Annotated in this window: 45 protein-coding genes (1 of these 45 cut by a window edge); 29 read left to right on the top strand and 16 right to left on the bottom strand. The window is 61.0% G+C overall.

All coding sequences use genetic code 11. The features are described from left to right. Positions 1-8: 8 nt before the first annotated feature. Together AB5Y91_RS10480 and AB5Y91_RS10475 are read right to left on the bottom strand one after the other, a co-directional pair. Positions 9-1,171 (bottom strand): IS3 family transposase gene (locus tag AB5Y91_RS10480; protein WP_158196725.1). Its coding sequence is split into 2 segments (ribosomal slippage): positions 9-916 and positions 916-1,171, totalling 1,164 coding nucleotides; the frame shifts between segments, so codons are not numbered across the junction. 8 nt (positions 1,172-1,179) lie between these two features. Continuing rightward, entirely contained in the window at positions 1,180-1,386 is a 207-nt protein-coding gene (locus AB5Y91_RS10475) for a hypothetical protein (RefSeq protein ID WP_368169737.1), read from the bottom strand. Between the two features lie 275 nt (positions 1,387-1,661). Here AB5Y91_RS10475 and AB5Y91_RS10470 point away from each other — a divergent pair, with 275 nt between their 5' ends. From AB5Y91_RS10470 to AB5Y91_RS10355, 24 genes are all read left to right on the top strand, one after another. Then, positions 1,662-1,874 carry a hypothetical protein gene (locus tag AB5Y91_RS10470; RefSeq protein ID WP_368169736.1) on the top strand — a complete coding sequence of 71 codons (213 nt, stop codon included), beginning with the start codon at positions 1,662-1,664 and terminating at the stop codon, positions 1,872-1,874. Beyond that, positions 1,871-2,362 carry a lysozyme gene (locus AB5Y91_RS10465; RefSeq protein WP_368169735.1) on the top strand — a complete coding sequence of 164 codons (492 nt, stop codon included), beginning with the start codon at positions 1,871-1,873 and terminating at the stop codon, positions 2,360-2,362. The genes AB5Y91_RS10470 and AB5Y91_RS10465 overlap by 4 nt, the downstream gene beginning before the upstream one ends. Continuing rightward, positions 2,362-2,916 carry a DUF2514 family protein gene (locus AB5Y91_RS10460; RefSeq protein ID WP_368169734.1) on the top strand — a complete coding sequence of 185 codons (555 nt, stop codon included), beginning with the start codon at positions 2,362-2,364 and terminating at the stop codon, positions 2,914-2,916. The genes AB5Y91_RS10465 and AB5Y91_RS10460 overlap by 1 nt, the downstream gene beginning before the upstream one ends. A 37-nt stretch (positions 2,917-2,953) precedes the next feature. Further along, positions 2,954-3,139 carry a hypothetical protein gene (locus tag AB5Y91_RS10455; protein WP_106887142.1) on the top strand — a complete coding sequence of 62 codons (186 nt, stop codon included), beginning with the start codon at positions 2,954-2,956 and terminating at the stop codon, positions 3,137-3,139. Beyond that, complete coding sequence (locus tag AB5Y91_RS10450) at positions 3,140-4,012, top strand: terminase (RefSeq protein WP_368169733.1); 873 nt, start codon at positions 3,140-3,142, stop codon at positions 4,010-4,012. Then, positions 4,009-5,709: a terminase gene (locus tag AB5Y91_RS10445; RefSeq protein ID WP_235461477.1), complete on the top strand. Its 1,701-nt coding sequence runs from the start codon at positions 4,009-4,011 to the stop codon at positions 5,707-5,709. The genes AB5Y91_RS10450 and AB5Y91_RS10445 overlap by 4 nt, the downstream gene beginning before the upstream one ends. Then, positions 5,709-7,835 carry a portal protein gene (locus AB5Y91_RS10440; RefSeq protein WP_368169732.1) on the top strand — a complete coding sequence of 709 codons (2,127 nt, stop codon included), beginning with the start codon at positions 5,709-5,711 and terminating at the stop codon, positions 7,833-7,835. Before AB5Y91_RS10445 ends, AB5Y91_RS10440 begins: the two co-directional genes overlap by 1 nt. A 300-nt stretch (positions 7,836-8,135) precedes the next feature. After that, positions 8,136-9,062, top strand: coding sequence for a hypothetical protein (locus AB5Y91_RS10435; protein ID WP_368169731.1), 927 nt, complete (start codon positions 8,136-8,138; stop codon positions 9,060-9,062). Positions 9,063-9,133: 71 nt separating this feature from the next. Beyond that, a complete protein-coding gene (locus tag AB5Y91_RS10430; protein WP_368169730.1) occupies positions 9,134-10,351 on the top strand; it encodes a DUF4043 family protein in 1,218 nt (405 codons plus the stop codon). A gap of 65 nt (positions 10,352-10,416) precedes the next feature. Beyond that, on the top strand, positions 10,417-10,806 hold the full coding sequence (locus AB5Y91_RS10425) for a hypothetical protein (protein ID WP_368169729.1): 390 nt from the start codon (positions 10,417-10,419) through the stop codon (positions 10,804-10,806). A gap of 66 nt (positions 10,807-10,872) precedes the next feature. Then, complete coding sequence (locus AB5Y91_RS10420) at positions 10,873-11,310, top strand: hypothetical protein (protein ID WP_368169728.1); 438 nt, start codon at positions 10,873-10,875, stop codon at positions 11,308-11,310. Position 11,311: 1 nt separating this feature from the next. Further along, positions 11,312-11,893, top strand: coding sequence for a hypothetical protein (locus AB5Y91_RS10415; protein WP_368169727.1), 582 nt, complete (start codon positions 11,312-11,314; stop codon positions 11,891-11,893). Positions 11,894-11,905: 12 nt separating this feature from the next. Beyond that, positions 11,906-12,583 carry a DUF6682 family protein gene (locus AB5Y91_RS10410; protein WP_368169726.1) on the top strand — a complete coding sequence of 226 codons (678 nt, stop codon included), beginning with the start codon at positions 11,906-11,908 and terminating at the stop codon, positions 12,581-12,583. An 18-nt stretch (positions 12,584-12,601) separates the two neighbouring features. Then, entirely contained in the window at positions 12,602-14,335 is a 1,734-nt protein-coding gene (locus tag AB5Y91_RS10405; RefSeq protein WP_368169725.1) for a hypothetical protein, read from the top strand. Positions 14,336-14,554: 219 nt separating this feature from the next. Further along, positions 14,555-14,860 carry a hypothetical protein gene (locus AB5Y91_RS10400; protein WP_368169724.1) on the top strand — a complete coding sequence of 102 codons (306 nt, stop codon included), beginning with the start codon at positions 14,555-14,557 and terminating at the stop codon, positions 14,858-14,860. A 47-nt stretch (positions 14,861-14,907) separates the two neighbouring features. Then, a complete protein-coding gene (locus tag AB5Y91_RS10395) occupies positions 14,908-16,569 on the top strand; it encodes a hypothetical protein (protein ID WP_368169723.1) in 1,662 nt (553 codons plus the stop codon). Continuing rightward, positions 16,569-20,663, top strand: coding sequence for a DUF1983 domain-containing protein (locus AB5Y91_RS10390; protein WP_368169722.1), 4,095 nt, complete (start codon positions 16,569-16,571; stop codon positions 20,661-20,663). The genes AB5Y91_RS10395 and AB5Y91_RS10390 overlap by 1 nt, the downstream gene beginning before the upstream one ends. A 9-nt stretch (positions 20,664-20,672) precedes the next feature. After that, complete coding sequence (locus tag AB5Y91_RS10385) at positions 20,673-21,029, top strand: hypothetical protein (protein WP_106887126.1); 357 nt, start codon at positions 20,673-20,675, stop codon at positions 21,027-21,029. Between the two features lie 8 nt (positions 21,030-21,037). Beyond that, positions 21,038-21,670, top strand: coding sequence for a hypothetical protein (locus tag AB5Y91_RS10380; RefSeq protein ID WP_368169721.1), 633 nt, complete (start codon positions 21,038-21,040; stop codon positions 21,668-21,670). A 9-nt stretch (positions 21,671-21,679) separates the two neighbouring features. Next, positions 21,680-22,060 carry a hypothetical protein gene (locus AB5Y91_RS10375; protein ID WP_163136131.1) on the top strand — a complete coding sequence of 127 codons (381 nt, stop codon included), beginning with the start codon at positions 21,680-21,682 and terminating at the stop codon, positions 22,058-22,060. Next, complete coding sequence (locus AB5Y91_RS10370) at positions 22,060-22,317, top strand: bacteriocin (RefSeq protein WP_163136129.1); 258 nt, start codon at positions 22,060-22,062, stop codon at positions 22,315-22,317. The genes AB5Y91_RS10375 and AB5Y91_RS10370 overlap by 1 nt, the downstream gene beginning before the upstream one ends. Positions 22,318-22,326: 9 nt before the next feature. Next, on the top strand, positions 22,327-23,727 hold the full coding sequence (locus tag AB5Y91_RS10365) for a hypothetical protein (RefSeq protein ID WP_368169720.1): 1,401 nt from the start codon (positions 22,327-22,329) through the stop codon (positions 23,725-23,727). Positions 23,728-23,857: 130 nt separating this feature from the next. Continuing rightward, positions 23,858-32,419: an LPD38 domain-containing protein gene (locus AB5Y91_RS10360; RefSeq protein ID WP_368169719.1), complete on the top strand. Its 8,562-nt coding sequence runs from the start codon at positions 23,858-23,860 to the stop codon at positions 32,417-32,419. Between the two features lie 73 nt (positions 32,420-32,492). Further along, positions 32,493-32,696, top strand: coding sequence for a hypothetical protein (locus AB5Y91_RS10355; RefSeq protein ID WP_368169718.1), 204 nt, complete (start codon positions 32,493-32,495; stop codon positions 32,694-32,696). A gap of 4 nt (positions 32,697-32,700) precedes the next feature. On the opposite strand, the gene AB5Y91_RS10350 is transcribed toward AB5Y91_RS10355, so the two are convergent. Together AB5Y91_RS10350 and AB5Y91_RS10345 are read right to left on the bottom strand one after the other, a co-directional pair. Then, a complete protein-coding gene (locus AB5Y91_RS10350; protein WP_368169717.1) occupies positions 32,701-33,048 on the bottom strand; it encodes a hypothetical protein in 348 nt (115 codons plus the stop codon). Positions 33,049-33,080: 32 nt separating this feature from the next. Next, a complete protein-coding gene (locus tag AB5Y91_RS10345; RefSeq protein ID WP_368169716.1) occupies positions 33,081-33,461 on the bottom strand; it encodes an Arc family DNA-binding protein in 381 nt (126 codons plus the stop codon). 182 nt (positions 33,462-33,643) lie between these two features. Between AB5Y91_RS10345 and AB5Y91_RS10340 the strand changes: the two genes are divergently transcribed. Next, positions 33,644-33,811 carry a hypothetical protein gene (locus tag AB5Y91_RS10340; RefSeq protein WP_368169715.1) on the top strand — a complete coding sequence of 56 codons (168 nt, stop codon included), beginning with the start codon at positions 33,644-33,646 and terminating at the stop codon, positions 33,809-33,811. 84 nt (positions 33,812-33,895) lie between these two features. Next, the gene (locus AB5Y91_RS10335) at positions 33,896-34,696 is read left to right on the top strand and encodes a phage antirepressor KilAC domain-containing protein (RefSeq protein ID WP_368169714.1); all 801 of its coding nucleotides are present in this window, start codon (positions 33,896-33,898) and stop codon (positions 34,694-34,696) included. Between the two features lie 810 nt (positions 34,697-35,506). On the opposite strand, the gene AB5Y91_RS10330 is transcribed toward AB5Y91_RS10335, so the two are convergent. From AB5Y91_RS10330 to AB5Y91_RS10315, 4 genes are all read right to left on the bottom strand, one after another. Then, the gene (locus tag AB5Y91_RS10330; RefSeq protein ID WP_139745698.1) at positions 35,507-37,162 is read right to left on the bottom strand and encodes a cation acetate symporter; all 1,656 of its coding nucleotides are present in this window, start codon (positions 37,160-37,162) and stop codon (positions 35,507-35,509) included. Beyond that, positions 37,159-37,470, bottom strand: coding sequence for a DUF485 domain-containing protein (locus AB5Y91_RS10325; RefSeq protein WP_111912022.1), 312 nt, complete (start codon positions 37,468-37,470; stop codon positions 37,159-37,161). Before AB5Y91_RS10325 ends, AB5Y91_RS10330 begins: the two co-directional genes overlap by 4 nt. Positions 37,471-37,576: 106 nt before the next feature. Continuing rightward, complete coding sequence (locus tag AB5Y91_RS10320) at positions 37,577-38,203, bottom strand: 3'-5' exonuclease (protein WP_368169713.1); 627 nt, start codon at positions 38,201-38,203, stop codon at positions 37,577-37,579. A 2-nt stretch (positions 38,204-38,205) separates the two neighbouring features. Beyond that, complete coding sequence (locus tag AB5Y91_RS10315; protein ID WP_368169712.1) at positions 38,206-39,993, bottom strand: putative nucleotidyltransferase substrate binding domain-containing protein; 1,788 nt, start codon at positions 39,991-39,993, stop codon at positions 38,206-38,208. Positions 39,994-40,153: 160 nt separating this feature from the next. Between AB5Y91_RS10315 and AB5Y91_RS10310 the strand changes: the two genes are divergently transcribed. Then, on the top strand, positions 40,154-40,960 hold the full coding sequence (locus tag AB5Y91_RS10310; protein ID WP_368169711.1) for a crotonase/enoyl-CoA hydratase family protein: 807 nt from the start codon (positions 40,154-40,156) through the stop codon (positions 40,958-40,960). Between the two features lie 73 nt (positions 40,961-41,033). On the opposite strand, the gene AB5Y91_RS10305 is transcribed toward AB5Y91_RS10310, so the two are convergent. After that, a complete protein-coding gene (locus AB5Y91_RS10305) occupies positions 41,034-42,530 on the bottom strand; it encodes a sodium:alanine symporter family protein (protein ID WP_163136877.1) in 1,497 nt (498 codons plus the stop codon). A 312-nt stretch (positions 42,531-42,842) separates the two neighbouring features. Between AB5Y91_RS10305 and AB5Y91_RS10300 the strand changes: the two genes are divergently transcribed. Continuing rightward, on the top strand, positions 42,843-43,274 hold the full coding sequence (locus AB5Y91_RS10300) for a GNAT family N-acetyltransferase (protein ID WP_368169710.1): 432 nt from the start codon (positions 42,843-42,845) through the stop codon (positions 43,272-43,274). Positions 43,275-43,293: 19 nt separating this feature from the next. Beyond that, positions 43,294-44,103 (top strand): zinc-dependent peptidase, encoded by an 810-nt coding sequence (locus tag AB5Y91_RS10295; protein ID WP_368169709.1) that lies wholly within the window; start codon positions 43,294-43,296, stop codon positions 44,101-44,103. Positions 44,104-44,181: 78 nt separating this feature from the next. Here AB5Y91_RS10295 and AB5Y91_RS10290 read toward each other — a convergent pair whose 3' ends face one another. The 7 genes from AB5Y91_RS10290 to AB5Y91_RS10260 all read right to left on the bottom strand — a co-directional run. Further along, positions 44,182-44,778: a GPR1/FUN34/YaaH family transporter gene (locus AB5Y91_RS10290; protein ID WP_005315399.1), complete on the bottom strand. Its 597-nt coding sequence runs from the start codon at positions 44,776-44,778 to the stop codon at positions 44,182-44,184. A 1,028-nt stretch (positions 44,779-45,806) separates the two neighbouring features. Then, complete coding sequence (locus AB5Y91_RS10285; protein WP_368169708.1) at positions 45,807-48,695, bottom strand: DUF748 domain-containing protein; 2,889 nt, start codon at positions 48,693-48,695, stop codon at positions 45,807-45,809. A 352-nt stretch (positions 48,696-49,047) separates the two neighbouring features. Next, positions 49,048-49,461: a MerR family DNA-binding transcriptional regulator gene (locus AB5Y91_RS10280; RefSeq protein ID WP_106887960.1), complete on the bottom strand. Its 414-nt coding sequence runs from the start codon at positions 49,459-49,461 to the stop codon at positions 49,048-49,050. A 69-nt stretch (positions 49,462-49,530) separates the two neighbouring features. Next, a complete protein-coding gene (locus AB5Y91_RS10275) occupies positions 49,531-50,502 on the bottom strand; it encodes a hydroxymethylglutaryl-CoA lyase (protein WP_368169707.1) in 972 nt (323 codons plus the stop codon). Further along, a complete protein-coding gene (locus AB5Y91_RS10270) occupies positions 50,499-52,460 on the bottom strand; it encodes a biotin carboxylase N-terminal domain-containing protein (RefSeq protein ID WP_368169706.1) in 1,962 nt (653 codons plus the stop codon). Before AB5Y91_RS10270 ends, AB5Y91_RS10275 begins: the two co-directional genes overlap by 4 nt. Further along, positions 52,457-52,594: a hypothetical protein gene (locus AB5Y91_RS10265; protein ID WP_171276072.1), complete on the bottom strand. Its 138-nt coding sequence runs from the start codon at positions 52,592-52,594 to the stop codon at positions 52,457-52,459. Before AB5Y91_RS10265 ends, AB5Y91_RS10270 begins: the two co-directional genes overlap by 4 nt. Further along, positions 52,591-52,778 carry the 3' end of an enoyl-CoA hydratase-related protein gene (locus AB5Y91_RS10260; RefSeq protein WP_234677485.1) on the bottom strand. 667 nt of this gene lie beyond the right edge of the window, so the window shows 188 of its 855 coding nt (coding positions 668-855); its start codon lies off the right edge, out of view — the gene reads right to left on this strand; the stop codon is at positions 52,591-52,593. The genes AB5Y91_RS10265 and AB5Y91_RS10260 overlap by 4 nt, the downstream gene beginning before the upstream one ends.

Below are 52,778 nucleotides of genomic sequence, written 5' to 3'. Positions count from 1 at the left end.
TGTAGTGGTCAACTAAAACCGGACACTTGGTTAGGCCGATCCTCGGCTTTTGCTGGCGCGATCCCGTCATTGTGTTGATGTGGACGCCGCCAGTTGTAGTAATCCATCAGGTAATAGCTGATATCCCGCTTCGCCTCCCGCAGGTTCATATATCCCGTTGTCGGGAGCCACTCTGACTTCAGGCTCCTGAACAGCCGCTCCATCGGCGCGTTATCCCAGCAGTTGCCACGCCGACTCATGCTCTGGGTCATGCGATAGCGCCACAGTCGTTGCCGAAATGCCCGACTGCCATATTGGCTGCCCTGGTCGGAGTGAAACAGCACACCGGATGGGCAACCCCGCTGCTGATAGGCCATCTCCAGTGCTTTGATGGCCAGCTCTGCATCAGGCTTGTCAGACATCGCCCAGCCCACGACCCGCCGGGTATGCAGGTCGAGCACTGCGGCCAGGTAATACCAACGACCCGCGGCCCAGACATAGGTGATATCGCCACACCACACCTGATTGGGTTGCTGGACATCAAATTCACGGGCCAGCAGATTGGGAATATCCGGTCGCTCAGACCGGGCGACCTGATAGCGATGAGCGCCCGGTTGCTTGGATACCAGACCGGCTTCTTTCATCAGACTGCGCACTTTGAATCGGCCAATCTGATGCCCCAGCTCTCGCATCATCGACATCAAGGCGCGGCTGCCCGCTGAGTTCCGGCTTTCTTTGAACAAACGGCGCAACTCGCTGCGTTGCTGCATCCGCTCACGGTTAATCGTCCGCTTGCGGGCCAGATAGTCGTAAAAACAGGATGTTGGAACATCGAAAGCGCAGCAGAGCAGAGTGATGGGGGCTTGCTCTCTTAATCGGTCTATCAGCGCGTACGAGTGAACTCGTCCGTCATCAAGAGAGCCGTAGCCTTTTTTAGAATGTCCTTTTCGCGCTCGAGCCGGTTGATGCGGGCTTCCAGCTCCTGGATTTTCTGCTGCTCCGGGGTCAGCGCTTTGCCGATAGGGGTGGTGCCGGTTCGTTCAGATTGAAGCTGCTGAACCCATCGGCGAAGTATGGTTTCACCGACATCCAGTGAACGGCTGGCTTCGGGGACAGAGTATCCCTGGTCGAGCACCAGGGATGCGGCTTCGAGTTTGAATTCAGCAGTAAATGAGCGACGTAATCTTGTCATTGAACACCTCAAGTCATGGTGGCGACTGTACCACCTAAAACGGTGTCCGGGATGATTAGACCACTACAGTCACTGACTTTTTCCATCAACTCTCTGACTTCAGGTGAGGTTGGGTTACCCACAACTTTAGTCTCTTGCTGATGGGTAACTTTGCCATCAGCTGATATTGTAGTCGTCTCTTTGTAGCTGACTGTGGCCTGGTTGTTTGTTGTCATAATCAATTCCTTATATGGTTCGTTTTTCAACCAGATAAAAGTGGTTCATCAAGCGATGAGATCTATACCTCAAATCAGTCGTACTCTACAAATTTGAGGCATCCTAGTTTCATAACCTGAATTGCGTGATTGGATAGCCCATCTGCCCCTGCTGGTTGAATCCCCGCCGCCCCAGCGTTAGTATTGCTCAAAGATGGCCAGAGTCCCCGTGACCCTGGCCTTTTTCATTTCTGGCCCGCCTCGTGCGGGCTTTGTCGTTTCTGGAGGGGCGATGCATGGGGAAAGAAGAAGATCTCGCGACGGCTGCGGCTGCTGCGGGGGTGGCAAAGAGCGCGCCGCCAGTAGTGGTGTCCGGCATGACGCTGGCCGGGTACTCGCTCAATGACTGGGTGCTGGCCGCCACGCTGATGTGGATAGCGGTTCAGATGGGCTGGTTCATCTGGTTGAACATCATCAAGCCGCGTCGCCAGCAGGGAGGTGCAAAATGAACAAGGTCCGCATTGCCATTGCCGCGCTCAGCCTGAGCGCTGCGGGCTTTGTGGGGCTCCTGAACCGGGAGGGGTTTGAGCCGACGGCTTACCCCGACCCGGTACACGGTGCCAAGCTCCCCACTATCGGCTTTGGGAGCACCGAAGGGGTCAAGATGGGTGACACCATCACGCCCGTCGCCGCGGTGAACAGGAGCCTTCGGGAGGTGCGAGTGTTCGAGGATGCCCTCAAGGCCTGCATCAAGGTGCCACTACACCAGTATGAGTTCGACGCCTATGTCGAGCTCTCCCACAACATCGGCCCCGGCGCCTTCTGCCGCTCCACCATCGTGACGCGCCTGAGCGCTGGCGACTACCCCGGGGCCTGCGAGGCGATCCTGCTGTTCAAGCGTGCCGGCAACCAGGACTGCTCGGCGCCAGGGAACCGGGTCTGCCCCGGGCTCTGGAAGGACCGGCTGCGCCTCAACGCTAAATGCAAGGGGGCATGATGGGAGTGACTCCTCAGAGCAAGGTGTTGCCGTTCCTGGCCGGAGCCCTGGTGATAGCTGTGCTGGCCGGTGGTGGTGTGGCGCTCTATCGCTCCGGACATGCTGCTGGGGAGGAGGGGGAGCGCAAGACCTGGCAGGCAAAGTGGGATGAAGAGGCTGCCCGCCTCGCCACAGCCAGGACCAGGGCCGAGCAGGAGGCCCGGGAGGAAGAACAGCGCCGCCAGGCTGAAATCGATGAGGTGAGAGACCATGCACAAGAAGAAATCGCCCAAGCGCAGGCTGATGCCGTTGCTGCTGGCCTTGAGTCTGGCCGGCTGCGCGAGCAAGCCCGCCGCCTGGCAGCCCGAACAAGTCAGTGCGCCAGCGGTTCCAGCGCTCCCCAAGGAGGCCAGGCAGCAGAACAACCTGCCATGGTGCTCGCCGACCTGCTCAGCCGGGCTGACGAAAGAGCGGGTGAGCTGGCAGCAGCGTATGACCGAGCTCGAACGTCAGGACTAGCCTGCGAGCGGGCCTATGACTCTCTGCGCACCGTGACCATGAAACCCCGCCAGTAACGGCGGGGTTTGTCTTTCTGGGGAAGGGGAGAAGGTGATGCAGTTGAACTGGAGCAGTGAAGTGGAAAGCGGTATCGATGTGACTGGGGTCATCACCTGCGTTGAGCACTACGATGGAGCCGAGGCGGTGGTTGTCCTTTCCTCCGGTGTTTCTGTGGTGGTGGCTGCAGCCCACAAGCCGGTACCCGGCGATACCATCGTTGAAGGCGAGCTATCTCTCTAAATGGCAAAGACCGACTGGGCACAGCTCAATGCAGAGTTCCTGCAAGAGCATGACGCGACCGGCATCAGTGCGAAAGACTGGTGTGACAGCCGCGGCCTGAACTACAACTCGGCGCGTCGCTATTTGAAATCTCGGGGGCAATCCTCTGCGCAACCTGACAAATTTCGCGTAGCTGCGCAATCTGCGCATTCCGAAGTGCGCAAAACTGCGCAATCTGCGCAAAGTGCGCAAGCCAAAGGGAATGAGGCCAAGGCCAAAGGGGGAGAGCGAAGAGGGGAGAGGTCATCCTCATCTACACAATCCCAGCCCGAGCCTGACCAGACCTCGAAAAACAAAGGGCGTGATGGCGCTGGCCGCTTCGTCCGTGGCGAGTATGAGGGCAACCCTAACCCGCCAGCCAACATCAAGCCCGGCATGCAGATAGCCAAGACCCACGGCGGTTATGCCAAATTCCTCGATGCCGAGGAGCTGTTCGACCAGGCCCGCGAGTTGCAACTGCGCGACGAGCTGGACTTCACCCGGGCTCGCGTCATCTCCGTCACCCAACTGCTCAAGGGACTGCAGCAGGACCTGGTTAACGCCACCGAGATGACCGACCGGATCGCGCTCTATGACAAGATCCTGAAAGCCGAGCAGGCCCTCGACCGCAACATCCAGCGGATTGAGTCCATCGAGCGGACCCTGAGCGCCCTGCGCATCGACGAGGTGAGCGTGCCGAAGATTGAGGAGGATACTCGCCGCATCCGGGCTGCTGCCCGCAAACTGACCGCCGAAGCAGATCGCCTCGAGAAGGATGGCGGCAGTGAGTCCACGCCGGTCAGTGAGATGGTGACTGAGTTGCAGGGCATGGGGACCGGGGGGCTGATGTCGTGAGTGACGCCATCGATACCTCCGCCATGACTGAGCAGGCGCAGATGGCCTACATCCGCTCGAAGCTCAGCGATAAGTGGTGGCGGATGAACAACCTCTACATGATCGAGAACGAGCAGGGCAAGCTGGTGCGCTTCCGGCTGCGCCCGGCGCAGGAGCTGCTGTTCCGGACCATGTGGTACCTGAACATCATCCTCAAGGCGCGTCAGCTCGGATTCTCCACGGCCATCGACATCTATCTGCTGGACGAGGCGCTGTTCAACAAGAACCTCAAGTGCGGGATCATCGCCCAGGACCTGACGGCCGCCGGCGAGATCTACCGCACCAAGATCGAAGTGCCCTTTGATAACCTGCCGGGCTGGCTCAAGGCCCAGTTCAAGGTGGTGACCCGGCGCGGCGGGGCGAATGGCGGCCACATCCTGTTCCGGCACGGCTCCAGCATCCAGGTGGCCACCTCATTCCGCTCCGGTACAGTCCAGCGCCTGCATGTCTCCGAGCACGGGAAGATCTGCGCCAAGTACCCGGAGAAGGCCAAGGAGGTGCGCACCGGTACCCTCAACGCCATTCACCCTGGGGCGATCGCCTTTATCGAGAGCACAGCGGAAGGGGTGGGCGGCGACTTTCACAGCATGAGCATGAAGTCTCTGGAGCTAGCGCGAGCCTCTGGTGAGCTGACCCAGCTGGATTGGAAGTTCCACTTCTTCGCCTGGTGGCAGGATCCCAAGTATCGCGCCGACGTCCCCGCTTCCGGTGTGGTGATGAGCAAGGCCCAAGCGGAATACTTCGCCGCGGTGGAGAAGGCGATGAGCTGTACCATCAGCGACGAGCAGCGGCAGTGGTACGTGCTGAAAGAGGGCACGCAGCGTGGGGAGATGAAGCAGGAGTATCCCAGCACGCCGCTGGAAGCCTTCCTGACCTCTGGGCGCCGGGTGTTCGACCCCATCGCCACGATGGAGGCAGAGGGCGATTGCATGGCCCCGCTCATCGTCTATGACATCGACCCGGTCACCGGCAGGCGCGAGAAGGCCCGCAAACCGGAGAAGCTGGACGAGCAGGGACAGCGCTCGCTCGAGAACATGCTGCTGGTCTGGGAGCTGCCAGATCCCGACGAGGATTACGCCATCGGCGCCGATGTGGCGGAAGGACTGGAACACGGCGACCGCTCAAGCCTCGATGTGACAGCCAAGAGCGACGGCCGGCAGGTGGCCCACTGGTTTGGGCATCTCGACCCGGGGCTGTTTGCCCAACTGCTTGCCCACGTTGGCAGGTTCTACGGCACCGCAGAGCATGGCCCGGCCTACATCGGCCCAGAGCGCAACAACCACGGTCATGCTGTGCTGCTCAAGCTCCGTGAGATCTACCCGACCCGGCGCATCTACACCCAGGAGCACATCGACCGGGACCGCGACGACGAGACGCCACGCCTCGGCTGGCTCACCACCCGGCAGTCCAAGCCGATCCTGGTTGATGGCCTCAAGGCCCTGCTGCGTGCAGGACAGTCCGGGATCCGCTGGATCGGTACCATTTCCGAAGCCACCACCTACGTCTACGACAAGAGCGGCAGCATGAACGCCCAGGACGGCTGCTACGACGACCAGCTCATGAGCTACATGATTGCCCAAGAGATGCGTGCCCGGATGCCGGCTCGCATCGTCAAACCTGAATCCTCCCGCAAACCCAAGCACTGGATGGCCAACTGATGATCAACGCCCAACCCAAGGCCCCTGAAAAAGGCGGCCTCGATACCCCGCGCCTGCTCAAACTGATGAGCGATATCAATGGCCAGCCGGACTGGCGAAGCCTTGCCAATCGAGCCTGCGCTTACTACGACAACGACCAGCTGCCACCTGCAGTGAAAAAGGCACTCGATGAGCGCGGACAGCCCATCACTATCCACAACCTCATCGCCCCGACTATCGACGGCGTGCTGGGGATGGAGGCCAAGAGTCGTACCGACCTGATGGTGATCGCCGATGACCACGACGACGAGCTGGAGCAGCTGGCGGAGGCCGTCAACGCTGAATATGCAGATATGTGCCGCCTGGGTGGACTGGACCGCGCCCGGGGCGAGGCGTATGGCGGCCAGATCAAGACCGGTGTGGGCTGGGTTGAAGTATGCCGCCGCGATGACCCGTTCGGCCCGCGCTACAAGTTCAGTAATGTCCACCGCGACGAGGTCTATTGGGACTGGTACAGCAGGGAGCCGGACCTGAGCGACTGCCGCTGGTTGATGCGCCGGCGCTGGGTCGATCTGGATGAGGCCAAGACCATGTTCCCGAGCAAGGCTCAGGCGCTGCAGTGGGGCGTCAACGACTGGGATGGGATGGTAAGCCTGACCGCCATCGAGGGGATGGATCCCAACCTGGTCAGCGCCTATGACGAGTGGAGCCAGTTCAGCGGCAAGGAGATAGAGTGGTGCAGCCGGGAGCGGGATCGGGTGCTGCTGCAAGTGGTCTACTACCGCACCTACACCATGCGGCAGGTGCTGATGCTCGACTCCGGACGGGCGTTGGAATACGACAAGACCAATCAACTGCATCTCGCTGCTGTGGCCATGGGGCGCGCCAAACTGGAGCGCTGCCCTGTGGCCGTGATCCGGGAATCCTGGTTCGTCGGCCCCCATCATCTGGTCGATCGCCCCTGCACCGCCCCGCACAATATGTATCCGCTGGTGCCGTTCTGGGGGTACCGGAAAGACCGTACCGGCGAGCCATACGGCCTGATTGCTCGGGCCATGCCGGCGCAGGACGAGGTGAACCTGCGGCGCATCAAGCTGACCTTCCTGCTGCAGGCCAAGCGCGTCATCATGGACAAGGACGCCACCAACATGAGCCGGGATCAGGTGTTGGAGCAAGTCGAGCGCCCGGATGGCTATATCGAGCTCAACCCTGACCGCGCCAACAAGACCAGTGTGGCCGATGCCTTCAAGGTGGAGCAGGACTTCAACGTGGCGGCCCAGCAGTTCCAGGTGATGCAGGACTCGGTGAAACTGATCCAGGACACCATGGGGGTGTATGCCGCCTTCCTGGGGCAGGGCTCCACCGGTCAGTCAGGCGTGGCCATCAGCAACCTGGTGGAGCAGGGGGCAACCACACTTTCCGAGATCAACGACAACTACCGGATGGGCTGCCAGCAAGTGGGGCAGTTGGCGCTGGCCTACCTGCTGGAAGACATGGCCGGCAAGCGCAACTACAAGGTGACCGTGAACCGGGATGACCCCCGCCGCCGCAAGGCCGTGGTGGTCAATGTGGAGCAGGAGGGCGGCAAGCTCACCAACGATGTGACCCGGCTGCGGGCTCATATCGCGCTGGCGCCTATCCAACAGACCGCCGCCTATAAGCAGCAGTTGGCTGAGCGGATGACTCAGGCCATGTCGCAACTTCCGCCAGAGGCGGCAGGTGCCTGCTTTGACCTGCTGGTCGAGCTGATGGATGTACCGCGTAAGGCTGAGTTCGTGGAGCGGATCCGCAATGCCCTGAACATCCCGAAAGACCCGGACGAGATGAGCGATGAGGAGCGCGCCGCTGCCGAGCAACAGGCTCAGCAGGCCCAGATGCAGCAGGAGCTGGCCATGCGCGAGATGCAGGCCAAGTTGGCAGAACTGGAAGGCAAAGCCGCCAAGTGGCAGGCAGAGGCTCAGCGCATCGCCAAGCTGACCGACTCCATCCGGTTTGAGGATGCTCTCAAGCAGGCCCAGACTGGCAAGACACTTCAGGAGATGGAGCGCCTTGCTGCCGAGCAGCAGAGCATCCAGGGGGAGCAGGCCGTGCTGCAGGCGCAGTTGCTGGAGAGCATCCAGCAGCAGATCGACGCCATCGCGCTCTGATAGTTGCTTTCCTGACCTGCCAGCGTTACGATTTCCCCAACATGGCCCAGTCTCTCGAGATTGGGTCTTTTTCTTTGATTGAGTTGACAGTCAGTAGCGTAACGGACTCTCTTTGCGTATGATTTGCGATGAGTCTTATGACTCCCGTACTTGTTTTAAGCCCGCCCCACGCGGGCTTTTTTTATGGACCAGCCTCGAGCTGGTTTTTTTGTGCCCAGCTCCGGCCGGGGAGGGCTTTCACCGAGAGCCTTCCCCCGCTTGGGCAGCGATACCACCCACTGAAAACCCACGAGGACAACCATGGATACGAACATCGACAACCTGACCGGCACTGAGAGCCTGGACGAACTGGAAGCCATGCTGGAGGCGATCGAGCGTGAGCCCGATACCGAGCTGGATGATGGCACTGCTACCGAGCAAACGGACGTAGACCCCGCGCCGTCGGCGGGTGAGGTGGCAGCCGGTAACGAACAAGCCAACACCGAGCAGGGTGGTGAAGGGGCCACGGAGCCTGAGAAGGTGATCCTGGCCAAGAGCGGTCAACACACCATCCCGTATGAAGTGCTGGAGCAGTCGCGCAATGAGGTCAAGGTACTGCGTGAGCAGTTGGCCGCATCGCAGCAAGCCCAGGCCGAACGGGACAAGCTGCAGGCGCTGATGGAGAGGCACGGGATCAACCCCGACGTTGACCCGGACGACATCAGCCAGGAAGAGCTGGCGCAACTGGCGCAGGACTACCCGGATCTTGGCAAATCCATCGCGGCCATTGCGAGCAAGCTCCAAAGGCTGGAGCAGCAGGCAGCACCGCAGCAGGTTACCCCCGCCACCAATCCGGTACAGGCCGCACTGCAGGCGGTACCTGACCTGATGAACTGGCGGGAGAAGGACCAGGACCGCTTCGACTTCGCCATCATCGTCGATGAAAAGCTCCAGGCTGATCCCGCGTGGCAAGGCAAGTCGCTGGATGAGCGATTTGCAGAGGCAGCGCGCCGCACCAAGCTGGCCTTTGGTGACGAGGTCATCCCTCCCGCCAAGGCCCCCAGCAAGGAGACGGAGAAATCTACCGACTTTATCCCGTCCAGCCCCTCGGCTCTCGGCCAGACCCATCATGCAGCCCCCACTGGTGTGGAGCGCTTTGGCGCCATGTCTCAGGCCGAGCTTATCGGCGAGATGGGCACCATGACGGACGCCCAAATGGAGGCGCTGCTGGAGCAGGCCGGGTACTAACCAACAACCCGTTTATGCAAGCCAACCCCGACCACTGTGTCGGGGTTTTTGTTTTCATGTAGGAGAGGACCATGACCCAAGTCACCTCGGCGCAAGCCAACAAGATATTGCAGGCCGCCCTGTTTACGGCGGCCAACCGTTCCCACTCGCTGGTGAACATGCTGACCGAAGAGGCCCCCAAGGGTGCCAAGGTCAACGGCGGCAAGCAGACCAGTGCAGGTGCCCCTGTGGTGCGTATCACTGACCTGACCAAGCAGCGTGGCGATGCTGTCGAAATGCAGCTGTTCCACCAACTGTCCGGCCGCCCGACCATGGGCGACAAGAAGCTGGACGGCCGCTTGGAGTCGCTGTCCTTCGCTGACTTCTCGCTGAAGATCAACCAGACCCGCCATGGCGTGGATGCTGGCGGCAAGATGACCCAATCCCGCACCAAGCATGACCTGATCAAGACGGCGCGCGTGCTGCTGGGTGATGGCTACTACGGTCGCCTGGTTGACCAGCGTGGCTTTGCCCAACTGGCCGGTGCCCGTGGCGATTACTCGGCCACCGATATCATCCTGCCGCTGGCGGATGATCCCGAGTTTGCCGACATCATGATCAACTCGCTGACGGCGCCGACCTACGAGCGCCACTTTTTCGGTGGGGATGCGACCTCCTTCGAAGCCATCGACGCGGCAGATCGCTTCAACCTCGGTTGCGTGGACAACATGTCGCTGTTCCTGTCCGAGATGGCAAACCCTATCCAGCCGATCCGCATGGTGGCCGACCCGTCCGGCGGCGAGCCGCTCTACGTGCTCTACGTTACCCCGCGCCAGTGGCACGACTTCTACACCTCCACCTCAGGCAAGGATTGGCAGGCGATGCTGGCTGCTGCCATGGAGCGCAGTAAGGGCTGGAACCACCCCATCTTCCGGGGTGAAGGGGCGATGTGGCGCGGCATTCTGGTCAAGCCCTACAAGGGCATGCCGATCCGCTTCAACCAGGGCAGCACCGTCAAGGTGTGCGCCGCCAACTCCACGGCCGGGGTAGAAGTGGATAAGGTTGCGGGCACCCTGATCGACCGCGCCGTGCTGCTGGGCGGCCAGGCGCTGGCCAATGCCTTCGGCTCTGGCGAGCAGGGCGGTTCCTTCGGCATGCATGAAGAAAAGACCGACCACGGCAACAGCACCGAGATCTCCATCAACTGGGTCTCCGGCCTGCAGAAGATCCGCTTCAAGCAGCGCAACGGCAACATCCAGGACCATGGCTGCATGGTGCTGGATACCGCGGTGAGTGCCATCGCTCGCTAAGCCGCTGACTCATGGGGCTTCACGGCCCCATTCCCACACTACCTGACCAGACAAGGAGCCATATCATGGCCAAGATTACCCTGCTCGCCCGAGCGTACCGCTGGTTTGTCGGCGCGTTCGGCAACCTCTCTATCTCCCCGACCCTGGTGGCCAAGCTGGCTGCAGTACCCGCTGGCGATGTTGTCGCATACGGCGACAAGGTTGAGCCCAATCTGAAAGTGGTGGGTGTGACGATGTTCAGCACTGCGCTGGGCGCGAGTACCACCATCACCGCCAAGATAGGCGACACCGTCATCATCAACGCCGAAGGCACGGCTACGGCGGTGGCCAAGTACATTCCGGTCGATGACCTGATGACCGGGCCTGACCAGGAGATCAGTCTCACGGTTGGCGGCGGCGCTGCGACGGGCACCGTCAAGCTCAAGCTGCATTACGAGGTAGTCGGCAACCTGTAAGGCTGCCGATCACTGTCCGCCCGGCCCTATGCCGGGCTTTTTCGTTTCTGAATAGGAGTCATCGCCATGAGCGACAAGATTGCCGTGGTTTATATCGGCGACAAGCCGAGCAAGAAAGACACCGTCACCGGCTCCCGCCTGGTGTTCCCGCGCCACACCGCTGTTGATGTGGAAAGCCACATCGCCATGCAGCTGCTGGAGTTCCCCTCTGTCTGGATCCGCCATGAGGCACTGGCTGGCGAACTGGAGCGGCAGGAGACCACTGCCCAGGCTGCCGCCGAAGAGCAGGAGCGCCTCGCCGCCGAGCAGGCCCGCCTGGCGGAAGAGCAGAGCATGGTGGTCGGTGATCGCGATCTGGCCAAGATGACCTCTGCCCAACTGGCCACCCTGGTGGAAGGGGAAGATCTGGATATCGAGCCGCAGGGCCCGCAAGAGAAGGTGCCCGAATACCGGGTGCGCGTGCGTGATGCCCTGAAGGCCAAGCTGGCCGAGCAGGGGGAATAACATGCAGATGGTGTCGCGTGAGCAGTTCCTGCCCACCGTCAGGCTGCACATCACCGGCCCGCTCGAAGTCATGCTGGGTGAGGCCGTCACCGAGGCGGCCATCACGTTCTGCCGGGAGTCAGCGCTGATTACCCTTGACCGACTGCTGCCCAGCGCTTCAGCCGGCAGCCTGGTGGAGGTCTGCAACATCAGCGGGATGACATCGTGCAACGTGCTGCACCTGACCGGTGAGGGAGGTGAGCCATTTGTCAGTGGGCGTGACTACTTCGCCATGTCTGCCAATGAGCTGAGCATCCTGACAGATCTCAGCAATGTGCGGATCTGGTATGTGGCTGCCCCGGTCAAGGGTGCCACCGACCTCCCGGCCCAGCTCTACCACGATCACGCCGATACCATTGCCCATGGCGTCGCTGCCTTGCTCTATGCCCAGCCAGACCGCCCCTGGTCTGACCCTAAGCGTGCAGGGTACCACCGAGCTGAGTTCGTCGAGGGGTGGAGGCGCGCCGGCCGGTTCCGCAAAGAGCACAGTGCCCCGACCCAAGTTGAATTCCACAACCCGCCCCGCAAACACTCTTTTTTCTAAAGGACTCCACACATGGCAACCGTTACCGTTGACTCGATCTTGAAGCGGGTAAACACCCTGCTCAACGATCGCACCTGGGTTCGCTGGCCCAAGCAGGAGCTGCTGGACTACTACAACGATGCTGCCAAAGCGATCGTGTTGATGCGTCCTGACGCCCACACCAAGAACGTGCAGTTCAACTGCGCAGCCGGTACCAAGCAGACTCTGCCAGCAGATGCTTTGCGGCTGATCGAGGTGCTGCGCAACGCCGACGGCAAAGTGATCCGATTCGTGCCGCGCCGCGCCCTCGATGACAGCTACCCCGATTGGCATGCGGGCAAGGATGGCACCAGTGTGGCGGCCTACACCTATGACGATCGGGATCCCAAGAACTTCTATCTCTACCCGGGCCCCGCCGCCACAGTGAAGGTGGATGTGATCTACTCCGTAGCGCCGCAATCCAAGGTGCTGGCTGATGTGGAGAATGCTGGCACGCCGGCACTGGCCGATCTGGATGATATCTACATCAACCCCCTGATCGACTTCATCATGTACCGGGCCTTCTCGAAGGACTCCGAATACAGCGCCAACTCCAATCGGGCGGTCGGCCACTACAACGCCTATCTGCAGCAACTGGGTGAAAAGACCCAGGTTGATACCAACATGGAGCAGCGCAAAACCGAAGGCTTCTCCCGCGTGACCGGGCAGTAAGGGGGCGTCATGGCTGGAGTGTGGAAACGTGACGGAACAGTGGCCGTCACCAATGGTAACAAGAAGGTAACCGGCACCGGAACAACCTTCGCAGACACCAAGAACGGGGTGGCCAAGGGCCACCTTTTTTGTATCACCAGCGGCACCTCGGTAGATTTCTATGAGGTGGATTACGTGGTCTCGAACACCGAGCTCTATCTGGTGCAGGCCTATCGCGGTGTCACTGCCACAGGTAAAGCCTACGAGATCATCACAACTTTTTCGGACTCCGTTCCGGAGTTCGCCCGGCGCCTGACGGCCACTCTGAGCGCCTATCAGCAGCAAAGTGATGCCTTCCAGGCGCTGCTGATGAGCAATGCGGCCACTATCGAGGTAACTGCACCAGATGGTACCAAGCAAACGCTGATCCCCTGGAAGCGCGTGACCAGCGAAGGCGAGGGGCAGGCCACCCGTGCCAAAGCGGAGGCGGACAAGGCGACTGCAGCAGCGGCCTTGGCCGTCAATGCGGTAAGAGAGGCCGCCCTGCCGCTCCCGGATGTCTGGGCCCCGCTATCTGACAGCCTGCGCCTTATCACGGGGTACGGTAGAGAAGTGAAAGTGGTGGATGATGTTGTCGGCCGCTATGTCACACTAGCTCGCGCCACTGCCGGATGGTTCTTCGATAAGAACGGAGCTCTTCGTCAAGCTGCGGTCAATGAGCCGCGATTCGAGATGGAGGGGATTTTAGTCGAAGGCCCCTCTACAAACCTGCATAAGTTTTCCTGGTTTGACGGGACGAATCGTGCAGACCAAGTTCAGTACAACCTTAATTACACCGCCGTGGCAGATCCGGGTTTTAGTTTTACGGTCGGTCGGTTTTCTAGGGATGCCACTGTGGCGACCCATACTTTCGTTAACCGTGGGGTTGCGGCAGCAGCGGGGGCATATTGCGCCTGTGCCTTGGTAAAAGATGCGGGCGCGGGTTCATCAGAGGTCTGGTTAAGGGACCAAATTTCAAATAGTAACTATTCCAGAGTTAACCTAAATTTCCAGACCGGCCAATTTGTCCATGCCATGGGCGGGAACTTTACCCAATGCTCGGGGGGAGCGATTAAAAAGGATAATGGGTGGTGGCTTCTTTGGGCGACGGGCACCATTCCGGCTGACGCAACTCTACAAACCCAAGTTTATGTGAAGAATTCAGCAGCTGAAGCGGGCAGCGATGCTGAAGCGATTCTATGCGCTTTCACACAAATTGAGGCGGCATCATTTCCCTCTTCCTATATCCACACGAACGGTGCAGCCGCAACCCGGGCGGCGGATTTCTGTCAAGTTCAGACGGATCGCAACATCCCTAACAAAGGGTTCACTGTCTCATATCAGCTCAACGTACCGTGGTTGGGGAAGACAGCTCCGAATATTGCCCCGAGAGCATTTTCAATCATTGGTGGCGGAGCTGGCTCTCTCATTGAGAATTCTGTTTATGCGGACGGTGGGTTTGGCGCATTCGGTGGTATCAGTGGCGCATTGGCCAGAGTCAATGCTTTCACAAGCCGTTCTATCGTTGCTTGTGTTGTATCAGACACTGGCTTGAGCGCCTATGCGGGAGGGGTAAAAGCGGTTGGGTCGCAAGGGCTGAATAGACCTTGTGGCCAGACCATATGTCTTGGCGGTCAAATTACGGGATCGACCAGGCACCTTTATGGTCATATCCGCGATTTTAAAATTTGGCACTTGGAAGCAACAGACGCCCAAATTAAGGCGCTGCGATGACCCGCGACTACTGCACTGGGTTTGGCCCCGTCCCCCCTGGTACTAACAGCTGCTGCAAGAAGCACGACAACGACTATGGTGCCAAAGGCAGGGTATCCCGTGCCGAGGCTGACAGGCGCTTGCGCCACTGCATGATTGCCCAGGGCAAGCCGGTGATGGCCTGGTTGTTCTGGGCCGCCTGCCGCGCTGGCGGCTGGTATTTCTGGAAGGACAAGACCCATGACAATGATCGATCTGTACCTCAAGGCCGGCAGCAAGTCGGCGATGACATTGGCCCTCAAGGCGGCGGGCTTTAGCCAGGATCCCGACAGCGGGGCGCTGTATCACCCTGACGCCGCGCTCGATGTGATCGGCACCATCTACCAGCCCACCGGCGAAACCTCCCTGGTCGATGGCCAGGAGGTGCCGGTGATGGCCCCGGTGTCTGGCTACCATGTCAACGTACGCACCACCTCTGATGAGCTGGCTACGGCCCTGGATGCCCAGCGCACCTACCCGGTGACGCCCGTGCGAGTGTGGGCCTGAGTTCGGCGCTTGCCTCCTGACGCGCCCAGCGTTAGGATTTACCCATCATGGCCCTGCTCTCCCGAGTGGGGTTTTTTCGTTTCTGCTTCTCCGAGATCCCCATGCCCGTACTCGATATCGTCACCATGCGAGGGACTATGCCGCGCGTGGAGCCACACCTCTTGTCTGATGAAGTCGCGGTGATTGCGCGTGACTGCCATTTTGACCATGGCGTTATCTCCCCGCTGGAGGATGACGCCAGTGCTGGTGTGGAATTGCCCATCGTGCCTACCACCCTTTTTCACTATGGCCAGCACTGGTTCGCCTGGAACAAGGTGGTGGAGGTTATTCGCTCCCCAATCGCTCAGGACCCGTATGGCCGGGTTTACTACACGGACGGCGAATATCCCAAGGTGACTCATGCCCAGATCGCCACTGGCGGCAGCAACAAGCCGACGGCGTGGTATCGGTTAGGCATTCCAGCCCCTGGTGTTCCGGTCGGGATTGGCGCCATCACTCCGCCTGTTGGTGGAGTGGATGATGATCTGACCGATGACGAAACCCGCTTCTACGTGGATACCTTCGTCACTGCGATGGGGGAGGAAGGCCCCCCTGGCCCGGCCAGTGAAAAGGTGAACATCGGGATCCCGGGATCATCTGTTGCTTTGATGCTCAGCCCGCCGACTACTCAGAACAGCAACATTACCAAGCGTCGGATTTACAGGTCAGTTTCCGGTGGCGGCCTTGCCGATTACCTGTTGGTCGCCGAGCTGCCCATTGCCCAAGCTTTGTTTGTCGATACCCGGGAGGATGGGGAGCTGGGTGCCGTGCTGGAGACTTACGACTACACCATGCCGCCGGATGGCATGCGCGGCATGTGCCAAATGGCTAACGGCATGTGCGCCGGCTTTGCTGGTAACTCCCTCTACCTGTGCGAACCCTACCTTCCCTACGCCTGGCCGGAGAAGTACCGACTGACCACCGAGCACGACATTGTCGCGATCGCCGCCATCGATACCACCTTGGTGATCGGGACCAAGGGATACCCTTATCTGGCCCAGGGCGTGAGCCCGGCATCCGTGACCACCCAGAAGCTGAGCCAACTGCCGCAAGCCTGCATCAGCGGGCGCTCAATGGTCGCCATGGATGGGGTGGTGCTCTATGCCTCCCCGGACGGGCTGGTAGGCATCGGCGCCAACGGTGGGCAGGTAGTGACCGAGCAGATCATCACCCGCAAGCAGTGGCGCACCATGAAGCCTGAAACTATGCGGGCATGGCACCACGAGGGCAAATATGTGGGCATGACTGACACTCACGCATTCATCTTTGACCCGAAAAGTGGCGACTTGCGTGAGCTGACGAACCGGTGGGATGCGGCTGTCTCCGATATGGAGAGCGACTCCCTCTACGTTGCCAAGGGCCGAAGCTTGCAAATGTGGCGGGGCGGGAGCGCCAGCAATGGCCAATTCATCTGGCGGTCGAAGCTCTTCATGGTGCCAGAGGGAACGTCTTTCAATTGCTGCCGGGTGTTGGCTCAGGATGTTGGCTTGGTCGGGATCAAGTTGTTCGTTGACGGGGAGCAGGTGATGGAGCTGTCCCCTGGCAACCTGGTGCCCGGGGCGTTCAGGTTGCCCCCTGTGCGTGGCCGGTTCTGGCAGATAGAGGTCTTCGGTACCTCGGTGGTGAGCCGCATCACTCTCGCGAGTAGCATGGCGGAGATGGTGATCTGATGGCCAAGAAACCCGCATATCGAGCAGGCCGAGACCAGGCGGCTACAGCAGAAAACGTAGAGCTGCTCACTGGGCAGCGTGGCGATCGCCTTGATAAGGCCGTCACGTTCAGGGAGCTGGCGGCGTTGGGGTTGTCTACGCTGCGCCCTGGTGCTGGCGGCGTTTATGTCCCCGGCAAGAACCCAGACCTTTTCCCTCCGGGCCAGATGGAGTTTCCCCACGCCCCGGTCAATGTGATCGCCAATGGCGCATTTCACACGGTCCTGGTGGAGTGGGATCCGCCGCAGTACCGGGGGCATGCTCACGCCGAGATATGGCGAGCTGAGAGTGACAACCAAGCCGAGGCCACCCTGGTGGGGACCTCTTCGGCCAATCTCTTCTCTGACGCCATTGGCAAGGGCGCCGCGTTTTACTACTGGGTGCGCTTCGTCAACGGCAAGGATGACAAGGGTCCCTTCCAGGGTATGCAGGGCGTTAAGGCTGAAACCAGCCGGGATGTGCAGGACATTCTCGACGAACTGCATGGGAAGATAGAGGAGAGCCACCTGGCCCAGGCGCTGCTGGGGCCAATAGAGCAAGTCCCCCAACTGCAGCTGGATATTACGATCCTGAAGCCAAAGGTTGATGAGATCGAGGTCATTCGTCCCAAGGTCGCAGCCATCGAGGACAAGATCCCCAGTATTGAGCAGGAGCTGGCCGGGCTGGATGAACGCCAGAGGGCTGCGCAAGATCTGCTGGATGATGCTCAGCAGCAGTTGGGGATGTCGAGCATTGAGATCGGACTGGTGCAGGATCGCCTGAATGCGAAGCTCGATAAGTACAAGGGGGATTTCGACTCGTTCCGCGATGCGGTGTTTGTCGTCGATCCTGAAAACGGCAGCATCACCATGGATGCCGTCAATGCGGTGCGAGATGAGCTTCACACTTCGATTACTGAAGTGCAGCAAGATCTTGATGCCGTTGCCGGCCAGATCAGCAGCAAGGCAGACAATGTCACCGTTGACGGCCAGGGCTCGCGGATTACAGAGGCAGAGCAGCGCATCAACGGCTTGGACGCCAGCCTGAGCCAAACCGTCACCCGGGGGGAGTTCACAGGCGAACAGCAGCGGGTCACCCAGATCGGGCAAGAGCTTGATGCTACAAAAGGGGAGCTGACTCAGAAAGCGACCAAGCAGGAGGTGGATGCCCAGGGTGTGCGACTTGCCAACGCAGAAAGCAAGCTCACGGTGCACACCGATGAGCTGAGTTCACAGGCACAGCGCCTTGATGGGCTGTCGGCACAAGTCACCCAGGGCGACGAGACTCTTCAGGCCAGCATCACTGAGCTGGCACGGGTCTCGGCGGAAAGCGATCAGGTGACAGCGCAGCGGGTCAGCGGGCTCGAAGTGAGGGCAGGGACTTCCGAAGCCAAGATCCAGGCGCTCGAGGAAATCATCGAAGATGACGGTGGTATCACTGCTGGCCGCCTCGACGTCATCACTGCGGAGCTTGAGCTGCAGCGTGGGCAAGACGATGACAACGCATCTGCTGCGATCGATGGTGCCCTAGCCGTGGATGAGCGCGACCGGGAGACCAGGAAGGCATTCGGTGCCATCCGTACAGAGCAGAGGGTAATCCTGACGGAGCAGCAGGCCCAGGCTCAGCGCACAACAGACATGGAAGTGAAGTTTGAGGCGAAGGATACCGCAACCCAGGCCAGGATCTCGTCGGTTGAGAAGGTGACCTCTGATGCAGATTCGGCACTGGCACAGCGCATTGATAACGTCACAACGGAGTTCAAGGCGGCTGATGCTCAGGCCAATGCCGATATCAGGTCGCTGGCACAGTCGAGTGCCACCGCGGACGAGGCCCTGTCCTTGCGCCAGGACCAGTTGGCTGCGACGTTCTCGAGCACGACGGCAGAGCTTGCTGCAAACATCACTCAGGAGGAGTCGTCCAGGGTCACCGCCGATGAGGCCATTTCGAGGCGAGTGGCCGAAGTTGAGGCGCAGTTCAGCAGCGACCTCGAGGATGCGAATGCGAGGGTTGCGGCCGAGGAGCTGGCTCGGGCAACAAAAGATGAGGCGCTTGCCCAGCAGATCAGCACTGTGGATGCTGCGTTCAAGGCCGCCGATACGGCGCTGTCTGCCTCCCTCTCCGAGTCGAGCAAGGCCCTGGCAGATGCCGACCGAGCGCTTGGTGAGCGGATCAGCACCCTTGATGTGACGGTCGGAGAGAACTCGGCCAGCATCACCGAGCTCCGGCAGGCCGTGGTGAGCAATGAGGAGTCGCTCAGCCAACGCCAAGACAAGATGGAGTCGGAGATCGGTATCGGTGCCATCAGCCAGGTTGAAGGTGCCCTGACCGGGGATGAACGCGACCGGGAGAACCGAAAGGCTCGCGGTGTCATTCTCCAGCAGCAGAGCACGCTGGCGAATCAACAGGAGGCGCAAGCCAGGACTGTTGAGCAACTGACCGCTGAGTTTGATGCTGAGAATGCGGAGATCAGGGCGCAGATCACCAATGAGCAGTTGGTTCGATCAACGGCAGATGAAGCCCTGGCACAGAAGACATCTGTGCTTGAGGCGCAAATCGAGGGGGTGGATCAGTCCCTCTCAGCCAGTATTGCCGAGGTGGCCAGGGTCAGCGCTGATGCTGATGCCGCCATGACCGAGAAGCTGAATCAGCAACAGTCCACAATGCAAACGGCGGATGCTGAGCTTTCTAGTCGCATCAATGAAGAGGCAACCACCCGGGCAGATGCCGTCGAGTCGCTGGCCAGTCAGATCCAGCAGGTAACGGCAAACTATCAGCAGGGAGATCAGCAACTCCAAGGCCAGATCACGGCAGAGTCAGTCGCTCGTGCCGATGCGGTTCAAGCACTTGGCAGTCAGATAAATACAGTGTCTGCCGTTGCGGGCAGCAAGAATAAAACGTTCTTCCAAGCAACGGCCCCCGGGTCTGGGATGGGGACTGGCGACCTGTGGTTTGATACTGCCAGCAATAACCGGCCATACCGTTACAGCGGTACTGCCTGGATATCCACCGACGACCCCCGGATCGCAGCCAATGCAGCAGCCGTGCAGCTCCAGAGCCAGGCAATTGCCGACCTGCAAAGTGGGGCTCAGGCAATGTGGACGGCTAAAGCCAGCGCAGGCCAGATCACCGCCGGGATCGGCCTGGTTGCCAAGTCGGACGGCACCAGCCAGGTGGCAATCTCTGCCAGTCAGGTTTTTGTATTCGACCCGAACAGCTCAACACCGATGGCGCCACTTTTCGCTATCGACAATGGCCAGGCCGTGATTGCAGAGGCCATCATCCGCAAGGCCACCATTCAGATCCTGAACTCTGAGAAGATCACCGCTGATTATGTGAAGGCCGGGGTCAGCATCAGCTCGCCGTTGATCAACGGAGGTCAGATTGACATGGGCAATGCCTTCATGGCTGGCGGTGCTGCTGGTTTTGGTAAGGGTGGGCCATACGGGGGGTGGGGGTGGGGTTGGCACACCATCATCTATGCAGATGGCGGGATCTATACCAACCGACTCCATGCCGAGGGCGGCTACGTCAGAAACATGACTATCGGCAACTGCACGATTGATGAGGATTGTGTGGTGAAGGGGACGATTTACGCCAACAAGATTGTTGGGGATGTTATCTCGGCCAAGACTGTACCGATCGCCGGTGGTAACTATGGTAGTGGCACTCACATCCTGGCTTCCGCGACGGTAGTCGGCAGCCGAACTAAGTCGGCGACGTTGATGGTTACAGGGCTTGGCGTTGTGGCGTATGCGCGGGGAGGGTATGTTCCGGGAGGCAATGATCATGACACTGTTGCTGTGGTTTCAGGGACATTGGATATTCTGAACACCAGTGGCGCGGTTGTGCTGTCCATTCCATTTTCAAGCAGTGGCAGTGGTAGCGGTAATCTAGGCATCAAAAGGGTTCCACTCAGTGTTGCAGGCGGATTCGCGGCCGGTACGGAAGCGGCGACACTGTCAGTCCGAATCAACATATCAGCGTCCTCTGGAGGAGGTGGGGCAGAAGCCTACGTCATCGTGCCGGCGCAGAGCGTTGTGTTCATGCTGGTACCAAATGGCAGCCAATTTTATTGAAGAGGTAGTTTGAACAAATTAAATCGAATATCAGCCGATACCGGCCACCCCAACCTATCCGCCGAACTGCACGACGCCATCCGAAACCGGGTGGCGTTTTTGTTTGTGCGTGGTGATGACGGTTTTGTGCTTAAGCCGCAGGCAGAGGATGGTGTGATCGGCGTCCTGGTCTGGGTGGGGTGGGGAGATGGTGGGGCGCCTGAACGGCACCTGCCGGAAGTGAAGCACCTGGCGCGCCTGATCGGGGCACGCTGGCTGCGCTTCCACTCGGCGCGTAAGGGGTGGCTCAGAGTAGCGCCGAAAATGGGGTGGGTGCGCCAGCTAGACGACGCTGACGGGCTCTATGTGTTTCAGATCAACTTGTGAGGTGAGCGATGGGAAAGGGTGGCTCGAACGAAATTCAGGAGACCGAGGCCCAGAAGGCCGCGGCCAGTGTGGCCATGGAGCAGTGGGATCTCTACAAGAACGATCTGCAGAAGTACGAGGACATCTTCATCGAGAAGGTGGATGACCTCAACAGCGAGGGGGAGTTCGACAAACTGGCGGGCACCGCAGCGCTTGGCACCGCGAAAACTTTTGGCGAGGCCCGAGCTGGCTTGGCTGATTCCATGGCTGCCAGCGGGGCAGACCCGACCAGTGGCCGGTACCAGGAGGCAATGGAAGGCCTGGCAACTGACCAGGCATTGAGCCAGACCGATACCGCAAACCGGGCGCAGTCCAGCCAGCAAGACAAGCATGTGGCAGGCCTCAAGGATGTGGTGAGCATTGGCGCAGGGCAGAAGGCTGAATCCATGGCTGGTATGGGCGATGTGGCCACAACCAGCTTGCGCAAGGCAACCAGTGATGCACAGAGCTCGTTCCAAAGTCAGCAGACGACGGCTGGTTTGGTAGGGACCCTGGCAGGAGCCGCCACCTCGTATGGGCTGGCCAGCCTGAAAGCGCCGGCTGCAACGGAGATCAAGAAAATAAGCCCTACAGCATCGGTGCTGCAGGGCAAGGGTTACTAAGGGGGATCCATGGGTTACGCCGCAGACACTTACGCCAAAATCACCCGAGAGCAGTACCAGGACTGGAAGACTCGCTTCTATCCCAAGCAGCAGGAGCTGATGGAGCTGGCCACCAACGGCCAGTTGCTGCGGGAACAACTGGGCCGGGTGGACGAGAACAACACCAACGCCTTGCGCTCTGCTCAGCAGGCCACGGCCAATCGCAATGCGCGGATGGGGCTTGGTACCAACAGCAACGCCAACGATAACAGCCAGGGGCTGCGCATGGCGTTGATGACTGCGGGTACCGAGAACGGCCTGCGTGAACAGGAGCAGACCCGGCAAATGGGGATCCTGACCGGCGCGGATGCTGGGCTGCGTGAAGCAATCAAAACCGGGGGAGGTGTGTGATGGGGTACGGCATTTTGGATATCGGCGGTCAGACTCGCCAGCAAGGTCTGGCAGGTCTGCGCGATGCGGCCAATCGAGAGTCGGAGATGGAGGCTGCCAACAAGAGCCTCAAGTCCGCCCGCCAGGGGCAGACCATGAGCGCGATTGGTACCGGCGCCTCTATGGGCGCCGTGCTGGGCATGGCGGGTTCACTCGGTGGTCCACTGGGCGCATTGGCAGGAGCAGGGATTGGTTTTCTGGCGGACAGTCTGTTTTAAGGGGGCGTGATGGGCATATCAGGATTGGCAGAAGGTTATCTGGCAGGGTTCAGCACCACGGACAGATATCTACGTGGTCAGAAAGAAGATGAGCGGATGGAGAAGTCCATGGGCCTGCGAGATGCCATGTGGCAGAACGAGCAGGAGCGGCAGAAGGTGGCAGACGAGCGCTACCAGGGGGAGCTGGAGTACAGCAAGGGGCGCGATAAGTTGGCTGATGCTCGACTTGATCGACAGTTCGCCCTCACCGAGCGCCAGGTGAAATCTGCCGAGGCGCGCGCTGGCGCTGCTGAGCGGCGTGCCACGGCACAGGAGGCTCGCCAGCAACAGGAGTACGAGTGGCAAAAAGATCTGCGAGACAAGCAGGTGTTCCAGCAGGAGAACCTGCCGATCATCCAGTCTGGCTGGCAGGCTGTATCCGAGGGCAAAGACCCAGGCCAGCAATTTTGGGGGGTAGTGCGTGATCCGCGTGCAGGCTCGTTCAACCCTGAGCGCTATCTGCAGCAGGATTATGCCGAGGCCGGCAAGACCTTCGTCACCTATGCTGGAAACCTGGTGCGCCAGGCGCAGGAAGGAAAACTGGACCCCAGCACGCCGGAAGGGCACGCCGCGGTCAACAACCCGGAATTTATCAAGGCGGCCGGCACCCTCTACCAGGATGAAGTCAGCAAAGGGGTGGGCGATATCGACCCGGACAGCGGCAAGACCATTACAGGCAAGCAGCTCAACAACATCATGATCACCCCGGATGGGCGTGGCGTAGTGCTGGGGGTGGAGGTCACCTATGACGATGGCAGCAAGGATGTCCGTCCCATCACCAACAACCGCACTTCCGCGCCTGACGATCACCCCAAGGTCATCCCCATCAACGACTTCTTGAAGCCGGCATACCAGCGGGCGACACTGGCCAAACACATGATCGGCAATGCCGACCAGTTACGGACTTCCCTCGGTTTGACGGCTGGCCCAGACCAGGCTGGCTACAAGAAGGCGGTCACCGAGCTGGAGAAGCAACACGGCCAGAACAGGGCGCGCATATCCGCCAGCAACGCCGAGGACAAGGATATGCAGCTTGAAGCGCTGGATGCCCAGCTGGAGCAGAGCAAGGCGGCGCTGGCCGATACCTTCGGCATGACCTCCAAAGCTGAGGAGCAGAAGGCGGGTGCCCCTATCAAAGAGTGGACTGGTGGCGATGCCGAGCGCCTGCAGTTCGTCAAAGAGGCGAACCAACATGGCAAGCTGAGCAGCCTGCTGGACTCCCCGGCTAGGATGAACACGGCCTTTGAGCTGTGGCGCCAGCAGGCGGCCAAACAGCGGCAGACTGAGCAGGCAGTCGTCACGGCCAATCGACTCCGCGACACGGAGACCAACGCCTATCAGGCAATGAGCCTAGCCCAGGCACGCCGATAGTTGCCTTTCACCTACCCCAGCGTTAGCATCTCTCCATCGTCGGTCAGTCTGCATGCTGATCGCCCCATCTCAAAAGCCCTGATCGGTTCGCCGCTCGGGGCTTTTCTTTTGCCCGAAAGCCGAGGACACCATGGACAAGCCTGGACTGCGTGACGCCCTGCCGCAACCGCGACAATCTGACACCCGTAATGACCCCTTCTGGAGCACGCTCGATAGCAGCCTGTCTGCCGCAGCGGCTGCACCACCCCAGCCAGCCGAGCCTGTAGCCAAACGTGATCTTGATGTAGGCCTAGGCGATGTCGCCCGCGGGGTGGGTGCCGGCGCACTGGATCTCGTGGGCGGCATTGGCGAGCTGGCACGGCAGGCCAGCAACTTCGGCAAGGAGAATGCCGGGAAGCAGGGTGGCGACTACCTGGATCAGTCCCGCGCCAACTTGGCCAGCAAACTCAGTCCTGTGCTGGACTTCGTTGCGGGAGCGGGTGATCTGGCAAAGTCTGGCGCCGAGTCGCTTTCCGAAGGTATGAGCCCTGATGCCAAAGAGGCCATGAGCCGCCGACTGGTCGATGAAACGCCGGAGGGACGCTTGACCCTGGGGGATGGCGCGGGGGATATCGATGTCTGGGCCATGAAGATGGCGCAGGGGGTTGGCTCCTTGCTGCCGACACTGGCGGCAGGCGGGGTGACAGGGGTGGCCGCCAAAGCCTCTATTGGCCGCGCTGTCACCGCATCCATGGTCAAGCGTGGCGCGACCCAGGAGATAGCCGAAGCGGTTGCCGCCAAGGCCGTGTCCAAAATTGCCACCGGCGCCGCCGTCACCACTGGTGCGACCGGGTCAGTCGGCAGTGCGGGGGTGAACACTCGTGACACCGTGCTGGGCATGAGCTTTGACGAGCTGGCGGCCAGCGACACCTTCCGCCAGGCCTTCACTCGCATCGACCAGGATCAGCAGACTGAACTCCTCTCCGATGAGGAGAAGCTGGCGCTGGCCCGGGAGGAGACGGCCAACCTGGCCAGTCGTGCCACCATGAGTGATGCCAAGACCTGGGGAGCCGCCGCCATGGGCTCCATGATGGGCGATGCCATGTTGTTCAAGATGCTGGCGGGCAAGGCTGCTGCAGGTGGTGTGCTGAAAGGTGCGGCCAAAGGAGCCATGGGTGAGGGCGTTGGTGAAACCCTGGAAGAAGGGGTTCAGCAGTATGCCGTGAATGAGGCGCTGAACGAGGTGGCCGCAGCAGACATCGATCAGATGAAGGGGGTGGTGTCGAGCGCGATCGAGGGCGGCTTGATCGGGATGGGCACCGGTGGTGCCGTAGGGGCAGTTGGCGGAATGCGGGGCGGCAAGCATATCAACCAACAGGAGGAAACCGCAGCAGATCAAGTTATCGACCCCACCACGCCGGTGATGGAGGAGGTGGGAGATCCTTCAGTGGATCCGGTGCCTACTTCCGGCCCGGCTCAAATGACCGAGCAAGAATCAGAACTGGCTGCTGATGTTGATGTTCTGGAGATGCCATTGCAGGGCGGCGGGGAGCAGAACCCGCTCGGGCCAAGCCCCAGCCAGTTCGACGAACTGCGTGACGTGCCTGCCTATCTGCGTCACGACGATACCACCGAGCGATTCAAGGGGATGGCCCAGGATAGCGAGGTGCAGCGAGCACTGGCGGGGGAATTTGGCCCCTCAGTGCAGGAGCTGGTAACTACCCAGATCCAGGGGGGAGATCAGGGCAAGAGTCTCTATGAACGCGCGCAGGGTGGTGAGCTGGGGGCTGATCCGTTCGCTGGCAACAAGAGCGCGCTGCAGGTGGCGACGGAAGGACAGCGCCCTGCCTTGCCGCTCAAGGATGTGATCTTTGCCGGTGACGCCAATGCCAAGCACAAAGGGGAAGGTGTGTCCGCGCCAGGGGATCACGATGATCGCCAGTCCGGCCCAGGCCCGCAGTTTCGTGGCAGTGAGCGCACCCGGTGGCAGAGCGGGCAGGAGGGTGATCTGCTCCCGCCTGAGGTGGTTACGGAGCAAGCCAGTATCGCGCTGCCTGGGGCGACCATTGAGGGGGAGGGGCGTGAGGTCGGCACCGAGCTCCCGCACCGGGATGTGATCTATGGCGGCGATCAGCGCCAGCCGGGTGCTACGCCGATGAAGGGAGATGTGCCGGTCGGCGAGAAGACTGACTCCATCTTTGGCCCGCTACAGACCCTGCGCATTACCCGCAAAGGCAAGCCGTTCGCCAGCGAGAAAGAGGCCGCCATGGCCAGCCGCAAGGGCAAGGAAACCCCGGTTCCCCTCAATGGCGGTGGTTTCGGCGTGGCAGAGATTGCCGAGGTAGAGCAGGTGAAGGCCGAACAGCCCACCCCTAGCCAGCCCCAACAACTCGCACCGGCCGTCGATACCGGCTACCGCGATGTTATCCCTTCCAGCGAACAATCCGAGGTGACCCATGGCCAGCCTACCCCGATACCTGCAATCAGCAGTGAGCGACCAGGTGATCAGCCTGGCGCAGGCGATCCGGTTGCAACAGGTGTTGGACCAACCCCTGCCGAACTCGCGGAGCGAGCTGGACCCGGAGATCCGGCAGATGACGCTTCTCTTGCACCTGTACCTGTCACCCAACCAGGAGAGGGAAATGCACTGACAGCCCCGGCACCTGCCGGGGTTGCTGTATCTGAAGGGGGGCAACCTGAGCAAGCCCGCGCGACTGCTGGGCCAGCGGCGGCGCCGACACCCTGGTCGGGGATGATCGATAACCCTGACGGCACCATCACCCTGGAAGGGGAAGTGGCGGCCCTCAAGTCGTGGGCGAAGGATAACGGCGTGAAGGCGATCCCGGGCAAGGGTGGCCTGGTAGTGTCCACGACCTCGGTAGCGAAGGTGCGACAGCTCACCACGCCTGCCACCAGTGAACCGGTGCAGCAGATTGAAGCGGCCCGCGCCGAGGTAGCGCCGGAGCCCACCAAGGCACAGAGAGAGGCTGGGAACTACAAGAAGGGTCACCTCAAGCTGCAGGGGCTGGACATTGCGCTCGAGAACCCCAAAGGCTCCACCAGATCCGGTACCGATCAGGATGGCAAAGTGTGGCAGTCAACCATGGCCCATGACTACGGCTACATCAAACGCACCCTGGGGGCGGACGGTGATCATGTCGATGTGTTCATCGGTGACAAGCCAGATAGCGAGATGGTCTATGTGGTGGACCAAGTGGACCCCAAGACCGGCGAGTTTGACGAGCACAAGGTGATGATGGGCTTTGCCGATGAGCAGGCCGCCCGGGAAGGCTATCTGGCGAACTACGAACAGGGTTGGGAAGGGTTGGGGGCCATCAAGTCCATGCCCGTGGATACCTTCAAGCGCTGGGTAAAGGAGGGGGATACAACCAAGCCAGTCAAGGGGCTGCGTGGTACCGGCTCTGGTAAAGCTGATGTGAATGCGATGGTGTCGGCCGCTAAGGCCGAGCGAAAGGCCGAGCGCGCCAAGGCTTTCGATGCCGTGGGTACGGGCCATCCGGATTTGGATGAGGTGATCGCCACCTTCAGCAAGGAGCCAATCCGCAATGATCGCAACGCCTCGCTTCCAGCTCAAAAGAAGGTTTACGACACTATCAAGGAGGCGCGCGGACTGCATGACGCTTACCGTTTCAGCACACTGCTTGATAGCAACTGGCAGAACGATCGAGACGAAGCCATCAAACTCGCCAAGGATGTCTATTCAGAGATAGGCGCCAAGGCAAGTAGCAAGCTGTCCGCAGCCAAACCAGTGCCAGCAGCAGGAAGCAAGGAGACCATCACCGACTTTGGCGAAAAAATTGGTGGATCTCGTAAGGATGTCTGGACTGCATATCGTGACAGCGTGCAAGGCGAGACGGCAGATGAGATTAGGGCGCTACCACTGGCCAAGGCATGGCCGGCCCCTGACTATCAGAAACTGATCGACGAGGGCTCTGACCTTGCTGCCGTGGGGCTGATGCGTGCTGCTCGCGATGCTATTCCGGCCAAACCGCGTACCGGCTACAAGGTCAGCAGTTGGGCTAATACAGTGAAGCAAATGCGTGACCTGGCGTTGGGGATACTGGACGGTTCTATCGATGTCGAGGTAGCAGGGCGGGTAATGGCCACCACCAGTCTGCGCAGCGCCCCCGCTATTTTGCACAAGGCCGAGCTATATCAGGCGGTGGGGCATCAGCGTAGCCTCGCCGATCTCGAGCTCAGTTCTGGAAGTTACAGCCTCTATAACGGTGTGAAGTACGATCCGCCTAAGAGCATTTGGACCATCAGCAGAGCGAGCAAGTCTAGTGCCTTTGGCAACTGGCCTCGCACCATCGCTCATGGCGATACTAAAGAGCAGGTGCTGGCCGCCTTCAAGGCGCGCTATGACCAGTTGACCGACACCAACAGTAAGCCCAAGGTGGTCAGCTTTGATATCTACAGCCGCAAGAATGGTAGTGGCTGGGTTGTTGGTAAGAAGGTAGGCCGCAACTATCTCGACCTGAGCCAGCCCTTCGATCAGGTAGCAGAGGCAAGAGCATATCGTGATACGCATCAGGACGAGCTGATCGCCCAACTGAAGCGGCGCAAAGATATTCCCGACGAGCGGCGTGACCTCAATCAGCCCAGAGTGGGTGAGGATATGCGAGGTGGGGCAGATGTAACCCCTGAGATGTTTGCCAACGCCTTCGGATTCCGTGGTGTGGAGTTTGGCAACTGGGTAGAGCAGGGGCGCCGACAGCGCGATCTGAACGATGCGTTCGATGCTCTGATGGATTTGGCGGCCGTGCTGGGTATTTCGCCCAAGGCCATCTCGCTAAATGGCGAGTTGGGGCTGGCGTTCGGCGCCCGTGGCAGTGGCGGCGTCAAGCCGGCCGCAGCGCATTATGAGCCCGGGAAGGTGGTGATCAATCTGACCAAAATGAACGGCGCCGGCTCGCTCGGCCACGAGTGGTGGCACGCGCTGGACAATTACTTCTCCCGACTGCGCGGCAAGGCTGGCGACAATATGACAGAAGCGCTGGACGTTGATCTGGCGGCCCGTGGCAGCGACTTCATCCACAAGGGCGAAGTGCGCAAGGAGATAGTGGTGGCGTTTGGTGCGGTGATGCGAGCCATCAAGCAAACCGCGCTCAGGGCACGCTCCAGCAAGCTCGATAGCAAGCGCACCAAGCAATACTGGACCACGAATACCGAAATGAGTGCGCGGGCGTTCGAGAGCTATCTCATCAGCAAGCTGCAGGATCAGGGGGCCAGCAACGACTATCTGGCCAATATCGTCGATGAGGCGACCTGGGAGGCATCCGCCAAGTTGGGCTGGGAGCTGGACAATAGCTATCCCTATCCGACAGCCGGTGAGGTGCCGGGCATTCGAGCCGGTTTCGACAACTTCTTCAGTACCCTCGAGACGAAGCAGGAGGGGGATCGTGTCATCCTTTTCTCGAAGCAAGCCATGGCTCAAGGGGACAAACCTGCCAAGCACCTGACTCGGGCTGAGGCTGAGTTGGTAACCCAGATGTGGTTCAAGCGGTATCGAGGGGCGAACGGCATCAAGGTACAGATCCACGCCACCCAGGGGGAGCTTGAAGGGGCCCTGGGGCTGGATGCCAAGGAAGGATTGATCCGTCGCGCGGCGTTTGACGACGATGCCGGCACCCTGCACGTAGCTGCGGACACCATTTCTGACCCCAAGCGGATGCGCGAGATCCTGCGCCATGAGGTGCTGGCCCACTACGGCCTGGCTAACGTGCTGGGCGACGGGGAATACACCAAGCTGATGAGCCGCCTCATCCAGTCGCAGAAGGACCCCAGCATGAAGCCGGTGTGGGACTGGGTAAACACCCATTACGCCGACGAGGACATCGGCACCCAAGCCGAGGAAGTGGTGGCACATCTGGCAGAATTGGAGCAGGGCGCCTGGGGCCGTGGCTGGGATCGGGTGGTTGCCATGATCACCAAAGCGCTGCGGGCTGTCGGCTTCGTGCCGGATGGCATCACGGCGGCGGAGACCCGCTCCCTTATCGAGGGGCTGGGTAAAAAGTTGCAGCGCACCGGCCCAGAGGACAACGGCCCTGATGGTGGCAAGAAGTTCAGTCAGGAGGATGCTCAGGCGCTGATCAAGAAAGGTGGTGTCAGGATGAGCCAGACGGCCACCGCTGCAGACAAGGCTATGGGAAAGCTGAATCTCGGCGCTAAGCCCGACATCATCGACAAGTCCAAGGCCAATCTGGACATGCTGCGTGCGTTGGATCGTGGCGTGGTGGAGTCCTGGGTTGATCGCGTCATCAAGAAGGCCAACACTGAGGTGCTCGACGCGCTGGCCCCCATCAAGTACGCCGAGGAGGCCGCCGGCATTACCGATGCTGCCGACTCCGGCTATGTGGCGGCACGGATGGCGACGGGGGCCGCCTCCACCATGCAGGCGACCATGCTCTACGGTCTGCCGGAGTGGAAGGATGGGGTGATTCAGCGCAAGGCCGGCACTGGGGAAAAGGACGCGCTGCTGGGCATTTTTGCTGACCTGGGTTCCGATCTACATAACTGGCTGGGATGGATGGCAGGTCACCGAGCCGAGATCCTGCTGGCTCAGGGGCGTGAGAACCTGCTCGATGCCCAGGACATCGCGGCCCTCAAGGCTCAAGGGAAAGGCAAAGAAGCCAAATTCCTTGACGCTAAGGCGCGCTGGAACCGGCTCAATGCCGCCACCCTGGACCTGGCGCAAGAGGCGGGTCTTTTCACCAAGGAAGCCCGGGCTGAGTTTGAAAGCGAGTGGTATATTCCCTTCTTCCGGGAGTCTGATGATGGTGATGTGATCGCCCCCTTCAAGCCAAAGGGCATTGCCAATCAGAATGCTGGTATCAAGAAGCTCAAGGGCGGGGAGGCCAACACCAACGACCTGCTCGAGAACATCTTCACCAGCACCAGCAAGCTGATCGACGCCTCCATGAAGAACATGGCGGCCCAGAAGACGGTTTGGAATCTGGCTGACACCGGCATCATCGAGGTAGTTGCCAAACCCAATATGATGGATTGGCGTGCTCTCAAGAATGGGAAAGACCTGATCACCGTGAAGTTGGAGGGGGAGGATTACATGATCCGAGTTGAGGATCCGGACCTCTATCGAGCCATGACCTTCTTTGACCGCAAGCCGTTCGGTGCCATGGTCAATGTGGCCGCCAAGGCCAAGCGTATCTTAACGGCAGGCATCACCGCATCCCCCGAATTCATGCTGCGCAATTTCCTGCGCGACTCCCTTTCCAGCTGGGCCATCAGCAAGGATGGCTTCAAGCCGATGATTGACTCCATTAAGGGGGTGAGGAAAACGTGGCGCATGGACGGAAGCACCATCGATGTGATGTTCAGCGGGGCCTCTTTCCTAGGCGGCTACGTGAATGGCAATGACCCGGAGGCCATGGCCGATACCGTGCGCAAGTCATTACGCCGCAAGGGGATGACCCCGGAGCAAATCGCCCGCTACGAGAAGAGCATCATCCGCAATGCGGCGCATGCCAAGGGCGTGGTGGTTGACGCATGGGAGAAATACAGCAGGGTGGGTGAGGCGGTTGAAAACGGAAACCGTGAGGCCGTTTATGACGCCGCCATCAAGGCCGGGAAGAGCCACGCCCAGGCCGCGTTCGAGTCGAAGGACCTGATGGATTTCTCCATGCTTGGTGCCTCACGCACTATGCAGGTCATGACCCAGATACTGCCGTTCTTCAATGCCAGGGTGCAGGGTCTTGGCAAGCTGACCCGCGAGCTGCGAGACAACCCGCGAGCCATCACCAAACGTGCAGGTATGATCACGGCAGCAAGCTTGGCGCTGCTGGCCCACAACTGGGACGATGAGCGCTATGAGGGGTTGCCGGACTGGGATAAGGACGCCAACTGGCACTTCTGGCTTGGTGATCATCATTGGCGGATCCCCAAGCCGTTCGAGATTGGCGTGCTGTTCGGTACCATCCCCGAGCGCATGGTCCGGGCCCTGGGTGACAAGGACACCGGGGCCCAGTTCGGGAAGGCTGTAGCCAGGGCGATAGGTGATACCTTCGCCCTCAACCCGACCCCCCAGCTCGTCAAGCCGATGGTGGAGGCTGCATTCAACTATGACAGCTTCCGAGGTGGCCCCATTGACGGTCCGCAAGACCTGAACGTCCAGGCAGAGGCGCGTTACAACGAGCAGACCAGCCTGCTGATGCGCGAGCTGGGGGAGCTCACTGGCTTCTCGCCCAAGCAGCTTGAGCACCTGGTTATCGGTTACACCGGCACCATGGGCAGCTATGTGATGGCTGCCGCTGACGGGTTGATCCGGGCTGCCAGACCTGGCGAGTCAGCAAGCTGGCGCGCCGACGAGATCCCGCTGGTGAAAGCGGTGTACCGCGGCACTGGCCCTGCAAAGTCCACTCAGCACATGGAGGAGTTCTACCGGATGCTGAACGAGGTGAACCAGCTCAAGCGCACCATTGACCAGTACCGCAGCGAGGGTCTCACCGATAAGGCCCGTGAGCTGCTGGAGGAGCAGGGCGGGATCTTGAAGTCGCGTCGCAGCCTGAGCCGCACTCAGCAGCAGGTTCGGGTGGTGCGCAACAAGATTGAGCTGATCCAGCGCGACCGCACACTGGCCGCAGAAGAGAAGCGCCGGCGCATTGATGAGATGCTGGCCCGCCGTAACGACCTGGTGTATCAGGCAGTCAACAAGAACAAGGCGAACTGGGAGTAAGGGGAAATAGCGGCCCTGGCTGAGCCTCTGTGATAGGGGTAATCTGGGGCCTTTACCGCTGAGGGCCCTGACCATGTGGATACTGTTTGCTCTGATAATGATGGTGGTGGCGCTGAAAGCGTTCAGTGCCAGCTTCACCCTGGCACTGATACCTTTTGCAGCAGGGTGTTGGTGTTTCAGCAAATCCAGCCGGAGCGATCTGGATGACTTTATGGCATTCAGCTTTTTTATTGCTCTGGTTGGATTTGCATTGAATGTGTTGATATCAGTTTGGTGAATGGCTAGTAGCAGCCATATTCGTTACAGGTCTGACTGAAAGCATTGCCATCACTATCTGTACCGTTGATGATGGTTGAATTTCCAACTCTTGTAGCAGTGCTGTTCCAAGAATTACCATCAGCATCCTGTCCAGTGGTATAAGTACTATTACCAAGTCGTTGGCTTTGCTGATTCCAGCTTGATCCTGTGTTGGGATTTTGCCCGTTTACATAAGTTGAGTTACCAAACTTCTGAACGGTGTATGTATTCCCAGTATTGTCAGTGCAGGTTCTAAAATTCCCCGAACCAATACAGTCTGCAGATACTGCTCCAGATAAAACCATCAAAGTTGTAATAGTGATCAAGCGCATCAAGACTCTCCTTTTTCTATTTGCAAATAGACCTATTTTTTATCCTTCGAAGCCGGGGTGATGTGATCAACATCAAAACTATGGTGACCATTTTTTATTTCCTTGCTGATGACCTCCAGCAACTCCCGCATCTCTCGCAATTGATCGCTAAGCGGTTCGTAACGAGCTTTGTTTATTTTTTGGGTGATGAGTACAGTCCCCGGTGGCAGCGTGCGATCAGGGGGGGTAATGTCTAACCCCTCCAAGACCTTAAATCTTTCGCCATCAGCTGAATCGATATCTTCATCGATAGTGAACTGAAGCCTCTTGACGATTTCTGCGTTGAGAGAGCGACCTGATTTATCAGCTTGCTCTTGAAGAAAGCTGCGCATCTCATCCGACATTCGTAGCGGGTATGGCTTCGGCTGGCTCATGGTCTTTTCCGGTGTTTCTATGCGGGCATTTAAACATTATCAGTGGTGATAATGGCTCTTATAGACTCACAAATCAAAGATTCTATTTGACTCTGATTCTTTTTGAATCTAGCCTTTGTTCGAGAGTTGAAAGGGTCATTTCTCATGACTTTGATTGAACAGCAACAAAACAGGAGGTTTAGGTGAGCAAGCAAACACCGCCGACGTCAATCAGGTTGCCAGAAGACCTGAAGAAATGGCTGGGCCACAGAGCGGTTGACAATGATGTCAGCCTCACAAAAGAAGTGCTCTCAATTCTGTATGCGGAGATGAAGAGGGGGAGCGGGAACGATGAGAGCAAAGCGGCATAGTGCCAAAAATAGTTCGGCCCCAGCGGGTGCAACCGCTAAGGCCGATGAATGTAAACCCACCACGCAAATGATTGGAGTTACGGTATGACTATACAACAACAGTATCAGCAAACCAAAGTTTTGGCAGGGCCGCAGAATTCCATGCCGGTGATTGCCGGGGTGGAGATCACCACTGATGATGCTGGCAGGTTCAACCTGAACGCCCTTCATCGAGCCAGTCAGCTCGGATCAAGCAAGGCCCCCGCCCAGTGGCTTCGTACCAAGCAGGCGCAGGAGTTGGTAACTGAGGTCGAAAAACAAACTGTGCAGATTTGCATAGTTTCCGTTGAGGGCCGTAATGGTGGCACTTTCGCCCACGAACTGCTGGCGATCTCCTATGCCGGTTGGATCAGTCCCGCCTTCCAGCTCCAGGTCAATCAGGTGTTTCTGGATTACCGTACCGGCAAGCTGGGCCCGGTCACCCCTCAACTGACCACCATGGAGATCCTGCAGATCGCCATGCAGTCAGAGCAGGAACGGTTGCGCTTGGAGGCAGCCAATCACAAGCTGGAGCTGCAGGTGGAAGCGGCCAAGCCCAAGGTGGAGGCGCTGGATCTGATTGCCACTGCTGACGGCTCGCTGAATCTGACCGAGGCCGCCAAGGCGTTGCAGCAGCAGCCGAAGAAGTTCAACCAGCAACTGTGCAGTCAGCGCTGGATCTACAAACGTGCCGGCGGCAAGCAGTGGCTTGGCTATCAGGACAAGGTGCAGCAAGGGCTGGTTGAGCACAAGGTGACGATGGTGCCCTTGGCTGATGGCGGAGAGCGCCTTTGTGAGCAGGTTCGTATCACTCCGAAGGGGCTTACAAAGTTGGCTCAGCAGTTCAGTGTAGGCGGTGTGCAATGAGCGCCGCCCAACTGCAGGTTGAGTTGAATGCACTGCTGGGGGAGTTGGAGGTTATCGACCTTTGCCCCCAGGAACGCAGGGCGCTTGTTGACAGGATCCAGCGCATGATGCCTGACAGAGCTGAATAATACTGATGGGGCTACGGCCCCATTTTTAATACCCAAATCAGTCCGAAAATGATAAATTCAAGAAATGCACTGTATGTGTATACAGTATTTCACAGCCGAGAGGCTGAGAGAGAAAGGGAGACATTGGATGGCACCATCATTGGTAGAACTAGAAGAGTTTATCGAGACATTGGATTTGACGCCTCAGGAGGAAGATAGATTCGCGCGCATTCTTGAAAAACTTCGCGATGAAACCACAGCGTCGTAATGATGTGGAAGGATTCGGATTAGCCCGCCACTGTGCGGGCTTTTCTATGTCTGCAAAGCGGGAATTTCTTGGGGCAATTTTGGGGCAAAACGAGAGGGAAAATACGGGGAAATGGGGGGGGGATTGACCTTAAGACGTATTGTGAAAAAGCAGTTAAATCACAGGTATGGCGCGCCTTTCGGGCGGTTTCAGCTTACACGATGATGTTGTTGCTGCTTAACAAAGGAGATGTCCCAGGTTGTCTGTCAAATGGCGCGCATTATGGCACAGATCCCCCGAAAGTTTTAGCAAGAACTGTGATCGGGGCCCATTGCACCGGGGGCCAGCTGGCGAGAAAGCCGTCACTTGCCGGGAGGGCGGGAAGGGGGAGGCGAGAGGGGAGGCCCGGAATAAGAAAAGCCGGCACAGGGCCGGCTTTGGGGCGGTCAGACAACCTTAGTGGGCGGAGGCGCCGGAGGCACCGAGCCCGGTCTGGGAGCGGACGAATTGCGGGAAGAACTTCTGGTGTTCCTCGCTGGCGTTCTGGGACTTGTCGGTGACCGAGAAGAACCAGATCCCGACGAAGGCCAACCCCATGGAGAAGAGCGCCGGGTACTCGTAGGGGAAGATGGCCTGGGCATGGCCCAGCACCTTCACCCACACAGTCGGGCCCAGGATCATCAGGGTCACGGCGCTGATGAGGCCCAGCCAGCCACCGTAGACGGCGCCGCGAGTGGTGAGGCGGGACCAGAACATGGAGAGGAACAGCACCGGGAAGTTGCAGCTTGCCGCGATGGAGAAAGCCAGACCCACCATGAAGGCGATGTTCTGCTTCTCGAACAGTATGCCCAGACCGATGGCGACGACGCCCAGCACCAGGGTCGTCATCTTGGAGACGCGCAGCTCGTCGGCTTCGTTGGCCTTGCCTTCCTTGATGACGCAGGCATAGAGGTCGTGGGAGACCGCAGAGGCGCCCGCCAGGGTCAGCCCGGCAACCACGGCGAGTATGGTGGCGAAGGCCACGGCGGAGATGAAGCCGAGGAACAGGCTGCCACCCACGGCGTCGGCCAGATGGACGGCCGCCATGTTGGTGCCCCCCAGCAGGGCGCCGGTGGCGTCCTTGAAGTCCGGGTTGGTGCTGACCAGCAGGATGGCACCGAAGCCGATGATGAAGGTCAGGATGTAGAAGTAGCCGATGAAGCCGGTGGCATAGAACACAGATTTACGGGCTTCCTTGGCGTCGCTCACGGTGAAGAAACGCATCAGGATGTGGGGCAGACCTGCGGTACCGAACATCAGGGCCAGCCCTAAGGAGATGGCGGAGATGGGGTCGGCCACCAGGCCACCCGGGCTCATGATGGCGGCGCCATTGGCATGGACCTTGACCGCCTCACTGAACAGGGCACCGATGTCGAAGTTGACGGACTTCATCACCATGATGGCCATGAAGGAGGCGCCGGAGAGCAGCATGACCGCCTTGATGATCTGGACCCAGGTGGTGGCCAGCATGCCGCCGAACAGCACGTAGAGCACCATCAGTATGCCGACCAGCACCACGGCCACATGGTATTGCAGGCCGAACAGCAGCTCGATGAGCTTGCCGGCACCCACCATCTGGGCGATGAGGTAGAGGGCTACCACCACCAGGGAGCCGCTGGCGGAGAGGCTGCGTACCGAGGTCTGCTTGAGGCGATAGGAGGCCACGTCGGCGAAGGTGTACTTGCCGAGGTTGCGCAGCCGCTCTGCGATCAGGAACAGTATGATGGGCCAGCCCACCAGGAAGCCGATGGAGTAGATGAGGCCGTCATAGCCCGAGGTGTAGACCAGGGCGGAGATGCCGAGGAAGGAGGCGGCGGACATGTAGTCACCGGCGATGGCCAGACCGTTCTGGAAACCGGTGATGCGACCACCGGCCGCATAGTAGTCGGAGGCCGAGCGGTTGCGCTTGGAGGCCCAGTAGGTGATGAACAGGGTGGCGGCCACGAAGGCCACGAACATCACTATGGCCGAGATGTTGAGGGGCTGGCGTTGCACCTCGCCGGTCAGCGCATCGGCCGCCAGCAAGGGAGTGGAGGCCAGGCCGGTGAGCAGCAGCAGAGACTTGCCTTTCATGATTGCACTCCCTTGAGGATCTTCTGGTTCAGCTCGTCAAATTCGCCGTTGGCCCGCAGCACATAGATGCCGGTCAGCACGAAGGAGGAGACGATGAGGCCCACGCCAACCGGGATGCCGCGGGTGATGCTGGAGCCTTCGCTGAGCGGGGTGCCGAGCCAGCCCGGGGCGAAGGCGATGAGCAGGATAAACGCCAGGTAGAGCCCCAGCATCAGGATGGAGAGGGTCCAGGCGAAACGCTGGCGTTTGCTGACCAGCTCCTTGAAGTTGGGATCTTGCTGGATCCTCAGATAACGTTGCTGTTCCATTGCAGTTCTCCGTGACGGTTGTGTCAGCTGTGATTGAAGGGTGTCCCTACCGAGCAGGGGGCTGCTCATGTAATCAAAATGTGAAGCAAATGTTATTTTCGGACAATTAGACTTTGGGATAAGCCAGGGGGCCGCCCTGATGCAGGCGCAGGAAGATGAGGGCGGCGGCGGTGGCGTCACTCAGGGCGTCGTGGAGGGGCAGGGGCGGCAACCCCAGGTGCTGGCAGATGGCGGTCAGATGCAGGTCGATGACGGCGTCGGGATAGCGCCGATAGAGGTGGTCGTGATAGAGGCGGCTCACCTCTATGCCACGCTGGGGCAGGCGCAGCCCCCAGCGCCGCTGGCAGGCCAGATTGAGGATCCGCAGATCATAGGCGATGTGGTAGCCCACCAGTTCACGGGGCCCGATGAAGGCCAGCAGCAGGCGCAGCGCGGCCTCCAGCGTCATGCCCTGTTGCAGATCCTGATGGCGCAGGCCGTGGATCACCACAGACTGCGCACTCAGACTGGCCGGAGGCTGCACCCTGATGGTGAGGGCCTCGCCGGTCAACACCCGGTTGCCCTGGATGCGCACAGCCCCGATGGAGACGATATCCGCCTTGGCGGGATCCAGGCTGGTGGTCTCGAAATCGAGCGCCACCCACTCCTCCTTTGGGGGCGTCGCAAAGAGCGGGGCAAACTCCCCGTCCCAAAAGCCCCGACCCAGCCAACGACGTCGCCAATGGTGCCACATGCCTATTGCCTAAGACGAAAGTGCAAGGTGAGCCACTGCTGGAACTTCTTCACCTGATGCAGGGCATGGCGCAGCAGATCCCGCTCACCGTGAGCGAGTTCGGCGACCTGTACCCGGCTGTCGCCATCCTTGAGCTGGCTGCGCAGTCGCAAGCGGATGAAGAGCCGGAAGGCTTCCACCAGGTTGGCGCCATAGTCGGGGCTGAGGCGCCCCGCGGCCACCAGGGCGTCGATCCGCCCCAGGGTCGAGGTCTCCAGCACTCCTGCCTCCAGGGCCAGCACCCGCAGGCCGTGCACCAGGGGGAAGAGGCCGCCACGCTTGAGATCCAGCCCCTCGGGGGCCTGCTCCAGCCGGCCAAAGAGGGTGAGGGGGGTGTGGAAGGCAACCGCCGCCCGGGCCATCTCCGCCAGCAGATCCGGCCTGTCGGCCAGGCGCTCTCTCAGGTGGCGGGCGAGGGGGGCGAGCAGGGGGCGATCCCCCATGATGGCCTGGGCATCGGCCAGGGTGGCGAGCCACAGCAGGTCGGCCTCGCTGGCGCGCACGCACGCCTGCTCTATCTCATCCCGCCACTGCCGGGCGCCCTTGACCCACTCCGGATTGCTGACCATCACCTTCCCCGGGCAGGGGGGATAGCCGAGCCGCGCGAGCAGGGCGCTGAAGGTGGCCAGATCGGCCTGCTGATCGGGCCAATGCAGGTCATCCGGCAGGATCAGGGCGTTGTCCTGATCGGTTTTCTGGATCTGCTCGCCGCGCCCCTCCGAGCCCAGCATCAGCAGGCACACCTGCTCCTGCACCTCGGTGGGGATCACCAGGGCGAAGGCCTTGGCGATCAACTGCTCGTTGATGGTGGCAATGAGCTTCATCAGAAACAGGGTATGGATCCCCTGGGCAAACAGGGTGCGAATGAGTTGCTGCTGCTCCCTGGCCACCGCCTCCAGGACCGCCTGGCTGTCTGCCCGGGCGATGCGCAGGGTCAGCACATGGGAGTGGGCGGAGAAGAGCCCCAGCACCTGGGTCAGGTGCAGTATCCCCGCCACCTCCTGCCCCTGCCAGATGACCAGCCGCTTGATGCGGTGGCGGGTCATCAGCAACAGGGCGTCGAACAGATAGCTGCCTTGCGCCAGGCCGATCAGCGGCGCCGGGGTCAGCACCGCCAGCGGCGCCGTCAGGGGCAGCCCCTTGAGGGTCAGGGCATGGAGCAGGGTCTTGCGGGTGGCGAGGCTCAGGCTGCCGTCAGCGGCGGGATAGAGCAGGCAATCTGTGCCCCGGCTGGCCATGGCTTCGCTGGCGGCAAGCAGACTGGTCTGGCTCTCCAGCAGCAGGGGGGGCTGCAGGTGGCCGGGGTCGATGCGGGTCAGGATGAATTCCGCCAGGTTCTGTTGCCCGAGCTGGCCGCGGCGCTCCTGCTCTCGCTGACGCTCGGCCAGGGTGGCGGTGAAATAGTGTGCGAAGGCGGGGTGCGCATCGCACAGCCCCAGGAAGGTGTCGCGGGGGATCAGCTGGCAGAGAGTGTCCTCCAGGGCGCTGAAACGATGGCGGCAGCGGCCGTCGAACTGGGCGCGGACATCGAACATGTCCCCCACGCCATAGTCGCCGAAGGGCTGATGGGGCCCCGACTCTTCCACCGCGCCCTTGATGACGAGGTAGAGGCCGGGGGGCTCATCCCCCGGCTGTTGCACCGTCTGGCCGGCGCGAAAGTAGCAGATGCTGAGGCGTTGGCCGAGCCGTTCACGGGCCGCTTCACCCAGGCAGTCAAAGGGGGGGCGGGCAAAATCGAACAGAAGTGACATGAAAACTCTCGGCCTGTGGGCATGGGGCCAGTCTGGCAAAGGGGCCAGGGCGGGGCCAGCCGACTTTAGTCGCAGAGCCGGGCTGGCCTCCCTGTACCTGCCGATAACACTCTGGTAACGTTGTGGTATGACCAGTGTCGGTACAAGGAAGAGGAAGGAAATGGACAAGCCAAGGATCAGATGCGAGATCCGGGACGGCATCGCCGAGGTGATGCTGACCCGGGGGGACAAGCTCAATGCGCTGGACAGAGCCATGTTCGGCGCCATCGACGAGACGCTGAACCAGCTCGCGCGCCACAAGGGGCTGCGGGCGGTGATCCTGCACGGCGAGGGACGGGCGTTCTGCGCCGGGCTGGATGTGAAATCCATGCTGAGGCAGCCGGTGGCGGCCCTGGAAATATTGAGACGCGAGGCGGATGAGGCGACCAACCTGGCCCAGCGGGTCGCCTATGGCTGGCACCAGTTGCCGGTGCCGGTGATCGCCGTGACCCAGGGGGTCTGTTTCGGCGGCGGCCTGCAGATTGCGCTCGGGGCCGATTTTCGTTTCAGCACCCCGGATTGCCGCTTCTCGGTGATGGAGATCAAGTGGGGCATCATCCCCGACATGAGTGGCAGCGTCACCCTGCGCAATCTGATGGGGGTGGACGTGGCCATGGAGCTGGCCATGAGCGGCCGCGAGCTGGATGCCCAGGAGGCGCGGGCGCTCGGGCTGGTGAGCCGGGTCTGCGAGGATCCCCTAGACGCGGCGCGGGAGTTCGCCAGGACCCTGATCACCAAGTCGCCGGATGCGCTGGCGGGGATCAAGCAGCTCTACCATCAGGCCTGGGCCCGCAGCGATGAGGTGATGTTAAAAGAGGAGACCCGGCTGCAAAAGCAGATCCTGGGGCGCCCCAACCAGTGGCGGGCGACCCTCAACAGCCTGTTTCGCTGGCGGCTGCCGTTCGGACCCCGCCGCAACGCGCTCTGAACCGGCGCTCACTCTCAAGAGAGCACAAATAAAAATGGCAGCCTAAGCTGCCATTTTGCATTGTATCGTCTGATTACTTGACGGTATCCGGGTCTGCCTCGAAGGGGTGGCCGGTTTGCTCGCGCATCAGGTTGACCTCGGCGCGGTTGTCAATCCAGTAATCCGCGTTCTTGATGCCGAGTTTCTCCGGGTGGAACACGGGATCAACCCCCTGTGCCAGCTGTGCCTCGTAATCCTTGAGGCAGGCGAAGGCGGGTTTTTGCAGCATCAATATGGCACCGATGTTGAGCCAGGCCATCAGGCCGACCCCGATGTCACCCAGACCCCAGGCCAGATCGGCGGTCTTGACGGTGCCGTAGACGGTGGCAGCCATCAGCGCAATCTTCAGCAGGAAGGTGAGCCAGGGACGGTTAATCTTGCGGTTGATAAAAGCGATGTTGGTTTCGGCTATGTAGTAGTAAGCCACTATGGTGGTGAACGCGAAGAAGAACAGGGCGATGGCGACGAAGTAGTTGCCAAAGCCGGGCATCATGCTCTCCATGGCGGTCTGCACATAGCCGGGGCCTGCCGCGATGCCGGCGATGCCGGTGTAGATGGCGGCGCCGTCCGGTCCCTGCACGTTGTAGAGGCCTGTGATGAGCAGCATAAAGCCGGTGGCGGAGCAGACGAACAAGGTGTCGATGTAGACGGAGAACGCCTGCACCAGGCCCTGCTTGGCCGGGTGGCTCACGGCGGCGGCGGAGGAGGCGTGGGGGCCTGTGCCCTGAGCCGCTTCGTTGGAGTAGACCCCACGTTTGACGCCCCACATGATGGCCAGACCCAGAATGGCACCGAAACCGGCTTCCATCCCGAAGGCGCTCTTCCAGATCAGCAGGATCACACCCGGCAGCTGGCCGATGTTGAGGGCGATGATGACGCAGGCGACGATGATGTAGCCCAGCGCCATGAAGGGCACCACAGTACTGGCGAAGTTGGCGATGCGCTTGACGCCGCCGAAGATGATGAAGCCGAGCAGCAGCGCCAGACCGGCGGCGGTGACGTTCGGATCGATGTCAAAGGCGGTCTGCAGGCTGGAGCCGATGGAGTTCGCTTGCACCCCAGGCAGCAAGACGCCGCAGGCGAAGATGGTGGCGATGGCGAAGGTCCAGGCGTACCACTTCATGCCGAGCCCTTTCTCGATGTAGAAGGCCGGGCCGCCGCGGTATTCACCGTTGATCTTCTCCTTGTAGACCTGACCCAGGGTGGACTCCACGAAGGCGGAGCTGGCGCCGAGGAAGGCGACCATCCACATCCAGAACAGGGCGCCCGGGCCCCCGAAGGTGATGGCGGTGGCGACGCCGGCGATGTTGCCGGTACCGACCCGACCGGCCAGGGTCATGGAGAGTGCCTGGAAGGAGGAGACACCGGCATCGTTGCCCTTGCCCTGGAACATCAGGCGCACCATCTCTTTCATGTGGCGCAGTTGCAGGAAACGGCTGCGCAGGGAGAAGTAGAGGCCCACCCCCAGACACAGATAGATGAGCGCTGGGCTCCAAATCACGCCATTGATGGCATTGACGATCTCATTCATGTACAACAACTCCTTTGTTGCGCTGTCTTGGCGAGGTCTATATGCCTCGCTCCCTTAACATTGAAATATGCGGTGACCAAGGGGGCCACTCAGTATTGTGCGGGACTTTCGACTGGTTAGTCCGCGGGATTTAACATATCGGTTTGTATCGGCCCTTCCTAGTGAAAAGTGTTGTCACTTTGTTAATTTGTGAATTGACATTAACAAATGGTGCGTGGAACTGGACAAGATTCGGAACTTACCCATCAGGTGCATCTTTTCCAGATCCAGGAGCCCGCAGGGCATAGTGCAAATAGGAGGCCAGGAGTGACAATGAGAGAAGATAACTGCACCATTCGTCTCGCCGAGCGGGGGGATGGCGCCCTGTTGTCGGCGCTGTTCGCACAGCTGGGTTATCCGACCCCGGGCGAGGAGGTGGACGGACGGCTGGCCGAGCCGGATCCCGCTCGGGAGGTGCTGGTGGCAGAGCGTCATGGAAACATGGTAGGGGTGCTGATCTGGCATCGGCTGCAACCCATGCACCTTGCACCAGCCTGGGGCCTGATCTCGGCGCTGGTTATCGATGAAGGTGCAAGGAGCGGCGGCATGGGCGCCCAGCTGCTGGCAGAGGCCGAGGCGCGGGCGCTGGCCTCGGGTTGCAGCCAGCTGGAGCTCTCCAGCAGCCTAAAGCGCGAGGGGGCTCACCGCTTCTACCTGGCGCAAGGGTATGGCGAGCGGCCGAAACGGTTCGTGAAATTATTCTGATGTGGCATGAGGAGTCTGTGTGTTCTGGTCCAGGTTTAAAGCGGTATTCGGTCTTGCCTCTCCCGGGGAGCATCATGCCCCGCAGGCGCTGGAGTGGCAGCAGGCTCTGGCGGCCGTGCCCATCTTGCAAGGCTTCTCCCGCGATGAAGAGCAGCAGCTGATTGAACTGGCCCGCCACTTCCTCTCCCGCAAGACGCTGACCCAGCTCGGGGTCGAGCTCAGCCCCCGTCAGCAGGGAGTGCTGGCCCTGCAGGCGGTGCTGCCCATCTTGCATCTGGGGCTGGAGTGGTATCGCGGCTTTCATGAGGTGATCATCATTCCCGAGCCCGTTACCCGCCGCCAGGAGGTGCTGGACGAGTTCGGGCTGGTGAGCGAGTGGGAGGAGGAGAACGCCGGCGAATCCTGGCCTCAGGGGCCCCTGGTGCTGGCCTGGAGCGAGTTGCAGCAGGATGGGGACTGGGATGGCTTCAACCTGGTGATCCACGAGCTGGCGCACAAGCTCGACATGCTGGGGGGGGATGCCGACGGGGGGCCGCCGCTCCCGAGCGGCATGGATCAGCGGCAATGGACCCAGGCGCTGCAGAGCGCGTTCGATGAGATGAATGCAGAGCTGGCCAGGGGAGAGGTGACGCAGATAGACCCCTATGCCGCCACCCACCCCGCCGAGTTTTTCGCGGTGTGCAGCGAGAGCTTCTTCACCGAGCCCCTGCGCCTGCGGGCCGTCTATCCCGCCGTCTACGAGCAGCTCGCCCGCTTCTATGGTCAGCAGCCTGCCGCCCGCTTCCCGGCCACCCGGTTGCTGGCGGGAGATGCCGAGGGGCACAGTTGACCGGCGTCCCGGCGACAGAAAAACAAAAGGCACCCGAGGGTGCCTTTTGTATGGGCGCGAGCGCCAGGGCGCGGCAGATTATGCGGCAGCCTTGAGCTGGACTGCGGCGGCTTTCTTGTGATCGCCAATCGGCAGCACAGTGCGGCCGAACTGCTCGTTGATCACTGTGGCCATGGCCAGGTAGATGGCGCTGGCGCCGCAGATGATGCCTTCGAAACCGGCGATGGTGCCGATCAGGGTGCTGCCGGTGAAATCACGGGCGGCCAGCAGGAAGAAGAGCACGGTCAGGGAGGCGAACACGAACTGCTTCACGCGCGGGAAGTTGACGGTGCCAACCAGCATGAAGAGGGTGAACATGCCCCACATCAGCAGGTACCAGCCCATGTAGGCGTGGGGAGTGGCTTCGGCCAGACCCATGGTCGGCATCACCAGCAGGAACACCAGGCTCCACCAGAAGGTGCCGTAGGAGATGAAGGCGGTGACACCGAAGGTGTTGCCACGCTTGAACTCCATGATACCGGCGATGATCTGGGCCAGACCGCCATAGCACAGGCCCATGGCCAGGATCATGGCGCTGATGGGGAAGAAACCTGCGTTATGGATGTTCAGCAGAATGGTGGTCATACCGAAACCCATCAGACCCAGAGGGGCAGGGTTGGCCAATTTTTCGCTCACGTGGCGTTCTCCAAAAATAGAGGTGGGGGTTGATAAAAGACGCGCGATTTTAGGCAGGCTCTTGGCCCTGAGCAAGGGGGTGAGGGGGCTAAATGGTAAAAAAATGACACGAAATTTTAAGTGACCAACCATTCGTGCCATTCAGGTAGATGGCTGGTGAACGAAAAACGTTTTCAAGGTTGCGCTTTTGTATGAATGGCACCTCAAGATGAAACTCGGTAACGGCAATGGCAACTGAGGTTGGTGGAGCCTTGGAAACCCCGGACGGTGGCTGTGGGCTCTTTTTGATTGAAAAATGTCTTCATATGCCATCAGACAAGAGTGTGCTTCTCCTATTTTATGACGGGTTGGCTTGTCCATCTGTTTGCCCTCTCCCTCTCAGTCCTATCTCCATACCCCTGGCAAGGCAGAGGAGGGGGCAGGGAAGCTGGAGCGAGGTGCTTGCATGCCCCGTATGGCGAAAAGCGCCTCAAGCCGACAAGGTGCGGGGTCAAGGGTTGCCTGGGTGAAAAGCGCCTCGAGACGGGAAGGCAGGGTCACGGGGCGGTCCCTGTGGTGAGCAAAAGGCGAGATATAGAAATGGCCCAATATCACCATATAAATAGTATTGGGCCATTTCTTCAGATTGACAGATGGCCGAATTGGCGGGTTTGCCGGCATGGCTGGTGAGAGGGGCGACCTTGACCCTGGCGGTCAGCCCCATTCCAGAAGAGAGACGACATCGAATAAGGAGGGGCTCGTCAGTCCAATTCCAGAAGAGAGACGGCATGGGATAAGGAAGGGCTCGCCAGCCCTCAGCTCGCCTGCGGCGGGAGAAGGAACAAAGGAGGGAGGAAAGGTGCACGCAGCCTCGCAACCCTCTGATCGTGTTTAAGGTCGAGTTGAAGAGAGGAGGCGGTCAGCCAGGCTGGCTCTACGGGCTGCGAAGGGGTCATCCGGGGGGAAGGGTATCAGGGGAATGGCCAGTATTGCCGTCAGGTGCTGCACCGTCGTGGCAAAAACAGGGCGCCACCTTGGCGCCCAGCGGATCAGTTGTCCAGGGTGAGGACCACCTTGGCTTCCTTGTCGGTCTCCTTGACCTGGCTGTCGAGCACGAACAGGCGATCCGGCGTGATGCCCTGGGTATCCACCAGATACTCCTTGGTGTTCTGGGCCCGGCGCATGGCGAGGTTGCGCAGGGACTTGGCGGTGATCAGCTGCTGGTCCCGCAACAGGATCACCGCCTGGGCGCGCAGGGCCGGGCTCTGCGCCGGGAGCGCCAGGCGATCGGCCAGGGTGCCGAGGTTTTCGCTGAACTTGGCCTCATAGGCCTCGGCCAGAGCGCTCTGCAGAGCGGGATCTTGCTCCAGCAGGGCGAGATCCACCGGGCTGCCGGTCAGCTTGGCCAGCACCCGCTCCAGCTTCTGGCGCTGCAGGATGGGGCGCTCCTGGTTGAAGTTGACCTTGCCGCGGATGTTCATGCTGAGCCTGGGTCTGTCTTTCAGTGCCTGGGCCAGGGTGGTCAGCTTGCTCTGCTGGGTCGGGGTGAGGGCGGGATCGCCTGGCAGGAAGGGGAGCTCATCGAGATCCTTGGTGCCGCCGGTCAGGGAGGCCAGCAGGGAGAAGGGGGAGGTGATGGCCTTGCCGAGGGTGTTGCCGAGCACGTCCCAGAAGATGTTGCCCAGGCTGAAATCCGGCTGATCCAGGTTGCCCTTCACCTTGAGGTTCATCTTGATGACGCCGCTGGCGTCGCTCAGCAGGGCGATGGCAAGACCCAGAGGCAGATCCTTGGCCTGCTCGCTCTTCACCTTCTCGCCGAGCTGCAGCTTCTTGATGGTGATGTCGTTGTCCCCCTCCAGCCGGTTGCCCTGCAGCTTGTAGTTGAGCTTCATGGAGAGCTGCCCTTTGTCGATGGCGTAGCCGGCATAGGTGCTGGAGTAGGGGGTGAAGGTGGTTAGCTCCAGATTGTTGAAGGCCACTGCGACGTCGAGCACGGGATCGGCGATCAGCAGGTTGGCACCCCCCTTGATGGTCACCGGGGCGTATCTGTCCACCTTGCCATGGAAGTCGAGCTCGGAGCGCTGCCCCGGGACATTGGTGATGTGGCGGCTCTGGCCCGCGAGGGAGGCGATGTCCACCACGAATTCCGGGCTCAGGCTGCGATCGGCAAATCGCAGGTTGCCCTGGGTGGTGCGGACCTGGTCGATGAGGATGTGCGGTGCGGGCGCGCTCTGCTTGCTGGCCGGTTGCGGCAGCAGCAACTGCTGGACGTTGGTGACCCCAGTCTCACTTATCTCGATGCGGGCGAAGGGTTTGCTCAGCAGTATGTCGGCTATCTTCAGCTGCTGGCTGATGCCGTCATAGTGCAGGCCGCCCAGTTGCAGCTTGTCTATCTGCAGCAGCCGCTGGTTGTCGGCCCGATCCAGCACGTCGAGCCCCTCGATGTCGAGCCCGCCGCTGACGTCCAGCTTGCTGAGGGCCCCCTTGTCATCCGTGGTCAGAGCCAGTTTGGTGTGGCTGGCGAGCTGGCCGTCCCGCACGCTGATGCGCAGCAGATCCTGCAGATAGGGCTGGGCCAGGGTGAGCGGCAGGCCCTGTTGCTTGATAGTCCCGTTCAGGGCTAAGGGGCTAAGATCCAGGGTGCCATCAAAGGCCACAGTCGCCTGGGGATGCAGGGTGCCTTTCAGGGTTAGGGGGCTGCTCTGGCCGGGTTGGCTGCCGAGGGGACCCAGAGTGAGCTCCAACCCCGAGAGATCCCGCAGCAGGGGCTTGCCGCTGCTGGACTCGGTCAGCTTGAGCGCCCCCTGGCTGATGCGGGCCTGCTTAAGCTGCCAGCGCCAGGGCTTGCTCGCTTTCGGCTGTTTGGCCGCCGCTTTGGTGGGGGGCGGCGAGATCAGCAGCGCGGCCAGGTCCAGTTGCTGCTTCTCATCGAGCTCGGCGGTGACGACGGGGGCCTTGAGGGTGAGGGCCCCGGCCTCGAGGGACTGCTTGCTGCCATCGACCCGGATCCCGGTCAGGGCCAACTGGTTGAAGCGGGCGAATTCGCTTCCCTTGTTTCTCTTTAGCTGCCAGTTGGCCAGGGTCAGCCTGCCCTTGGAGATCTGCCATGCCAGCCCCTGCTTGCCTGACGTGAGCCGGTACGCCAGCTCGGCGCTGGCCTCTCCCTTGGCCAGTGTGGCCTTGACATAGGGGGCCCAGAGCGGGGCCAAGGGGGCGAGGGCCAGCTTGCCGAGGCTGAGCTGCCCCTTGCCGGCCCCCGTCATGATGTTGAATTCACCGTCGGCCTTGAGGGGGCTCTTCTCATTGAGGGTCGCACTCAGCTGGTAGCGGTTGAGGTCCGTCGGCGCGCTGGAAAAATCGGGCAGTTGCAGGGCGATCTTGCCGAGCGTCAGGGGCGGTACCCAGCCCGGGCTGAGCTGCTTGCGGCTATCCCGGTAGTGAAATTGCCCCTGGACCAGGGCCAGCTTGCCGATGCTTATCACGACGGGCTCGGTGGCAGTCGGTGGCGTCTGGTCTTGCACTGGCGAGAGCAGGGGGGCGAGTGCCTCGGTCAGGTTGAAACTAGCCTCTCCCTTGTTGTCCGCCAGGCGCACCAGATCCACCTTGGGGGCTGTCAGGGTCAGCTCCTCCAGCACCACAGATCTCTGGCGCCAGCTCTCCTTTAGTCTGGGTATGAGCCGCAACCCGTCGAACGACACCAGGGGATGTTGCTGCTCATCGAGCAGGGCGCTGGGCCCCAGGGTGAGGGAGGGGGAACGCAGCCCGACCTCTATCTTCCCCAGGGTGAGCTGCAGACCATAATGGGTGGCGAGCCAGCCCGGCAGGTGGCGCTGGATGAGGGTGGGGGCCTGCCAGAGCAAGATGGTGACGCAGATGAGCAGACCGGCGCAGAGATAGAGGGCGTAACGCAACAGGCGAGCGGGCAGAGGCTTGAGCATGATGGTCTCCATTTGATGCGCACATGGTAGCAATTAATCGCCCTTCGATCATGGTATGGCTCTCGGGCTGCGCCTTGCTCTGTCCGGGTTAGCCGAATTATTGAGCAAGGCTAGGCCTCCCGCACCAGGGCGGGGCTCTCTGGCCGAGCTGCCTTTTTGTTAGAGACGGGTGGAATATTGAGCTAGCGACAAGTCTTTCGCGCCCGCTTGGATGGATTGCAGGCAAGCCATCGGGCCTGGGGAGCCAGGCCTTGAGAGCAGGCGACCCCTGCCAGGGCGAGGCTCGCCAGCCGGTACCTTGGCCCCAGCTGTGACATGAGGCGCGCCAGGGACGAGCGGCCCCCAGAACCCGTCAATCCGCGTCTGTCTTCAAGCCGCTCAGGGAATGGATGCAGCGCTGCTCGGCGGCATCCAGCTCGGCCATCACCATCTGGATATCTTCGAGCTGCTGGCGCAGGGAGTGGCGCCGCGCCTCTATGAGCTGGATCATGGAGTGCAGCTGCATCCGGCTCGAGCGGTCGGTGTCATACATGTCGAACAGCTCGCGGATCTCCGCCAGGCTGAAGCCGAGCCGCTTGCCACGCAGGGTCAATTTCAGGCGGATCCTGTCCTTGTGGCTGTAGATGCGGGTCTGCCCCTCCCGGGCCGGAGTGATCAGCCCCTCATCCTCGTAGTAGCGGATGGTGCGCGGGGTGATGTCGAACTCCTGAGCCAGCTCGGAGATGCTGTAGGTTCGCTCCTTGCCGCAGAAATTGCCGGCTCTCATGGCCTGATCCTGCATGGGGTTACCTCCTGACATGACGACATGCTGCCGCTCTTCCTGGCGGGGGCGCTTTCAGGGGGCATGGCACTCTCCTTGTGCTATCTCATCGAGTCCTGGCTGCTGCTGTCTGGCCCTGGCATGGAGCGCCTGCCCGACCCGGGAGCCGTTGGGGCGGCCGAGCTGCTCGCTCACCCACTGGCCGGTGGCGGCCAGCTTGTCGAGGTTCACTCCTGTGCTCATGCCAAGGCCGTGCAGCAGGTAAACCACCTCTTCCGAGGCGACGTTGCCGGAGGCGCCTGGGGCATAGGGGCAGCCACCCAGCCCGGCCACAGAGCAGTCTATGGTGCGGATGCCGCGCTCGAGCGCCGGCAGCAGGTTGGCGAGCCCCTGGCCATAGGTATCGTGAAAATGCACCGCGAGCCGGCCGGCCGGGACTTCGTGCAGCACAGCATCCAGCATGGGCACCACAGTGCCCGGGGTGCCGACTCCTATGGTGTCACCAAGGGAGATCTCGTGACAGCCAAGGTCCAGCAGCCGCTCGGCCAGGGCGGCGACCCGTTTCGGGCGGGTCGGGCCGTCATAGGGGCAGGCGATGACGGTGGAAAGGTATCCCCGCACCTTGATGCCGAGGCGGCGCGCCTCCGCCACCAGCGGGGCGAAGCGCACCAGGGATTCCTCCACGCTGATGCCGATATTGGCGCGGGTGAAGCCGTCTGAGCAGGCGGTGAAGAGGCCAATCTCGTCGACCCTGGCCTGGATCGCGGCCTGCAGACCTTGCAAATTGGGCACCAGGGCGCCGTAACGGGTCGCTCCCTTGCGGGGCAGGGCCTCAAAAAGTTCGGCGGAGTCTGCCATCTGCGGCACTCGCTTCGGGGAGACGAAGGCCCCCACCTCGATGCGTTGCAGGCCGCTCTCGGCGAGGCGGTTGATAAGCAGAAGCCGCTGCGCCAGCGACAACAGGCGGGGTTCGTTCTGTAGCCCATCCCGCGGTCCCACCTCCACCAGACTGACCCTGTCGACGGGCGTGCCATGCTCCTTGCTCATGCTGCACCTCCCTGAACCTTCTCTGCGCTCGGGTCGGCAAAGTGCACCAGGACGGCACCCTGACTCACCTGCTCCCCCTGGCGGCAGCAGAGGGAGGTGATCACCCCCTCCTTGTCTGCTTTCAAGACATGTTCCATCTTCATCGCCTCCAGCACCAGCAGGGGTTGCCCCTTGCTGACGGATTGCCCGACCTCGACCAGCAGCGCCACCACAATGCCGTGCATGGGGGCCAGGGCGCCCTGGGCTGTTTCGTGATCATGGTGTGGCCTATGGCGTTGATCATCGGTGGCGAAGGGAATGCGCCTTCCATCCAGTTGCAGTACGAAGGCGGCCTCTGCCACCGGGGTGACGGGGCAGCGCACCCAGCGGCCCGCCCACTGCAGACGGATATGATCAGTGCCCAGCTCATAGGGGTAGGTTTCCCCCTGCCATGTGAGCCGACCGGCGCGCTCGGCCAGGGTCAGTACCCGGGCCTCCTCGCCGATCCGCACCGCCGCCGTCAGGCTGCTGCTCTCGCCCAGCCGAAAACCGGGGGCCTGCTGCCAGGGGGTGGGACCGGTGCGACTGGCGAGCCAGAGGGTGGCCAGCGGCCAGGCGAGGTCCGGGGTGCCCAAGGGTTCGGTGGGAATGGGCCACTGGGTGTGGTGCGCCATTGCCAGCACGTCCGGCTCCTCACACAGGCGCAGCAGCAGCGGACCGTTGTGCACCAGGGGGCCGAGACTCAGGGCCGCCAGGGCATCGGCCAGCCTGGCGAAGGCCTCGGCGCGGCTCTGGCCGTGGGCGACCAGCTTGGCGATCATGGGATCGTAATAGGGGCTCACCTCATCGCCGGCGGCGACCCCGGTGTCGATGCGCACCCCCTGTGGCCAGTGCAGCCAGTGGATGGGGCCGCTGGCGGGCAAGAAGCCTGCGCCTACGTCCTCGGCGTAGAGGCGCGCCTCCACGGCATGGCCGCGCAGCACCACTTCCTCCTGGGTGAGCGGCAGCGGCTTGCCCTCGGCGACTGCCAGCTGCCAGGCCACCAGATCCTGGCCGGTGACGGCCTCGGTGACCGGGTGCTCCACCTGCAGCCGGGTGTTCATCTCCATGAAGAAGAACGCCTCCCCGCACAGCAGAAATTCGATGGTACCGGCCCCCACATAGTCGATGGCCCGGGCGGCGGCCACGGCGGCCTCGCCCATAGCGCGGCGCAGCGCCGGGGCTATGTTGGGGGCGGGGGCCTCTTCGATCACCTTCTGGTGGCGGCGCTGCAACGAGCAGTCCCTGTCCCCCAGGTAGATGGCGTTGCCGAGGGTATCGGCGAAGACCTGCACCTCCACGTGACGGGCGCGGGCGAGATAGCGCTCGAGCAGCACGTTGTCATCCCCGAAGGCGGCCAGGGCTTCCCGTTTCACCGCCGCCAGGGCTGCGTCAAACTCGTCTATCTGCTCGACCCGGCGCATCCCCTTGCCGCCGCCACCGCTGGCGGCCTTGATAAGGAGGGGGAAGCCGATCTGGTGCGCCTGATCACGCAACAGGGCTGGTGTCTGATCCGCGCCGTGATAGCCAGGCAACACGGGGACGCCGGCTGCCTGCATCAACGCCTTGGCGCCGGATTTGTCCCCCATGGCGAGGATGGCAGCGCCGCTCGGGCCGATAAAGCGCAGTCCCTGTTGTGCACAGGCGCTGGCAAAGTCGCTGTTCTCAGACAGAAAACCGTAGCCGGGGTGCACGGCATCGGCCCCGGCCTCGCGGGCAATCTTCAGCACCTTGGCGGCATCGAGGTAGCTCTCCCGCGCGGGGGCAGGCCCCAGGTGCCAGGCCTCGTCGGCTTCCCGCACATGCATGGCGCGGGCGTCGGCGTCCGAGTAGAGGGCTATGGTGTGAATGCCGAGGCGGCGGGCGGTCTGGATGATGCGCACGGCTATCTCGCCTCTATTGGCGATCAGCAGGCGCTTGATGGGAGCCTGATCTGTCATGTCTGCTCCTCGTTATTCATAAAGGCACACTCGTTCATGAAGAGATCGAGGGGGGCAAGGCGTTGATCCTCCCCCCGGTTATCCTCGCCGTGGTTGGCGACAAGAGGGCGCTTGATGGGCCGGTATTGAGTCATGTCTCATCCTTGAAACGGGGGCGCCAGTTGGGGGGGCGCTTGTCGAAGAAGGCCTGCATCCCCTCCTGGGCTTCGAGTCCGACCCGCACCCGGGCTATGGTCTCGACGGTTATCTCTTCGTGTTGATGGCCGGGCTGGTGTTCGATGGCGGCCAGCAGCCGCTTGGTCTCCTTCATCGCCTGGG

It is taken from the genome of Aeromonas sp. R4-3 (assembly GCF_040908275.1).
GTDB lineage: Bacteria > Pseudomonadota > Gammaproteobacteria > Enterobacterales > Aeromonadaceae > Aeromonas > Aeromonas rivipollensis.
The sequence above is the reverse complement of the archived record's forward strand: the minus strand, read 5'-3'. Positions and strand labels throughout refer to the sequence as shown.

Bases quoted from the DNA above. Each gene is read 5' to 3' on its own strand.
- AB5Y91_RS10475 (WP_368169737.1), bottom strand. From the start codon at position 1,386: ATGACAACAAACAACCAGGCCACAGTCAGCTACAAAGAGACGACTACA.
- AB5Y91_RS10470 (WP_368169736.1), top strand. From the start codon at position 1,662: ATGGGGAAAGAAGAAGATCTCGCGACGGCTGCGGCTGCTGCGGGGGTG.
- AB5Y91_RS10465 (WP_368169735.1), top strand. From the start codon at position 1,871: ATGAACAAGGTCCGCATTGCCATTGCCGCGCTCAGCCTGAGCGCTGCG.
- AB5Y91_RS10460 (WP_368169734.1), top strand. From the start codon at position 2,362: ATGGGAGTGACTCCTCAGAGCAAGGTGTTGCCGTTCCTGGCCGGAGCC.
- AB5Y91_RS10455 (WP_106887142.1), top strand. From the start codon at position 2,954: ATGCAGTTGAACTGGAGCAGTGAAGTGGAAAGCGGTATCGATGTGACT.
- AB5Y91_RS10450 (WP_368169733.1), top strand. From the start codon at position 3,140: ATGGCAAAGACCGACTGGGCACAGCTCAATGCAGAGTTCCTGCAAGAG.
- AB5Y91_RS10440 (WP_368169732.1), top strand. From the start codon at position 5,709: ATGATCAACGCCCAACCCAAGGCCCCTGAAAAAGGCGGCCTCGATACC.
- AB5Y91_RS10435 (WP_368169731.1), top strand. From the start codon at position 8,136: ATGGATACGAACATCGACAACCTGACCGGCACTGAGAGCCTGGACGAA.
- AB5Y91_RS10430 (WP_368169730.1), top strand. From the start codon at position 9,134: ATGACCCAAGTCACCTCGGCGCAAGCCAACAAGATATTGCAGGCCGCC.
- AB5Y91_RS10425 (WP_368169729.1), top strand. From the start codon at position 10,417: ATGGCCAAGATTACCCTGCTCGCCCGAGCGTACCGCTGGTTTGTCGGC.
- AB5Y91_RS10420 (WP_368169728.1), top strand. From the start codon at position 10,873: ATGAGCGACAAGATTGCCGTGGTTTATATCGGCGACAAGCCGAGCAAG.
- AB5Y91_RS10415 (WP_368169727.1), top strand. From the start codon at position 11,312: ATGCAGATGGTGTCGCGTGAGCAGTTCCTGCCCACCGTCAGGCTGCAC.
- AB5Y91_RS10410 (WP_368169726.1), top strand. From the start codon at position 11,906: ATGGCAACCGTTACCGTTGACTCGATCTTGAAGCGGGTAAACACCCTG.
- AB5Y91_RS10400 (WP_368169724.1), top strand. From the start codon at position 14,555: ATGACAATGATCGATCTGTACCTCAAGGCCGGCAGCAAGTCGGCGATG.
- AB5Y91_RS10395 (WP_368169723.1), top strand. From the start codon at position 14,908: ATGGCCCTGCTCTCCCGAGTGGGGTTTTTTCGTTTCTGCTTCTCCGAG.
- AB5Y91_RS10390 (WP_368169722.1), top strand. From the start codon at position 16,569: ATGGCCAAGAAACCCGCATATCGAGCAGGCCGAGACCAGGCGGCTACA.
- AB5Y91_RS10380 (WP_368169721.1), top strand. From the start codon at position 21,038: ATGGGAAAGGGTGGCTCGAACGAAATTCAGGAGACCGAGGCCCAGAAG.
- AB5Y91_RS10375 (WP_163136131.1), top strand. From the start codon at position 21,680: ATGGGTTACGCCGCAGACACTTACGCCAAAATCACCCGAGAGCAGTAC.
- AB5Y91_RS10370 (WP_163136129.1), top strand. From the start codon at position 22,060: ATGGGGTACGGCATTTTGGATATCGGCGGTCAGACTCGCCAGCAAGGT.
- AB5Y91_RS10365 (WP_368169720.1), top strand. From the start codon at position 22,327: ATGGGCATATCAGGATTGGCAGAAGGTTATCTGGCAGGGTTCAGCACC.
- AB5Y91_RS10360 (WP_368169719.1), top strand. From the start codon at position 23,858: ATGGACAAGCCTGGACTGCGTGACGCCCTGCCGCAACCGCGACAATCT.
- AB5Y91_RS10355 (WP_368169718.1), top strand. From the start codon at position 32,493: ATGTGGATACTGTTTGCTCTGATAATGATGGTGGTGGCGCTGAAAGCG.
- AB5Y91_RS10350 (WP_368169717.1), bottom strand. From the start codon at position 33,048: ATGCGCTTGATCACTATTACAACTTTGATGGTTTTATCTGGAGCAGTA.
- AB5Y91_RS10345 (WP_368169716.1), bottom strand. From the start codon at position 33,461: ATGAGCCAGCCGAAGCCATACCCGCTACGAATGTCGGATGAGATGCGC.
- AB5Y91_RS10335 (WP_368169714.1), top strand. From the start codon at position 33,896: ATGACTATACAACAACAGTATCAGCAAACCAAAGTTTTGGCAGGGCCG.
- AB5Y91_RS10330 (WP_139745698.1), bottom strand. From the start codon at position 37,162: ATGAAAGGCAAGTCTCTGCTGCTGCTCACCGGCCTGGCCTCCACTCCC.
- AB5Y91_RS10325 (WP_111912022.1), bottom strand. From the start codon at position 37,470: ATGGAACAGCAACGTTATCTGAGGATCCAGCAAGATCCCAACTTCAAG.
- AB5Y91_RS10320 (WP_368169713.1), bottom strand. From the start codon at position 38,203: ATGTGGCACCATTGGCGACGTCGTTGGCTGGGTCGGGGCTTTTGGGAC.
- AB5Y91_RS10315 (WP_368169712.1), bottom strand. From the start codon at position 39,993: ATGTCACTTCTGTTCGATTTTGCCCGCCCCCCCTTTGACTGCCTGGGT.
- AB5Y91_RS10310 (WP_368169711.1), top strand. From the start codon at position 40,154: ATGGACAAGCCAAGGATCAGATGCGAGATCCGGGACGGCATCGCCGAG.
- AB5Y91_RS10305 (WP_163136877.1), bottom strand. From the start codon at position 42,530: ATGAATGAGATCGTCAATGCCATCAATGGCGTGATTTGGAGCCCAGCG.
- AB5Y91_RS10300 (WP_368169710.1), top strand. From the start codon at position 42,843: ATGAGAGAAGATAACTGCACCATTCGTCTCGCCGAGCGGGGGGATGGC.
- AB5Y91_RS10285 (WP_368169708.1), bottom strand. From the start codon at position 48,695: ATGCTCAAGCCTCTGCCCGCTCGCCTGTTGCGTTACGCCCTCTATCTC.
- AB5Y91_RS10280 (WP_106887960.1), bottom strand. From the start codon at position 49,461: ATGAGAGCCGGCAATTTCTGCGGCAAGGAGCGAACCTACAGCATCTCC.
- AB5Y91_RS10275 (WP_368169707.1), bottom strand. From the start codon at position 50,502: ATGAGCAAGGAGCATGGCACGCCCGTCGACAGGGTCAGTCTGGTGGAG.
- AB5Y91_RS10270 (WP_368169706.1), bottom strand. From the start codon at position 52,460: ATGACAGATCAGGCTCCCATCAAGCGCCTGCTGATCGCCAATAGAGGC.
- AB5Y91_RS10265 (WP_171276072.1), bottom strand. From the start codon at position 52,594: ATGACTCAATACCGGCCCATCAAGCGCCCTCTTGTCGCCAACCACGGC.